Annotated in this window: 48 protein-coding genes (2 of these 48 running past the window's edge); 18 read left to right on the forward strand and 30 right to left on the reverse strand. The window is 68.7% G+C overall.

Annotated elements, in window-relative coordinates:
* Positions 1 to 371: the 3' end of a hypothetical protein gene (locus B3Z70_RS05790; RefSeq protein ID WP_292024103.1), read on the forward strand. The gene continues 766 nt to the left of window position 1, outside the view; only the last 371 of its 1,137 coding nucleotides appear in the window; its start codon lies beyond the left edge, outside the window; the stop codon is at positions 369 to 371.
* A gap of 72 nt (positions 372 to 443) precedes the next feature.
* On the opposite strand, the gene B3Z70_RS05795 is transcribed toward B3Z70_RS05790, so the two are convergent.
* Together B3Z70_RS05795 and aceA are read right to left on the reverse strand one after the other, a co-directional pair.
* A complete protein-coding gene (locus B3Z70_RS05795) occupies positions 444 to 653 on the reverse strand; it encodes a hypothetical protein (RefSeq protein WP_292024102.1) in 210 nt (69 codons plus the stop codon).
* 20 nt (positions 654 to 673) lie between these two features.
* Positions 674 to 1,954 carry an isocitrate lyase gene (aceA, locus tag B3Z70_RS05800; RefSeq protein WP_292024101.1) on the reverse strand — a complete coding sequence of 427 codons (1,281 nt, stop codon included), beginning with the start codon at positions 1,952 to 1,954 and terminating at the stop codon, positions 674 to 676.
* A gap of 157 nt (positions 1,955 to 2,111) precedes the next feature.
* Between aceA and B3Z70_RS05805 the strand changes: the two genes are divergently transcribed.
* Positions 2,112 to 3,542, forward strand: coding sequence for a helix-turn-helix domain-containing protein (locus B3Z70_RS05805; protein ID WP_292024099.1), 1,431 nt, complete (start codon positions 2,112 to 2,114; stop codon positions 3,540 to 3,542).
* 132 nt (positions 3,543 to 3,674) lie between these two features.
* On the opposite strand, the gene B3Z70_RS05810 is transcribed toward B3Z70_RS05805, so the two are convergent.
* The 5 genes from B3Z70_RS05810 to petA form a co-directional block, all read right to left on the reverse strand.
* Positions 3,675 to 5,318: a M28 family peptidase gene (locus tag B3Z70_RS05810; protein WP_292024096.1), complete on the reverse strand. Its 1,644-nt coding sequence runs from the start codon at positions 5,316 to 5,318 to the stop codon at positions 3,675 to 3,677.
* A gap of 74 nt (positions 5,319 to 5,392) precedes the next feature.
* The gene (locus tag B3Z70_RS05815; protein WP_292044909.1) at positions 5,393 to 7,060 is read right to left on the reverse strand and encodes a M28 family metallopeptidase; all 1,668 of its coding nucleotides are present in this window, start codon (positions 7,058 to 7,060) and stop codon (positions 5,393 to 5,395) included.
* Positions 7,061 to 7,210: 150 nt separating this feature from the next.
* Positions 7,211 to 8,086, reverse strand: a complete 876-nt coding sequence (locus tag B3Z70_RS05820; RefSeq protein ID WP_292024091.1) for a cytochrome c1 — start codon at positions 8,084 to 8,086, stop codon at positions 7,211 to 7,213.
* A gap of 5 nt (positions 8,087 to 8,091) precedes the next feature.
* On the reverse strand, positions 8,092 to 9,396 hold the full coding sequence (locus tag B3Z70_RS05825; protein ID WP_292024090.1) for a cytochrome b: 1,305 nt from the start codon (positions 9,394 to 9,396) through the stop codon (positions 8,092 to 8,094).
* 15 nt (positions 9,397 to 9,411) lie between these two features.
* Positions 9,412 to 9,969, reverse strand: a complete 558-nt coding sequence (gene petA / locus B3Z70_RS05830) for a ubiquinol-cytochrome c reductase iron-sulfur subunit (RefSeq protein WP_292024087.1) — start codon at positions 9,967 to 9,969, stop codon at positions 9,412 to 9,414.
* A 193-nt stretch (positions 9,970 to 10,162) separates the two neighbouring features.
* On the opposite strand from petA, the gene B3Z70_RS05835 reads away from it, so the two are divergent.
* The gene (locus B3Z70_RS05835) at positions 10,163 to 10,612 is read left to right on the forward strand and encodes a tRNA (cytidine(34)-2'-O)-methyltransferase (RefSeq protein WP_292024084.1); all 450 of its coding nucleotides are present in this window, start codon (positions 10,163 to 10,165) and stop codon (positions 10,610 to 10,612) included.
* A gap of 28 nt (positions 10,613 to 10,640) precedes the next feature.
* A complete protein-coding gene (gene hemF / locus B3Z70_RS05840; protein WP_292024082.1) occupies positions 10,641 to 11,522 on the forward strand; it encodes an oxygen-dependent coproporphyrinogen oxidase in 882 nt (293 codons plus the stop codon).
* A gap of 155 nt (positions 11,523 to 11,677) precedes the next feature.
* On the opposite strand, the gene B3Z70_RS05845 is transcribed toward hemF, so the two are convergent.
* A complete protein-coding gene (locus B3Z70_RS05845; RefSeq protein ID WP_292024081.1) occupies positions 11,678 to 12,553 on the reverse strand; it encodes a LysR family transcriptional regulator in 876 nt (291 codons plus the stop codon).
* Between the two features lie 78 nt (positions 12,554 to 12,631).
* On the opposite strand from B3Z70_RS05845, the gene B3Z70_RS05850 reads away from it, so the two are divergent.
* The gene (locus B3Z70_RS05850; protein WP_292024078.1) at positions 12,632 to 13,690 is read left to right on the forward strand and encodes a YeiH family protein; all 1,059 of its coding nucleotides are present in this window, start codon (positions 12,632 to 12,634) and stop codon (positions 13,688 to 13,690) included.
* Here the strand turns inward: B3Z70_RS05850 and B3Z70_RS05855 are convergent.
* Together B3Z70_RS05855 and rlmJ are read right to left on the reverse strand one after the other, a co-directional pair.
* Positions 13,687 to 14,418, reverse strand: coding sequence for a glutamine amidotransferase-related protein (locus B3Z70_RS05855; protein ID WP_292024076.1), 732 nt, complete (start codon positions 14,416 to 14,418; stop codon positions 13,687 to 13,689). The two genes, B3Z70_RS05850 and B3Z70_RS05855, sit on opposite strands and share 4 nt — an antisense overlap.
* Before the next feature lie 233 nt (positions 14,419 to 14,651).
* Positions 14,652 to 15,458 carry a 23S rRNA (adenine(2030)-N(6))-methyltransferase RlmJ gene (gene rlmJ, locus B3Z70_RS05860; RefSeq protein WP_292024074.1) on the reverse strand — a complete coding sequence of 269 codons (807 nt, stop codon included), beginning with the start codon at positions 15,456 to 15,458 and terminating at the stop codon, positions 14,652 to 14,654.
* Positions 15,459 to 15,561: 103 nt separating this feature from the next.
* On the opposite strand from rlmJ, the gene B3Z70_RS05865 reads away from it, so the two are divergent.
* The 3 genes from B3Z70_RS05865 (at position 15,562) to B3Z70_RS05875 (ending at position 19,432) form a co-directional block, all read left to right on the forward strand.
* Positions 15,562 to 15,906 (forward strand): hypothetical protein, encoded by a 345-nt coding sequence (locus B3Z70_RS05865; RefSeq protein WP_292024073.1) that lies wholly within the window; start codon positions 15,562 to 15,564, stop codon positions 15,904 to 15,906.
* Positions 15,906 to 16,928: a DNA topoisomerase IB gene (locus B3Z70_RS05870; RefSeq protein WP_292024072.1), complete on the forward strand. Its 1,023-nt coding sequence runs from the start codon at positions 15,906 to 15,908 to the stop codon at positions 16,926 to 16,928. Before B3Z70_RS05865 ends, B3Z70_RS05870 begins: the two co-directional genes overlap by 1 nt.
* Before the next feature lie 101 nt (positions 16,929 to 17,029).
* A complete protein-coding gene (locus tag B3Z70_RS05875) occupies positions 17,030 to 19,432 on the forward strand; it encodes a TonB-dependent receptor (protein WP_292024070.1) in 2,403 nt (800 codons plus the stop codon).
* 170 nt (positions 19,433 to 19,602) lie between these two features.
* Here B3Z70_RS05875 and tdh read toward each other — a convergent pair whose 3' ends face one another.
* From tdh to B3Z70_RS05910, 7 genes are all read right to left on the reverse strand, one after another.
* Complete coding sequence (gene tdh / locus B3Z70_RS05880; protein WP_349677244.1) at positions 19,603 to 20,643, reverse strand: L-threonine 3-dehydrogenase; 1,041 nt, start codon at positions 20,641 to 20,643, stop codon at positions 19,603 to 19,605.
* A 157-nt stretch (positions 20,644 to 20,800) separates the two neighbouring features.
* The gene (locus B3Z70_RS05885; RefSeq protein WP_292024067.1) at positions 20,801 to 21,991 is read right to left on the reverse strand and encodes a glycine C-acetyltransferase; all 1,191 of its coding nucleotides are present in this window, start codon (positions 21,989 to 21,991) and stop codon (positions 20,801 to 20,803) included.
* Between the two features lie 42 nt (positions 21,992 to 22,033).
* Positions 22,034 to 22,948, reverse strand: a complete 915-nt coding sequence (locus B3Z70_RS05890; protein ID WP_292044911.1) for a DUF4232 domain-containing protein — start codon at positions 22,946 to 22,948, stop codon at positions 22,034 to 22,036.
* Positions 22,949 to 23,009: 61 nt separating this feature from the next.
* A complete protein-coding gene (gene mce / locus B3Z70_RS05895; RefSeq protein ID WP_292021814.1) occupies positions 23,010 to 23,432 on the reverse strand; it encodes a methylmalonyl-CoA epimerase in 423 nt (140 codons plus the stop codon).
* Positions 23,429 to 25,588, reverse strand: a complete 2,160-nt coding sequence (gene scpA, locus B3Z70_RS05900; RefSeq protein ID WP_292021816.1) for a methylmalonyl-CoA mutase — start codon at positions 25,586 to 25,588, stop codon at positions 23,429 to 23,431. The genes mce and scpA overlap by 4 nt, the downstream gene beginning before the upstream one ends.
* The gene (locus B3Z70_RS05905) at positions 25,585 to 26,982 is read right to left on the reverse strand and encodes a methylmalonyl-CoA mutase family protein (RefSeq protein ID WP_292021818.1); all 1,398 of its coding nucleotides are present in this window, start codon (positions 26,980 to 26,982) and stop codon (positions 25,585 to 25,587) included. Before B3Z70_RS05905 ends, scpA begins: the two co-directional genes overlap by 4 nt.
* 145 nt (positions 26,983 to 27,127) lie before the next feature.
* Entirely contained in the window at positions 27,128 to 29,107 is a 1,980-nt protein-coding gene (locus tag B3Z70_RS05910) for an acetyl-CoA carboxylase biotin carboxylase subunit (protein ID WP_292021820.1), read from the reverse strand.
* 125 nt (positions 29,108 to 29,232) lie between these two features.
* Between B3Z70_RS05910 and B3Z70_RS05915 the strand changes: the two genes are divergently transcribed.
* A complete protein-coding gene (locus B3Z70_RS05915; RefSeq protein WP_292021822.1) occupies positions 29,233 to 29,604 on the forward strand; it encodes a GIY-YIG nuclease family protein in 372 nt (123 codons plus the stop codon).
* Between the two features lie 149 nt (positions 29,605 to 29,753).
* Here B3Z70_RS05915 and B3Z70_RS05920 read toward each other — a convergent pair whose 3' ends face one another.
* The gene (locus B3Z70_RS05920) at positions 29,754 to 31,289 is read right to left on the reverse strand and encodes an acyl-CoA carboxylase subunit beta (protein ID WP_292021824.1); all 1,536 of its coding nucleotides are present in this window, start codon (positions 31,287 to 31,289) and stop codon (positions 29,754 to 29,756) included.
* Between B3Z70_RS05920 and B3Z70_RS05925 the strand changes: the two genes are divergently transcribed.
* The 3 genes from B3Z70_RS05925 to B3Z70_RS05935 are packed head-to-tail and all read left to right on the forward strand — an operon-like array spanning position 31,288 to position 33,887.
* Positions 31,288 to 31,425, forward strand: coding sequence for a hypothetical protein (locus B3Z70_RS05925; protein WP_159850192.1), 138 nt, complete (start codon positions 31,288 to 31,290; stop codon positions 31,423 to 31,425). The genes B3Z70_RS05920 and B3Z70_RS05925 overlap by 2 nt on opposite strands.
* Positions 31,418 to 32,842 (forward strand): helix-turn-helix domain-containing protein, encoded by a 1,425-nt coding sequence (locus B3Z70_RS05930; protein ID WP_292021827.1) that lies wholly within the window; start codon positions 31,418 to 31,420, stop codon positions 32,840 to 32,842. Before B3Z70_RS05925 ends, B3Z70_RS05930 begins: the two co-directional genes overlap by 8 nt.
* Positions 32,843 to 32,849: 7 nt before the next feature.
* The gene (locus B3Z70_RS05935; RefSeq protein WP_292021829.1) at positions 32,850 to 33,887 is read left to right on the forward strand and encodes an oxidoreductase; all 1,038 of its coding nucleotides are present in this window, start codon (positions 32,850 to 32,852) and stop codon (positions 33,885 to 33,887) included.
* Here B3Z70_RS05935 and pyk read toward each other — a convergent pair.
* From pyk to B3Z70_RS05975, 8 genes are all read right to left on the reverse strand, one after another.
* Complete coding sequence (gene pyk, locus B3Z70_RS05940) at positions 33,884 to 35,329, reverse strand: pyruvate kinase (RefSeq protein WP_292044913.1); 1,446 nt, start codon at positions 35,327 to 35,329, stop codon at positions 33,884 to 33,886. The genes B3Z70_RS05935 and pyk overlap by 4 nt on opposite strands.
* Positions 35,330 to 35,444: 115 nt before the next feature.
* Positions 35,445 to 37,172: an alkaline phosphatase family protein gene (locus B3Z70_RS05945; protein WP_292021835.1), complete on the reverse strand. Its 1,728-nt coding sequence runs from the start codon at positions 37,170 to 37,172 to the stop codon at positions 35,445 to 35,447.
* Between the two features lie 85 nt (positions 37,173 to 37,257).
* Positions 37,258 to 38,202: a DUF808 domain-containing protein gene (locus B3Z70_RS05950; protein WP_292021837.1), complete on the reverse strand. Its 945-nt coding sequence runs from the start codon at positions 38,200 to 38,202 to the stop codon at positions 37,258 to 37,260.
* Positions 38,203 to 38,208: 6 nt separating this feature from the next.
* Complete coding sequence (locus B3Z70_RS05955; protein ID WP_292021839.1) at positions 38,209 to 39,417, reverse strand: LL-diaminopimelate aminotransferase; 1,209 nt, start codon at positions 39,415 to 39,417, stop codon at positions 38,209 to 38,211.
* A 172-nt stretch (positions 39,418 to 39,589) separates the two neighbouring features.
* Positions 39,590 to 40,978 (reverse strand): oxygen-independent coproporphyrinogen III oxidase, encoded by a 1,389-nt coding sequence (gene hemN / locus B3Z70_RS05960; protein WP_292021841.1) that lies wholly within the window; start codon positions 40,976 to 40,978, stop codon positions 39,590 to 39,592.
* Positions 40,965 to 41,114 carry a cytochrome bd-I oxidase subunit CydX gene (cydX, locus tag B3Z70_RS05965; protein ID WP_017504187.1) on the reverse strand — a complete coding sequence of 50 codons (150 nt, stop codon included), beginning with the start codon at positions 41,112 to 41,114 and terminating at the stop codon, positions 40,965 to 40,967. The genes hemN and cydX overlap by 14 nt, the downstream gene beginning before the upstream one ends.
* Positions 41,115 to 41,133: 19 nt before the next feature.
* Positions 41,134 to 42,282 (reverse strand): cytochrome d ubiquinol oxidase subunit II, encoded by a 1,149-nt coding sequence (gene cydB, locus B3Z70_RS05970; protein ID WP_292021843.1) that lies wholly within the window; start codon positions 42,280 to 42,282, stop codon positions 41,134 to 41,136.
* Between the two features lie 24 nt (positions 42,283 to 42,306).
* Positions 42,307 to 43,887, reverse strand: coding sequence for a cytochrome ubiquinol oxidase subunit I (locus B3Z70_RS05975; RefSeq protein ID WP_292021853.1), 1,581 nt, complete (start codon positions 43,885 to 43,887; stop codon positions 42,307 to 42,309).
* A 194-nt stretch (positions 43,888 to 44,081) separates the two neighbouring features.
* On the opposite strand from B3Z70_RS05975, the gene cydD reads away from it, so the two are divergent.
* Together cydD and B3Z70_RS05985 are read left to right on the forward strand one after the other, a co-directional pair.
* Positions 44,082 to 45,686, forward strand: a complete 1,605-nt coding sequence (gene cydD / locus B3Z70_RS05980) for a thiol reductant ABC exporter subunit CydD (RefSeq protein ID WP_292021845.1) — start codon at positions 44,082 to 44,084, stop codon at positions 45,684 to 45,686.
* Positions 45,683 to 47,326 (forward strand): amino acid ABC transporter ATP-binding/permease protein, encoded by a 1,644-nt coding sequence (locus B3Z70_RS05985; RefSeq protein ID WP_292044915.1) that lies wholly within the window; start codon positions 45,683 to 45,685, stop codon positions 47,324 to 47,326. The genes cydD and B3Z70_RS05985 overlap by 4 nt, the downstream gene beginning before the upstream one ends.
* On the opposite strand, the gene B3Z70_RS05990 is transcribed toward B3Z70_RS05985, so the two are convergent.
* Positions 47,323 to 48,060, reverse strand: a complete 738-nt coding sequence (locus tag B3Z70_RS05990) for a Crp/Fnr family transcriptional regulator (RefSeq protein ID WP_292020047.1) — start codon at positions 48,058 to 48,060, stop codon at positions 47,323 to 47,325. The genes B3Z70_RS05985 and B3Z70_RS05990 overlap by 4 nt on opposite strands.
* A 70-nt stretch (positions 48,061 to 48,130) precedes the next feature.
* A complete protein-coding gene (locus B3Z70_RS05995; protein ID WP_292044917.1) occupies positions 48,131 to 50,167 on the reverse strand; it encodes a TonB-dependent receptor in 2,037 nt (678 codons plus the stop codon).
* A 132-nt stretch (positions 50,168 to 50,299) separates the two neighbouring features.
* Between B3Z70_RS05995 and B3Z70_RS06000 the strand changes: the two genes are divergently transcribed.
* Positions 50,300 to 50,887, forward strand: a complete 588-nt coding sequence (locus B3Z70_RS06000; RefSeq protein ID WP_292022939.1) for a class I SAM-dependent methyltransferase — start codon at positions 50,300 to 50,302, stop codon at positions 50,885 to 50,887.
* Here B3Z70_RS06000 and B3Z70_RS06005 read toward each other — a convergent pair.
* On the reverse strand, positions 50,884 to 52,038 hold the full coding sequence (locus tag B3Z70_RS06005) for a glycosyltransferase family 4 protein (protein ID WP_292022937.1): 1,155 nt from the start codon (positions 52,036 to 52,038) through the stop codon (positions 50,884 to 50,886). The genes B3Z70_RS06000 and B3Z70_RS06005 overlap by 4 nt on opposite strands.
* 4 nt (positions 52,039 to 52,042) lie before the next feature.
* Positions 52,043 to 53,008, reverse strand: coding sequence for a glucosamine inositolphosphorylceramide transferase family protein (locus tag B3Z70_RS06010; RefSeq protein WP_292044918.1), 966 nt, complete (start codon positions 53,006 to 53,008; stop codon positions 52,043 to 52,045).
* 201 nt (positions 53,009 to 53,209) lie between these two features.
* Here B3Z70_RS06010 and B3Z70_RS06015 point away from each other — a divergent pair, with 201 nt between their 5' ends.
* From B3Z70_RS06015 to B3Z70_RS06025, 3 genes are all read left to right on the forward strand, one after another.
* A complete protein-coding gene (locus B3Z70_RS06015) occupies positions 53,210 to 53,737 on the forward strand; it encodes an RNA polymerase sigma factor (protein ID WP_292022933.1) in 528 nt (175 codons plus the stop codon).
* Positions 53,738 to 53,843: 106 nt separating this feature from the next.
* A complete protein-coding gene (locus tag B3Z70_RS06020; protein ID WP_292022930.1) occupies positions 53,844 to 54,809 on the forward strand; it encodes a FecR family protein in 966 nt (321 codons plus the stop codon).
* Positions 54,796 to 56,497, forward strand: the 5' portion of a protein-coding gene (locus tag B3Z70_RS06025) for a TonB-dependent receptor domain-containing protein (protein ID WP_292022928.1). Its footprint extends 773 nt past the window's final position; the window shows 1,702 of its 2,475 coding nt (coding positions 1-1,702); it begins with the start codon at positions 54,796 to 54,798; its stop codon lies beyond the right edge, outside the window. Before B3Z70_RS06020 ends, B3Z70_RS06025 begins: the two co-directional genes overlap by 14 nt.

Here is a 56,497-nt window from a genome sequence, read left to right on the forward strand (position 1 = left end):
CCATCGCCGCCCTGGGCGCCCTGGGCGCCGGTGGAGACGAGGCGCGGGTCAACACCGAGGCCCTGACGCGGGAACCCAACAGCGAGTTCTGCCTGAACATGTCCAAGCTGATGCTGTTCCAGTGCCTGGCCGCCTCGCGCCCCAGCTATGAGGACATCTTCTGCCTGGGCCGTCACGTGACGCGCGACCTGGCCACCTGCACCACCGAGGCGACGCAGATCACCACCATCATCGTCGGCGATCCGCAGGAAACCGGCGCCCCGGCCCGCACGCCCGTCGCCGCCGCTGCGCCGGCCCAGACATCGGCCCCGGCCGCGACCCCGGCCGTCGCCACCACCCAATCGCTGAACACCGGCCCGACCACCCGCTAAGATCGCCTGATCCAGAACGACGAAAGGCCCGCCCCGAGCGATCGGAGCGGGCCTTTCTTCATGCGCGACGACCTATTCGTAGCCGTGCGCCGCCTCGTTGATGACCTGCGAGGGCATGGACGAGAAGTCCACGGCGACCGGCGTCGCGGTTTTGGACTGATAGGTCCGCAGCACGTGGGTCAGGCGACGACGCACTTCGCGCTCGGCCTCCGTGCCGGCGTCCAGCGCCAGGGGCGCCAGGCAGAAGTCTATGATGGCTTCCGTTCGGGTCAGCGGTTCCATGGGTGCGGTTCCTTTTCTGATTAAGCCGCGGTGGTGAACTGGGCGGTCTCGGTCGAGTCCTTCAGCGCCGTGGTGGACGACGTGCCGTTGGAGATGACCGTGGCGACCTGGTCGAAATAGCCGGTGCCGACTTCGCGCTGGTGGCGGGTGGCGGTATAGCCGCGCGCCTCGTTGGCGAACTCGCGCTGCTGCAGCTCCGAATAGGCCGCCATGCCGTGATCGCGATAGCCGTCCGCCAGCTCGAACATCGAGTTGTTCAGCGCGTGGAAGCCCGCCAGGGTCACGAACTGGAACTTGTAACCCATGGCGCCCAGTTCGCGCTGGAACTTGGCGATGGTGGCCTTGTCCAGCTTGGCTTCCCAGTTGAACGACGGCGAGCAGTTGTAGGCCATCAGCTTGCCGGGATGCTTCTTCTGGATCGCTTCGGCGAACTTCTTGGCGTCGTCCAGGTCCGGGTGGCTGGTCTCCCACCACAGCAGGTCGGCGATATTGGCGTAGGACAGGCCGCGCGCGATGCAGTGATCCAGGCCCGTGCCTTCCTTCAGGCGGAAGAAGCCCTCGGGCGTGCGGTTCTCGCGGTCGATGAAGGGCTGGTCCCGTTCGTCGATGTCCGAGGTGATCAGCTGGGCCGATTCGGCGTCGGTGCGGGCGACCGTGATGGTCGGCGTGCCCATGACGTCGGCGGCCAGACGCGCGGCGACCAGATTGCGCTCATGCGCCTGGGTGGGGATCAGGACCTTGCCGCCCAGGTGGCCGCACTTCTTCTCCGACGCCAGCTGGTCCTCGAAGTGGACGCCCGCCGCGCCCGCCTCGATGAAGGCCTTCATGATCTCGAAGCTGTTCAGCGGGCCGCCGAAACCGGCCTCGGCGTCGGCGACGATGGGGGCGAACCAGTCGCGCTTGGCCCCGCCCTCGGCGTGTTCGATCTGGTCGGCGCGTTGCAAAGTCCGGTTGATGCGGCGGCACAGTTCCGGCGCGGCGTTGGCCGGGTACAGCGATTGGTCCGGGTACATGGCGCCCGCCGTATTGGCGTCCGCCGCGACCTGCCAGCCCGACAGATAGATGGCCTTCAGACCCGCGCGAACCATCTGCATCGCCTGATTGCCGGTGACGGCGCCCAGGGCGTTGATGAAGGGCTCGGTGTGCAGCAGCTCCCACAGGCGGTTGGCGCCGCGTTCGGCCAGCGTATGGGTGACCGGCACCGAACCGCGCAGGCGCAGGACGTCCTGCGGCGTATAGGGGCGCTCGATGCCGTCGAAACGGCCGGCGGGCGAAGGAACCAGGTCGGCGAAGGTGGTCATGGTCGAACTCGTCTCTGCGAAGGGCGCGGCCGCAGCCGCCGTCTCGGAGACAAGAACACGCTGAAGTCACGAATGACACACTGTCGCCGCCGATATTGCAGTCACTTTGTCACAATATGACTTTGCATACTCGGTCATGTTGTGACATCCTGCGCGCATGGACGCCTCCGCCGACCGCAAACTGTTCCTCGGCGCCCGACTGAAGCGGCTGAGGCGCGACCTGGCCCTGACCCAGACGGCCATGGCCGCCGACCTCGGCGTTTCCCCCAGCTATCTCAATCACATAGAGCGCAATCAGCGGCCCGTCTCGGCCCAGCTTCTATTGCGGCTGGCCGACACCTATGACGTCGATCTGCGCAGCCTGAACCAGGCGGGCGCCGCCGACGAAGCCCGCCTGACGGAAATCCTGACCGACCCCCTGTTCAAGGGCCTGTCCGCCCCCCGGCATGAGCTGGTGCGACTGCTGGAAGAGGCGCCGGGCGTCGCCGACGCCCTGCTCCGCCTCTATCAGGCGTTCGACGACGGCCGCGCCAAGGCCCGCGCCGCCGCCGAAACCGGCGAGGGTCTGGTCGAATCCAGCCCCGCCGACTGGGTGCGGGAATATATCCAGTCGCGCGGCAACCACTTCCCCGAACTGGACCAGATGGGCGAGGCCCTGGCCGACACCCTGGCGGCCGAGGCGCCCGTCCACGCCGACGGCTTCGAGCCCGCCGCGCGCCAGAGGCTGGCAGCGCGTCACGACCTGGGCGTCCGCACCCTGCCCGCCGAGGTGATGGTGGAATGGACGCGCCGCTACGACCTGCACCGCCGCCGCCTGCTGCTGTCGGAAACCCTGGGACCGTCGTCGCGCGCCTTCGCCATCGCCTATCAGCTGGCGCTGGTCGAACAGGGGCCGGCCCTGCATCAGATGGTCGAGGCGTCCGCCGCGCCCGACGCCGCCACCCGCGCCCTGCTGAAGGTCGCCCTGACCAACACCCTCGCCGCCGCCGTCCTGATGCCCTACGCCGCCTTCCAGCGCGCGGCCGAGGACGGCGGCTACGATCTGGCCCGCCTCCAGGCCCGGTTCGGCGTCAGCTACGAACAGGCGGCGCACCGGCTGACCACCCTGTCGCGGCCGACCGCGCGCGGCGTGCCCTTCTTCCTGATGCGGGTCGATCAGGCCGGCAACATCTCCAAACGCTATGCGGCCGGGGCCTTTCCGTTCTCGCGTTTCGGCGGCGCCTGCCCGCGCTGGCGGCTGCACTCGGCGTTTCGCACGCCGGGCCGCATCGTCACCCAGATCATCGAGACACCGGACGGCAATCGCTGGTTCACCTTCGCCCGCACGGTCGAGCGCCAGGGTCACGACGGCTATGGCGAGAGCCACGACCTGGCCGTGGGCCTGGGTTGCGAACTGCGCCACGCGCACCGGCTGGCCTATGCGCGCGGCCTGGACCTGGACAGCCCGGACGTGACGCCCATCGGCCCGGCCTGTCGCCTGTGCCACCGCCACCCCTGCGCCGAACGCGCCGCCGCCCCCATCGACCGCCCGCTGGCCGTCGACGACTGGTCCAAGTCCGTCAGCCCCTACCCCTTCGGCGCGGCCTGACTTCCATAGCCCGTCATCCTCGCCCTTGTGGCGAGGATCCAGACTCCCGGTGTTTGCACTACGAGCACTGTCGTCGAAACCGGGAGTCTGGATCCTAGAGACAAGCCCTAGGATGACGAGACAGAGGGCAATCTACCTCCGCTGGTCGGCCGTGCGGTCGCGAATGGCGTTGAACTCGGCCGTCGGCTTCCACGCGGGCCAGCTCTCGCTGTCGGCCACCGTCAGCCCCAGCCGATACAGCAGGTCCAGATTCTGCAAGGCCGCCGTGAAGTCATAGTCGGCGCGCCATTCGTCGGTCAGCTTGTGATAATAGCGCTCCATCTGCCCCTCGTAATAGGGCTTGCCCGCCCCGATTCCGCCCTCGACGAAATCGCGCCCGGTCCAGGGCATCAGGGCCGGCACCCCGCCCGCCGCGAAGTTGAAGTGGTCGGAGCGATAGTAGAAGCCTTCCTCGGGATAGCCGTCGCCCGTCACCACCCGCCCCTGCACTGCGGCGAACCGGCCCAGGATGTCCTCCAGCTCCGACTTGCCGACGCCGAACACCGCCACGTCCCGCGTCGCCGGCGTGAAGGGCAGCATGTCGATGTTGATGTCCGCCGCCGTCCTGGCCAGCGAATAGACCGGATCGGCGGCATAGGCTTCCGACCCCAGCAACCCCTGCTCCTCGGCCGTGACGTGCAGGAAGACCACGGTGCGCTTCGGCGCCGGCCCGGCCTTGAACGCCCGCGCCATCTCGATCAGCCCGGCGGTGCCCGACGCATTGTCCCAGGCGCCGTTGAAGATGTCGTCGCCCTCGGCGTTGGGGGTCCTGGCCTTGCCGACGTGATCCCAGTGGGCGGAATAGAAGACATACTCGTTAGGCCGTTCCGTGCCGGGAATCTTGGCCAGCAGATTGTTGGAATGGATGACCTCGGTGGTCTCGGCGATATCCACGTCCAGACGCGCGCCTAGATCGACCGCGCCGCCCAGGGCGCCGGTCCTGGCCGTGGCCAGCGCCGCCTCCAGCGCCGGGCCGCCGATGGCCGTGGCCGCCGCCAGGTTGATCGACCCGGTGAACCGCGCGTCCTGGGCGCCCTTGATCGTCATCTGCGGCCGAGCCGCGCCACCCACCGCCCGACGCCAGCGACCGTCCTGGTCCTGCAGGGTGATGACGCCCACCGCCCCGCGCTTCAGCGCCTCCTGCATCTTGTGGGTGGTCGAGCCGTAGAAGTTGGGGTCCGCCCCCATGCTGGCCGGCTGTCCGCGCAGCACGACGACGACCTTGCCGGTCAGGTCCGCCGCGCCATAGTCGTCCCAGGTCGGCCCGGAAATGCCATAGCCGGCGAAGACCAGCGGCGCGCCGGCGATCCTGACGACCGGATCGGCCGCCCCGGCGCGCAGGGTGATGTCGGTCCCAGACGTCAGCACGTGACGCGCGCCGTCCACCCCCGTCCAGGCCGCCGTCGGCGCCCGCTCAGGCGTGAACCGCACCAGATCGACGGGCTGCAGCCATGATCCGTCGCGCCCGCCCGGCTCCAGCCCCATCGCCTCGTACTGCGCCTGCAGATAGGCCAGGGTCAGCCGTTCGCCGACCAGACCGGGGAACCGCCCCTCCATCTCGTCCGACGCCAGATATTTGATGTGGTCCGACAGGCGCTGGGCGCTGAACTGCGGCGTGGCGGCCGAGGCGACGGCGAAGGCGTCCGCCGCCTGGCGGGGCGCGGGAACCGGCGTGGTGGCGCAGGCAGCCAGCGCCAGGGCGGCGAAGGCCACGAACGGAGAACGGCGAAGGATCATAGGCTTACTCGATACGAAAACAGCGAAAGAGGCGGAGATGCCTCCCCGCCCCCGTCTCGAACAATGTGCGGAAATCAGCGGCGCTCTGACGCCGTGGTCGCGCGCACCGGCCCGAACTCCGATCCCGGCTTCCACTGCGGCCAATCGCGGCTGTCGGCCAGGGCGCGGCCGACGTCGTAGAAGACCTGCAGGTCCTCGATCATGCCGCGATAATCCCAGTCCGGCGACCATTCGTCCGCCGCCTGGTGATAACGTTTGGCCCCATATTCCACCCGCGCCGCCTCGCGCTCGGCGATCGGCGCGTCGCGGAAGTCGCCGCGACTGCCGGCATAGGCCATCGGCACGCCGCGCTTGGCCAAGGGGAAGTGGTCCGAGCGGTAATAGGTGCCGGCCGCGTTTTCATGATCGGGAACCAGCGTCCGCCCCTGCGGCTGGATCGCCGCCGCCAGCCGTTCGTCGAAGTCCGACTGGCCGTATCCGGTGACGCCCAGGCCCGTGACGCGGCCATAGACGTTCATCGAATCCATGTTGAACCCGCCCACCGTCTTGGCCAGCGGATAGACCGGGTTCACTGCATAATATTCCGAACCCAGCAGACCGCTTTCCTCGCCGGTGAAGCTGATCATGACGACGGAGCGTTCGGTGCGCGGCGCACGGCCGAACATGCGCGCCAGCTCCAGCAGCCCCGCCGTGCCCGAGGCGTTGTCCACCGCTCCGTTAAAGATGTGGTCGCCGGTAGCGTCCGGCTCGCCCATGCCGATGTGATCCCAGTGGGCGGTATAGAGGACCGTCTCGTCCGGGTGGGTCGCGCCCGGCAGGCGGGCGATGACATTGCGGCTGGTCACCTGATTGGTCGCCACATCGAACTCGGTCGAGAAGGCGGCCCCGGTCAGGGCGACGGGCTGGAAGTCGCGGCTGCGCGCCTGGACCTTCAGCGCCTCGAAATCCAGGCCGGCGCGGCGGAACAGATCGACCGCCACGTCGCGCTGGATCCAGCCCTCCATCGGCACGCGCTCGGCGGCCGCATTCTGGCGCAGGATGTCGAACTGCGGCACGCCCCAGGAGTTGGCCACCGTCTGCCAGCCATAGGAGGCCGGCGCCGTCTCATGGACGATCAGCACGCCCGCCGCCCCCTGGCGCGCGGCCTCTTCGTATTTGTAGGTCCAGCGGCCGTAATAGGTCATGGCCTTGCCGCCGAAGGTGTTCAGCGCCGGCTCCTCGAAATCGGCGTCATTGACCAGAACGACCAAAATCTTGCCGCGCAGGTCCTGGCCCTTGAAGTCGTCCCAGGTCCGCTCCGGCGCCTTGATGCCGTAACCGACGAAGACCAGCGGCGCGTCCTTCAGGCTGACGTGCTGGGCCGGACGGCGGGTGGAGATGGCCACCTCGCGCCCCTGCGTCATCGGCAGGGTCCAGTCGCCCAGCTTCAGCGAGGCATGGACGTTGGACTGGACGAAGCGGTTCAGGATCACGTCCTGCGTCCACTGGCCGCTCGGTCCGCCCGGCTGGAAGCCGGCGGCGGCGTAGCCTTCGCTCAGATAGCGGATGACCTTCTCTTCCGCCGGGGTGGCGATGCCGCGTCCCTCGAAACTGTCGTCCGACAGGGTCTTGATGTCCTGCGAGATGCGCGCCGCGTCGAAGGCGGGAACGGCATGGACCGCAGCAGGATCGGGCGCGGTCGCACAGGCCGACAGGGCGGCGCCCGCCAACAGCGCGGCGGCGAAGGAAGAGACAAAACGCATGATCTGAAGGGCCCCACAGCCGGAAACGATGGCGGACCCTAGGCGGCCGAACCCATCGTGTCGATTCCGTGTCGCGGGCCAATCGTCGCAAACGAAAAGCCCGCCGAAGCGAACTTCGGCGGGCTCAAGGATTTCAGACTGGCGGCCGCCTTAGTGGGCGACGCCCTTCCAGATGCGGCGGTAGGCGGCGTAGGTGACGCCCGCGAAGATCAGCAGATAGATCAACACGCCGAAGCCGGCCTGTTTGCGCTCCACCATCTTGGGTTCCGAGGTCCAGGCGATGAAGGCGGCGACGTCCTTGGCGTACTGGTCCACCGTCTGGGGCGAACCGTCGTCATAGGTGACCTGGCCGTTCTGCAGCGGCGGCGGCATGGCGATGAAGCCGCCGGGCGGCACATGGCCCTTGGTCTCGTCCCAGAACGGCGTCAGGTCGCCGGCCATATAGGGGTTGTAGTGCTGACCGTCGCGGATGGTCAGGCCCGCCGGCGGGTTCCGATATCCCGACAGCAGCGAATAGATGTAGTTGGCGCCGTCGTGACGGGCCTTGGCCATCACCGACAGGTCGGGCGGGGCCGCCCCGCCGTTGCCCGCCGCCGCCGCCGTGGCGTTCGGATAGGGGGCGCGGAACTTGTCGGCCGGGGTGGCGTCGCGCTGGATCGCTTCGCCGGTCTCGCTGTCGATGTCGCCGACCTGCACTTCCTTGGCCAGCGCCTTCACGACCGGGTTGTCGTTCGGGTTCGGGTATTTCGGATTCCAGAACGGCCCATGGCGGTCGCCCAGGTTCCGATAGTGCATCAGGTTCATGCTGTGACAGGCGGCGCAGACCTCGTGATAGACCTTGTAGCCGCGTTGCAGCTGGCCCTGGTCATAGGTCCCAAACGGCCCTTCGAAGCTGAACCCGCCCGAGCGCGGATGGGCGGCCCCGCCTGCGGCCAGGGCGGGCGCAGCGCCCGCCATCAGGCCCAGGGCGACGGCGGCCGAGGCGATGATCGTCTTGAACGACATGGTCTTGGTTCCGATCGTCATGCCCCTCACCCCTTGTGCTCGACGGCGCCCGCGCCGGTCAGCACCGGCTCGGAAATGGTCGCCGGGATCGGCAGCGGCTGCTCCTTCAGGCCGACCAAGGGCATGATCACCAGGAAGAAGACGAAGTAGTAGAGGGTGAACAGGCGCGTCAGCCACAGATAGCTGTTCAGGTCGCCGTCGAAGAGGGTGAAGGTCTTGAACGACCCGATCACATGGGCGTCCGGCAGTTGCCCGCCGCACCAGCCCAGACCCACGCCCACCACCAGGAAGATGATGAAGAAGGTCCGCATCGTCGGGCGATAGCGCATGGAGCGCACCTTGGACGTATCCAGCCAGGGCAGGACGAACAGCACCCCGATGGCGCTGAACATCGCCACCACGCCGCCGAACTTGTCCGGGATGGCGCGCAGGATCGCGTAGAAGGGCAGCATGTACCACTCGGGCACGATGTGCGCCGGCGTCTGCAGCGGGTTGGCCGGGATGTAGTTGTCGGCGTGGCCCAGGGCGTTCGGCTGATAGAAGACGAAGATCGCGAACAGGATCAGGAACAGGATGATGGCGAACCCGTCCTTGACCGTGAAATACGGATGGAAGGGCAGCGTGTCCTTGGCCTGACGATCCTTGGGGATCAGGATGCCGACCGGATTGTTCTGACCCGCCGCGTGCAGCGCCCAAAGGTGCAGGACGACGCAGCCCAGGATGGCGAACGGCAGCAGATAGTGCAGCGAGAAGAAGCGGTTCAGCGTCGCATTGTCGATGGCCGGGCCGCCGCGCAGCCAGATCAGGATCGGCTCGCCCACGCCGGGGATGGCCCCGATCAGATTGGTGATGACCTCCGCGCCCCAGAACGACATCTGGCCCCACGGCAGGACGTAGCCCAGGAAGGCGGTGGCGATCATCAGGAAGAAGATCACGCAGCCGATGATCCAGATCATCTCGCGCGGCGCCTTGTAGGAGCCGTAGTACAGGCCCCGCAGCATGTGCAGATAGACCGCGATGAAGAACATCGACGCCCCGTTGGCGTGGACGTAGCGGATCAGCCAGCCGCCGTTGACGTCGCGCATGATGCGCTCGACCGAGGCGAAGGCCATGTCGACGTTGGGCGTATAGTGCATGGCCAGGACGATGCCGGTGACGATCTGGGTCACCAGGCACAGGGCCAGGATGCCGCCGAAGGTCCACCAGTAGTTCAGGTTCCGCGGCGTCGGCAGGGACATATAGTCCGCGCCGAAGCGAATGATGGGCAGACGGCTGTCCAGCCATTTCTCGACGCCCGTCTTCGGGACGTAGGTGCTCTCGTGGTCGCTCATGATCCCCCCTTGTCCTCAGCCGATCTTGACGCGGGTGTCGGACAGATAGTCGTAGTCCGGCACCACCAGGTTCAGGGGCGCGGGCCCCTTTCTGATGCGGCCGGAGGCGTCGTAGTGCGAGCCGTGGCAGGGGCAGAACCAGCCGCCGTAATCGCCCGCGCCGAATGTCGGCACGCAGCCCAGGTGGGTGCACGAACCGATGACGACCAGATATTTCTCGTGCCCCGGCTTGGTGCGCTCGGCGTCGGTCTGGGGCTGTTTCAGGTCGGGCGCATGATCGTCGGCGATGACGCGCTGCAGTTCGGCCGGGGTGCGATAGCGCACGAACACCGGCTTGCCCTGCCATTTGATGACGACCTGCTGGCCTTCCTGCACCTTGGTCAGGTCGAACTCGATCGAGGCCAGGGCCAGGGTGTCTGCGGCCGGGTTCATCTGGTTGATCAGGGGCCAGGCGATCATCGCGCCCGCGCCGACCGCCGCTGCGCCCGCCGCGATATAGATGAAGTCGCGACGATTGGGATCGCCGCTCTCGGGATTGCCAGAGTCTTGGGTATGCACGACCGATTCGGTCAAGTTTCCACCTCCCGATCGCCGCAGGAGAAGCCCTAGGGCCTCCCCAGCCGCGGCGCCAAACCAACATACGACGCGGGATTTCCCCACGGTCCTTGACCTGCGCCCCTCTGACGCAAGTTGCTGACGTTTCTTGCGAAACGCTCGCAAATAGACCGCGACAAACCCCCTCGCCGCGCGTATCAACGGGCTTAGAATGCGTCTCGCCCTTTTTCAACCGGACATTCCTCAGAACGTCGGCGCCTGCATCCGGCTTTCGGCCTGTTTCGGCGTCGATCTGCATGTGATCGAGCCGACGGGCTTCCGTTTCGACGACCGCGCGATGAAGCGCGCCGCCCTGGATTACGGCCCCCTGTCGCACATGACCCGCCACGCGGACTGGGCCGCCTTTCAGGCCGACCGCCCGGCTGGACGGCTGGTTCTGCTGACCACCAAAGGCGCCACGCCCCTGCCCGACTTCGCCTTCCGGCCCGACGACATCCTGCTGTTCGGCAAGGAGAGCGCGGGCGCCCCCGACCATGTCCATGCCGCCGCCGACGCCCGCGTCGTCGTGCCGCTGCGAGCGGGCGCCCGCTCGCTCAACCTGTCGGTCACCGCCGGCATCGCCCTGTGGGAAGGCCTGCGCCAGACCGGACAGGTTGGCTGAACGCTGCGCGCGGTCTAGGACCGAACCCATGAGCGACGCTTCATTCTCCGATCCGCTCGATCTGAAGACGGTCGAGACCCGCGCCTGGTTCGAACATCTGCGCGACCGTATCCACGCGGCGTTCGAGGCGCTGGAGGACGCCGCCCCCGCCGATCTGTTTCCCGGCGCCCCCGGCCGTTTCGTCCGCACCCCCTGGGAAAGGCCCGAGGGCGGCGGCGGCGTGATGGGCATGATGCACGGGCGGCTGTTCGAAAAGGTCGGGGTCCATGTCTCTACCGTCCACGGCAGCTTTCCCGCCGACTACGCGAAGTCCGTGCCCGGCGCCGACGTCGATCCGCGCTTCTTCGCCACCGGGATCAGCCTGATCTGCCATCCGGTCAGCCCGCGCGTGCCGGCGGTCCACATGAACACCCGCTTCATCGCCACGACCAGACACTGGTTCGGCGGCGGCGGCGACCTGACGCCGGTGCTGATGGCGGATCGGCGTCAGGATCACCCCGACACCCTGGCCTTCCACGCCGCCATGAAGGCCGCCTGCGACGCCCACGCCCCGGACTGGCACGCCCGCTACAAGGCCTGGTGCGACGAATATTTCTTCCTGCCGCATCGTCAGGAGCCGCGTGGCACCGGCGGCGTCTTCTACGATCATCACGACAGCGGCGACTATGACCGCGACTTCGCCTTCACCCGCGACATCGGCCTGGCCTTTCTGGACGTCTATCCCCGCATCGTCGCCGCCCGCATGGCCGAGCCCTGGACGGCGGAGGAGCGCGAGGAACAGCTGATCCGGCGCGGCCGCTACGTCGAGTTCAACCTGCTCTACGACCGGGGCACTATGTTCGGCCTGAAGACCGGCGGAAACGTGGACTCCATCCTGTCGTCCATGCCGCCCGTGGTGAAATGGCCGTGATCACTCTTCGTTGAATCCGCTCATCCCCGCGAAAGCGGGGACCCAGTGTTTTCGTTCGCACGATGTCTGGGATAACGATTTCGACCCCACCCCAAACATTGGTCGCCCAAAGAACTGGGTCCCCGCTTGCGCGGGGATGAGCGGGCTGGATGCGGTCACCCCATCGTCGCCATGAACACGTCGCCCGCCCGGCTGCGATAGCGTTCCTTGTGCCGCAACAGGCGGAACGGGCGTTCGGGCAGGGTGAAGGGCGCCGTCGCCAGCCGACCGGCGGCCACCGCCGCATAGGCCACGCTTTCGGACAGGGCCGTGGCGCCCGCCCCCGCCTCGGCCGCCGCCAGCACCGCCTCGTTGGACGGCAGGGTCATGGTCACCGACAGATCGGCGGGATCGACGCCCGCGTCCCGCACCGCCGCCTCCAGCGTCGAGCGGGTGCCGGACCCGACTTCGCGCAACACCCACGGCTGGCCCGTCAGGTCCCGCGCCTCCAGCCGTCGCAGCCTGGCCCACGGATGGTCCGGCGTGACCAGCACCGCCAGCCGGTCCGACCCCACCTGGGTCTGGGACAGGGCCGGTTCGTCCACCGCCCCCTCGACCAGGCCGATCTCTGCCGCGCCGCTCAGCACCGCCTGCGTCGCCTCGCGCGTATTGCCGATCTCCACCGCCAGTTCGACGCCGGGATAGGCCGCATGGAAATCCACCAGTCGGCGTGGCAGCCAGTAGCTGGCGATGGTCTGGCTGGCGAACACGGCCAGCCGCCCGCGCCGCAGCGCGCTCATGTCCGCCAGCGCGGCTTCCGCCGCCTGGGCCCGCGCCAGCACGGCCCTGGCCTCGGGCAGGAAGGCGCGACCCGTTTCGTTCAGCACGATGCCCCGCCCCACCCGGTCGAACAGGCGCACGTCGTGTTCGGCCTCCAGCGCCGCGATGGCGTTCGACACGGCCGATTGCGTCAGGTTCAGCGCCCGCGCCGCCCCCGTCACATGGTCTCGCTCCGCCACGGCGACGAAGATGCGAAGACGTTCCAGGGTCACGATTGATCTCCAAATCGGATTGAAACGACCATAACTATCCGTTGGACCGGCGTCGAGCCGGGGTGCATCTCAGCGTCCATGAAGTCCGCCGCCCTTGCCGCCCCCATTGCCGCGCCGCGCCTGGCGACCGTGAAGGCGTTCGGCGGCGCGATCCGTCCCGGCGTCATGCTGTGCCTGCTGGTGACGCTGGCCGCCATCGGCCTGACCAGCATCGAGCGCGACCTGATCGGCCATGTCTGGCTGGAGCCGCTGATCCTGGCCATCCTGCTGGGCGCCGCCGTCCGCACCGCCTGGACCCCGGACGCGCGGTTCAAGGCCGGCATCGACTTCTCGGCCAAGACCCTGCTTGAGATCGCGGTGGTCCTGCTGGGCGCCTCGGTCAGCGCCGCGACCCTGTCGGCCCTGGGCGTGGCCTTTGTGGCCGGCATCTTCGCCCTGGTGGCCCTGGCCATCGTCGCAGGCTTCGGCGTGGGGCGCGCCCTGGGCCTCAACCCCCGCATGGCCCTTCTGGTGGCCTGCGGCAACGCCATCTGCGGCAACTCCGCCATCGCCGCCGTGGCCCCCGTGATCGATGCGGATGGCGAGGAGGTCGCCGCCTCCATCGCCTTCACCGCCGTTCTGGGCGTGATCGTGGTCCTGGCCCTGCCGTTGCTGGGCGGCCTGATCCATCTGAACGGCCTGCAATACGGCGCCCTGGCCGGCCTGACCGTCTATGCGGTGCCCCAGGTTCTGGCCGCCGCCGCCCCCTTCGGCGCCGTCGCGACCCAGACCGGCACGGTGGTCAAGCTGGTGCGGGTGCTGATGCTGGGGCCGGTGATCTTGGCCCTGTCGCTGATCTTCCGCGACCGCGCGCCCGGCGCCGCAAAGCCCGGCCTGACCCGCCTGCTGCCCTGGTTCATCGTCGGCTTCCTGGTCATGATCGCCCTGCGTTCGCTGGGCATGATCCCGCAGCCCGCCCTCGCGCCGATGGCCGCCGCGTCCAGCCTGCTGACCGTCGTCGCCATGGCCGCCCTGGGCCTGCAGACCGACATCCGCGCCGTGGCCCGCGCCGGGGGCCGGGTCGTCGCCGCCGTCATCCTGTCTCTGGGCGCCCTGGTCCTTCTGGCCCTCGTGCTGATCCGGCTTCTGGGGCTCTAGATTCCGCTGCCCTGATCCTCGACCGGCGGCGGGGTCAGCAGCAGGAAGGCGCGGATCCAGGCGGTCAGCACCGCCCGGTCGTTGGGCCGTTTCAGACTGTCGATCGCCTGGTCCGCCACATCATGCGGGATGCGCGCGCCCCGCCGCCCCTCGATCAGGGCCGCCGCATAGTCCGGCTGAAACTCCGGGTGGCACTGAAACGAAATGGCGTCCTCGCCCCAGGCCAGACCGGCGTAGGGCGTAAACCCGCTGGAGGCGATCACCCGCGCATCGTCCGAGATCGCGACCACCTGGTCCTGATGCGACACCGGAATGGCGATGGTCCGCGCGCGCGGGTGCATCCACGGCTCGTTCGCCCGCACGTCGTAACGATGCAGCCCGACGCCCCAGCCCTTGTCCGACTTCTCCACCACGCCGCCGAACGCATGGGCCAGCGCCTGATGGCCGAAGCAGATGCCGACCAGCCGCGTGCGCCCCCGCGCCGCCCTCAGCCAATCGACCAGCCTGGGTATCCACGGCAAATTGTCATAGACCCCCGCCGCCGAGCCGGTGACGATGGCCCCCTGAAACGCGGCGGGATCGTCGGGCAGATGGCCCGCCTGCACATTGAACCGCGTCGTCGGCACGCCCTCGCCCAACAGCGCCCGGAACCGCGCCGGATAGTCGTCGAAGTCGTCCTTCAGATGCTCGGGCGGATGGCCGGTTTCCAGAATGGCGATGCGGGTCATGGGCCGAACCCTAACCGATTGCGTCCCTGGCGCCAGCCGAAACACCGCCCAGCCATACCAATCGACCCGCGCAATCCCTTGCCGCACAAGGGTTTGCGGCGTTCATCACCCAATCGACCTATCGCACCCCCGACCTGGGTTATGATGACCGATCGGTCTTTGACATCGTCGTCCGCGCCCAAAACTTGGACTCACTTGGACTCGTTGGACTGCTTTTTTCGCAGTCCAAGATTTCAGAAGGTCCAGACCTCGGCCTTGCCGCCGGCCTCGCCCAGGGCGTTCGCCACCCAGGCGCACACCTCGCGCGCCGCCGTTTCCGCACCCGCCGGCGGATTGACCACCACCATGGCGCAGCCGTTCATCTTCATCGGATTGGTCAGGGGCCTCAGCCGCGCCTCCGCGACCAGCGTCGGCCCCGCCCGCCCCTGCAGCTTGCGGATGAAGGCGTCGAAGGTCTCCAGATCCTTCAGCGGCGTCCAGATCGCCACGGTCGCCGACGGATCGCGCCGCACGATGGCGACCGCCGTCTCGGCCGCGCGGATATAGTCGTCGGGCTTTTCGAACGGCGGGTCGATCAGCACCAGCGGCCCGCGCGCCCTGGCCGCCTCGGCGACCGCCAGGTCATAGCCGTCGCCCTCGCGCGCCTCGGCGTTCGCGCGCCCCGCCAGCGCCTCGGCCAGCATCCGGCGCACCGGCGGGTTCAACTCGAACCCGACATAGCGCCCGCCCGGCCCCAGGGCATCCGCGATCAGCAGCGGCGATCCCGGATAGAACCGCACGCCGCCCTGCGGGTTGAACCCCGCCACCCGGTCGGCCAGGGCGTCCATCAGGGGCGGGCGCCCCTCGGCGGTCATCAGCCGCGCCACGCCGGCCTCGGCCTCCTTCGACCGCGCGCCATCCCCCGACAGGTCGTACAGCCCCGCCCCCGCATGGGTGTCCAGCACCACGGACGGCCGGCCCTGCCCGACCAGCCACAGCACCAGGGCGTGTTTGACCAGATCGGCGAAGTTTCCGGCGTGAAAGCTGTGGCGATAGTTCATGCCGCCTCGTCCCCCGCCCGGCTCTTGGGGTCAAGCGGAACTCGCCGCCCGCGCGCGGCGTTCGACGCAAGTCCCTGTAAGGGCGAGGGGAGGAAAGCCGAAAATGGCCAGGACCAGCGAAATCACCGACCGCCAGCGCACCCCGCCCAAGGGCGTCGCGGCCCAGGCGAAACGGGGGCTGGATCTGCGCGCCAAGCATGATCGCGGCGGCACGGAGGTCGGCGTCAGGCGCGCCCGTCAACTGGCCGATCAGAAGGCGGTTTCGGACGGGGACATCAAGGACATCTACGCCTATTTCGCCCGCCACACGGTGGACAAGGCCGGCAAGGGCTGGGCCAGCCGCACGGAACCGTCCGCCGGCTATATCGCCTGGCTGCTGTGGGGCGGCGATCCGGCCGAACGCTGGATCGGCCGGCTGCACGACCGGCTCGAAAAGGCCGCCGGCTGATGGCCGACGGATCGCACGCCTTCGACATCGCCGCCGAGGTTCCCAAGGGCCTCAGCTATTGCAGCGACGAGTTCGCGGGCCTGACCCGCCGCCGCGCGGGCAAGGGCTGGTCCTACAGGGACGCCAAGGGCCAGACCGTCACCGACGCCAAGACCGTGGCCCGCATCCGCGCCCTGGCCATTCCGCCGGCCTGGACCGACGTCTGGATTTGCCCCAAGGCCAACGGCCATATCCAGGCCACCGGCCGCGACGTGAAGGGCCGCAAGCAATACCGCTATCACAACGACTGGAGCACGGCCCGGTCCGAGAACAAGTTCGACAAGCTGCCGGCCTTCTCGCGCGCCTTGCCGAAGCTACGCGACAAGGTCGAACATGATCTGGGCCTGCGCGGCGTGTGCCGCGACAAGGTGCTGGCCACCGCCGTCCGCCTCTTGGAGATCACCCTGATCCGCGTCGGCAACTCCATCTACGCCAAGCAGAACCGCAGCTATGGCCTGACCACCCTGCACAAACGCCACCTGGACGTGGACGGCGCGGCCCTGACGTTCGAGTTTCGCGGCAAGAGCGGCAAGGACCACAGCGTCAGCGTCAAGGACCGCCGTCTGGCCCGCGTGGTACGCCAGCTTGAGGGCCTGCCGGGCCAGCAGCTTTTCAAATACCGCGCGGCGGACGGCACGCTGTGCCCCGTCGATTCCGACGACGTGAACGCCTACATCCGCGAGGCGATGGGCGAGCAGTTCTCGGCCAAGGACTTCCGCACCTGGGCCGGCACGGTCTCGGCGGCGCGGGCGCTGCGCGACATGGAGGCGGCGACCTCGCCCACCGACGCCAAACGAAAGATCACCGTCTGCGTCAAGGCGGTCGCCGGCCTGTTGGGCAACACCCCCACCGTTTGCCGCGCCTCCTACGTCCACCCCAAGGTCTTCGCCCTGTTCGAGAGCGGCGAGATCGCCACGACCCTGCCCGGATCGGACACAAAGGGGTTCGAAAAAGCCTTGATCAAACATCTGCTTGCCGCCTGACCTCAGCGGTTCTCACGGCTGGCGTTAGAAATCCCCATTTGATCGCTAGGATTTAAGCCCCTCCTCTTCCCGCTCGGCGCATCACGTCGCCGGAGGGGACCATGAGAACATCCGCAACCGCCCGAGGCCTGCTGTCCGCCACGGCCATCCTGGCCTGCCTGACCACGCCCGCCGTCGCCGCCGCCGCCGCGCCGGACGAGACCGCCGCCCCCCAGGTGAACACGCCCAGCGTCGCCAGCGTCGGCGACATCGTCGTCACCGCCCGCCGCCGGGACGAACGGGCGCAGGACGTGCCTATCGCCCTGACCGTGGTGAACGAGGAGCTTCTGGACCGCACCGGCGCCTATAACGTCGGCCAGGTGACGCAACTGGCTCCCAGCGTCCAGCTGCTGACCTCCAACCCGCGCAACACCGCCATCACCATCCGGGGCCTGGGCGCCAGTTACGGCCTGGCCAACGACGGGCTGGAACAGGGCGTCGGCATCTATGTCGATCAGGTCTATTACGGCCGCCCCGCCACCGCGACCCTGGATTTCGTGGATCTGGACCGGATCGAGATCCTGCGCGGGCCGCAGGGCACCCTGTTCGGCAAGAACACCACCGCCGGCGCCCTGAACATCACCACCCAGGCCCCGTCCTTCACGCCCGAAGGCCGCGCCGAACTCAGCGTCGGCGACTACGGCTTCCTCCAGGCCAAGGCGACCTTCTCGGGGCCCATCGTCAACGACAAGGTCGCGGCCCGCTTCTCGGTCGTCTCCACCCGACGCGACGGGGTGCTGGACAATGCGACCACCGGCCAGAAACAGAACGGCCAGCAGTCGATCAGTCTGCGCGGCCAGCTTCTGTTCCAACCCACAGATCAGCTTCGCGTGCGCCTGTTCGCCGACTACGCCGACCTGACGCCCGACTGCTGCACCCAGGTCTATGTCCGGGTGGGCGACACCCAAAAGCCCCTCGACCAGCGTTTCCCGGCCCTGGCCGCCGGTCGCGGCTACAGGCCCGCCAGCACCGATCCGTACGATCGGATCGCGGATGTGGACGGGGCGATCCAGGCGGATCAGATTCACCGGGGCGTCTCGGCCATCGTCGATTACGATTTCGGCTGGGCCACCCTGACCTCGGTTTCGGCCTGGCGCTCCTGGGACTGGGGGCCCCGGAACGACCGCGACTACACCGCCCTGGACATCACCCGCCAATCGGCCAACCCGTCCTGGCAGGATCAGTGGAGCCAGGAGTTGCGCCTGTCCTCCAACGGCGCCCACCGCATCGACTGGACAGCCGGCCTCTACGCCTTCCATCAGGCGGTGGAGACCCACGGCGTCACGGAATATGGGCGCGACGCCGGCTACTGGCTGATCCCCGCCTATCAGCGCGTCGCCGGGGCGCCTTTTGAGCGCGTGCCCGACGGCTTGCTCGACGGCTACACCGTCTTCAACGACAGCCGCATCGAGACGGATTCCTACGCCGCCTTCGCCCAACTGACCTGGAACATCACCGACCGGCTGCACCTGACCCCCGGCCTGCGCTACACCAAGGAGGAGAAGTCGGGCCGCTACGCCGCCACGACGACCGGCGGTCCGGCGACGACGGACAGCACCTATATCTCCCGGCGCAACGGCATCGCCCGCCCGCAAGCCTATGACGCCAGCCTTTCGGACGACGACCTGTCGGGCCAGGTCTCCCTGTCCTACGATGTCAGCGACGATGTCCTGACCTACGCCAGCGTCGCGCGGGGCTATAAGTCGGGCGGCATCAACATGGCCGGCATCCCCAATCTGCCGAACGGCCAGCCGTCCCTGACCAACGCCGTGGTCAAGCCAGAGGTCGTCACCACCTATGAGCTGGGCCTGAAGACCCAGGCCTTCGACCGCCGCCTCACCGCCAATCTGGCGGCCTATCGGACGGATGTGGAGGACTATCAGGCCAATGTGGTCGACAGCGGCCCCGGCGCCCTGCGCGGCTATCTGGCCAACGCCGACAAGGTGGTGATCCAGGGCGTCGAACTGGACGCCTTCGCCCGGCCGAACCAGCATCTCGACCTCTACGCCAATGTCGCCTGGACCGATGCGAAATACGACGCCTTCGCCAACGGCCCCTGCCCGCTGGAGCGGATCGGCACGACCACCGTCGCCTGCGACCTGTCGGGCCAGGACCTGCCCGGCGTTTCGCCCTGGGCGGCGTCGGTCGGCGGGGAACTGCACGGCCGGGGCGGCTTCCTCGGTTTGCCGGGCGAGTTCTACGGCGGCGCCGACGCCAGCTACCGCTCCACCTACAACTCCGACGCCTCGGTCTCGCGCTACACCGAGATCGAGGGCTACACGATCCTGAATCTGCGGGCCGGTTTCCGCGCCGAGAACGGCTGGGAGGCCTTCGTCTGGGTCAAGAACGCGCTGGACCAGGACTATCTTCAGTTCGTCAGCGTCCAGTCCGGCAACTCGGGCCTGGTCATCGGCAACCCCGGCGACCCGCGCACGGTGGGGATCACCCTGCGGGCCAAATACTGACGCCAGCGTCTCCTCCCTGTCGCGTAGCGATGGGGAGGTGGCGCGGCGCGTCTTCGCGCCGTGACGGAGGGGCTCTGCCCGCATCGCAGGCGTCGGTGGGACGTCAAGAGCCCCTCCACCACGCTACGCGCGGTCCCCCTCCCCGCTTCGCAGGGAGGAGACGTTGGTCTTCAAGCCGCCTTGTCCCAGTCCAGCACCACCTTGCCCGACTGTCCCGACTTCATGGCCTCGAAGCCTTCGCGGTAGTCGGCGTAGCCCAGCCGGTGGGTGATCAGCGGGCTGAGGTCCAGACCGGCCTTCAGCAGGCCCAGCATCTTGCGCCAGGTGGTGAACATCTCGCGCCCATAGACGCCCTTGATGGTCAGGGCCTTCAGGATGATCGCGCCCCAGTCGGTCTCCATCGGCTTGCCGGGAATGCCCAGCATGGCCATGCCGCCGCCCATGATCAGGGTGTCGACGCATTGCTTGAAGGCGATGGGCGAACCCGACATCTCCAGCGCCACGTCGAACCCGACCTTGAGGCCCAGCTCCTTCATCACGTCGTGGATGTCTTCCTTGGTGGTGTTCACGGTGCGCACGCCCGGCGCCACCTTCTGCGCCAGGTCCAGACGGAAGTCGTTGATGTCGGTCAGGACCACGGTGCGGGCGCCCGCATGACGCGCCACGGCGGCTGCCATCATGCCGATGGGACCGGCGCCGGTGACCAGCACATCCTCGCCCAGCAGATCGAACTGCTGCGCGGTGTGAACCGCATTGCCGAACGGGTCCAGGATCGAGCCGATCTCATAGGGCACGTCGTCGGGCAGTTCGATCACATTGAAGGCCGGGGCCACCACGAACTCGGCGAAGGCGCCCTGGCGGTTCACGCCGATGCCGCGCGTATGCGGGTCCAGGTGGAAATGCCCGGCGCGCGCCGCCTCGGAGTTCAGGTCGATGACGTGACCCTCGGCCGAGACGCGCTGACCGATCTTCAGCGGACGATCCACGTCCTTGCCGATGGCGACGATCTCGCCGGCGAACTCGTGACCCGTGATCATCGGGGTCGGGACGTTCTTCTGGGACCACTCGTCCCAGTTCCAGATGTGGATGTCGGTGCCGCAGACGGCGGTGCGATGCACCCGGATCAGCACGTCCTCGGGCCCCGCCTCCGGGACCGGGGCGTCGATCAGTTCCAGGCCGACGCCGGGCGCGGTCTTGGCCAGGGCTTTCATTGTTTCAGCCATGATGGCGTCTCCCTAAAGACTTCAAGATCGTCATCCTCGGGCTTGTCCCGAGGATCCATACGCCCCGTTTCGCCGGTGCGCGCCATCGTCGACGGCGATTATGGATCCCAGGCACAAGGCCCAGGATGACGGGCAAAATGTGGCGTCAGATGACGCCCAACTCGCGACCGGCCTGGGTGAAGGCAGCAACCGTCCGGTCGATCTGGTCAAACGTATGCGCCGCCGACATCTGGGTGCGGATGCGGGCCTGACCGCGCGGCACCACGGGGAAGCTGAACCCGATCACATAGACGCCCAGCTCCAGCGCGCGGGCCGCAAAGTCCTGGGCCAGTTTGGCGTCGCCCAGCATGACCGGAATGATCGGATGTTCGCCCTCCAGCAAGGTGAAGCCCGCGTCCGCCATCGCGCCGCGATAGCGATGGGCGTTGGCCGACAGGCGCGTGCGCAGGGCGTCCCCCTCTTCGCCCTGCGCGATGCGGATCGCCTCCAGGCTCGACCCGCACACGGCCGGCGCCAGGGCGTTCGAGAACAGATACGGCCGCGCCCGCTGTTTCAGCAGTTCGACCACCGACGTCCTGGCGCAGATGAAGCCGCCCATGGCCCCGCCCAGGGCCTTGCCGAAGGTGCCGGTGACGAAATCCACCTCGACCCCGTGATGGGCGAACGATCCCCGTCCCTTGGGCCCCAGGAAGCCGGTCGCATGGCAGTCGTCCACCATGATCAGGGCGTCGTATCTGTCGGCCAGCGCGCGGATGTCCTTCAGCCTGGCGATATAGCCGTCCATCGAGAAGGCGCCGTCGGTGGCGATGATGATGTCGCGCGCGCCCGCCGCCCGGGCTTCCTTCAGCCGCGCCTCCAGCTCGTCCATGTCCGAGTTGGCGAACCGATACCGCTTGGCCTTGCACAGCCGCACCCCGTCGATGATCGAGGCGTGGTTCAGGCTGTCCGAGACGATGGCGTCATTCTCGCCCAGCAGGGGTTCGAACAGGCCGCCGTTGGCGTCGAAGGCGGCGGCGAACAGGATGGCGTCCTCGAACCCCAGATAGCCCGCTATGGCCGCTTCCAGTTCCTTATGGATCTCCAGCGTGCCGCAGATGAAGCGGACCGAGGCCGTGCCCGCCCCCCACTTCGCTTGCGCCGCGATCCCCGCCTGGGCGACGCGCTCGTCGCCCGCCAGGCCCAGATAGTTGTTGGCGCAGAAGTTCAGCACGTCGCGCCCGGCGACCTGGATCACCGGCCCCTGACGCGAGGCGATCACGCGCTCGGGCTTGGTCAGCCCCTGCGCCTCGATGTCTGTCAGTTCGCCGGCGACGCGGTCGTAGAAGGTCTGGGTCATGGGTCGCGACCTACGCCGATTTTCGATCCGTTTCCACCCGCCTCAGGTCGCCGGCGGGGGGTTGGCCTCGGCCCGGATCGGGCTCACGCGGATGCGCCCGCCGCACGGGCTGAAGGTGAAGGGCAGGCTGACCGCAGCGGTGTCGCTGGGCGCCGTCAGCTTCAGCGTCGCCGCATCGGGACAGGTCTTCTGCATCGTCTCGTCGGGCATGACGGTCCAGGCCATTTCGAACCAGGCCTTGGCCTGGGGCGCCAGTTCGACCGGCGTCGGCGCCTGGCCCTGACGGAAATAGCTGCCGGGGCTCTGTTCGGCGCGGATGGACGACAGGGTGCGCCCGCGTCCGTCCTGCAGGGTCACGGTCGGATAGCCGGTCAGGCTGCAGGCCTGGGCGCCGATGTTCTGAAGGCTGAAGTTGCGCACCCGGTTGCCCGCGCCCGCATCGCCATCGCCGGCCGCCAGCTTCAGCTGCGGCCCCTTGCAAGGCGTCGCGGCCGGCAGGACGCCGCCGGGGGCCGGCGTGGGCGTCTGGGCCGGTGTCGGCAACGGTCCCGGCGTCAGGTCGGCGCCGGGGATCGGCCGCGAGCAGCGCTCCAGCACCGCCACCCCGGTCGTTCCGTCCGGTCCCAGCCGGCTCAGCGTGCCGCTCTCCTGGCCGTCGCGGGTCGCCGTCCACCACTCCATGCCCGCCCCGACATAGCGGGCGCCGCTGGCCGACTGGATCGAGCGCAGGGCGTAGGTCTGGTTCTGATAGGTCAGTTGGGCGCTGTCGCTGTCGGCGTATTGCACCTGAAGGGTCGCCCCGCTTTCGCAGGCGTAGCCGACCGACGGCGCGGTCGAGGTCTGGGCCGGTTGCGGTTCGGCCGGGGCGGTCGGCTGCTCGGGCGCCGGCTGCGAACAGGCGGCGGCGCCGGTCAGGGCGGCGATGGCGACGAATGCGGTCAGGCGGTGCGACATCATGTCGTGTCCTCTCGTTTCGCCCTCAACGAGCGAACAGGCCGAAAGGCTCCGCTTGACGCGCTCAGTGATCGCCTTTCGGCGTCTCCATCAGCTCGATCAGCACCCCGCCCATGTCGCGGGGATGCAGAAACACCACCGGCGTCCCGTGCGCCCCGATGCGCGGCTCGCCCGTGCCCAGGACGGTCACCCCCTTGGTCCGCATCTCGGCGATGGCGGCGTGGATGTCGGCGACCTCGAAACAGACGTGGTGCTGGCCGCCCTTGGGGTTCTTGGCCAGAAAGCCGACGATGGGACTGGTCGCGTCATAGGGTTCGATCAGTTCGATCTGGGCCGTCGGCGTATCGACGAAACAGACCTTCACCCCCTGGGCCGGCAGGTCGAACGGCTGGCCGATCTTGGTCGCGCCCAGCACGTCCCGATAGAGTTTGATCGAGTCCGCGATGGAGGGCGTCGCCACGCCGACGTGGTTTAGGGCGCCGATCATGGCCTGTCCTTGTTGGGCGCGGGCTGGGCGTAACCCAGGCGCTGGTTCAGTTTCTCGATCAGGTCGACCGCGGTGTCCGCAATGGCCGATCCGGGCGGATAGACGGCGGCCGCACCCATATCCAGCAGCGGCTGCACGTCCGAGGGCGGGATGACCCCGCCCACCACGATCATGATGTCGGGCCGCCCCAGCCGCTCCAGCTCGGCCTTCAGTTCCGGCACCAGCGTCAGATGCCCCGCCGCCAGGGACGAGGCGCCGACCGCATGGACGCCCTTCTCCACCGCATCGCGCGCGGCCTCGGCCGGGGTCTGGAACAGGCTGCCCGCCGTGACGTCGAAGCCCAGATCGCCATAGCCGGTGGCGACCACCTTCTGGCCCCGGTCGTGCCCGTCCTGCCCCAGCTTGGCGATCAGGATGCGCGGCGGGCCGCCGTCGTTCTCCACGAAGGTCGCCACCATCTCGCGGGCGCGGGCGAAGCGCGGATCGCGTCCCGCTTCCTTGGCGTAAACCCCTGAAACAGTCTGGACCGTCGCGACGTGGCGGCCGAAGGCGGCCTCCAGCGCGTCCGAAATCTCGCCCACCGTCGCCTTGGCCCGCGCGGCCTGCACGGCCAGCTCGAGCAGGTTGGCCTTGCCCCGCGCGCCATTGGTCAGGGCCTCCAGCGCCGCATCGGTCGCCGTCTGGTCCCGCTCGGCCCGCAGGCGTTTCAGCTTGTCGATCTGGGCGGCCAGCACGGCGGCGTTATCGACCTTCAGCATCGGAATATCGTCGACAACGGGGTTCAGATATTTGTTCACCCCCACCACCGTCTGCTGGCCGGTGTCGATCCGGGCCTGGGTCTTGGCGGCGGACTCCTCGATGCGCAGCTTGGGAATGCCGGCCTCGATGGCCTTGGCCATGCCGCCCAGGGCCTCGACCTCGGCCATGTGGGCGCGCGCGCGTTCGGCCAGTTCGTGGGTCAGCCGCTCGACATAATAGCTGCCGCCCCACGGATCGATCACCCGCGTCAGCCCCGTCTCCTGCTGCAGCAGGATTTGCGTATTGCGCGCGATCCGGGCCGAGAAGTCGGTCGGCAGGGCCAGGGCCTCATCCAGCGCATTGGTATGCAGGCTCTGCGTCTGGCCACCCGCCGCCGCCATGGCCTCGACCATGGTGCGCGGCACATTGTTGAACACGTCCTGCGCCGCCAGCGACCAACCGGATGTCTGACAGTGGGCCCGCAGCGACAGGCTCTTGGGGTTCTCCCCGCCTTCGCGCTTCACCGCCTCGGCCCACAGCAGGCGACCGGCCCGCATCTTGGCCACCTCCATGAAATAGTTCATGCCGATGGCCCAGAAGAAGCTGAGACGCGGCGCGAACCGGTCGATGGGCATGCCCGCCGCGACGCCAGCCCGCAGATATTCGATCCCGTCCGCCAGGGTGTAGGCCAGTTCGATATCCGCCGACGCCCCCGCCTCCTGCATGTGATAGCCGGAGATGGAGATGCTGTTGAACTTGGGGGTTTCCTGCGCCGTCCAGGCGAAGATGTCGGCGATAATCCGCATCGAGGGCTCGGGCGGATAGATGTAGGTGTTACGGACCATGAACTCCTTCAGAATGTCGTTCTGAATGGTCCCGGTCAGCTTGGCGTGATCGACGCCCTGTTCCTCTGCGGCGACGACATAGAGCGCCAGGATCGGCAACACCGCCCCGTTCATCGTCATCGACACCGACATCTGGTCCAGCGGAATCCCGTCGAACAGGGTGCGCATGTCATAGATGCTGTCGATGGCCACGCCCGCCATGCCGACGTCGCCCTTCACCCGCGGGTGGTCGCTGTCATAGCCCCGGTGCGTCGCCAGGTCGAAGGCGATGGACAGGCCCTTCTGCCCCGCCGCCAGGTTGCGGCGATAGAAGGCGTTGGATTCCTCGGCGGTCGAGAAGCCCGCGTATTGCCGGATCGTCCAAGGATTGCCCGCATACATGGTCGGATACGGCCCGCGCACGAAGGGGGCGAACCCCGGCAGGCCGTGCAGCTGCTCCAGCCCCTCCAGCGCCTGCGGCCCATAGGCCGTCTCGACCGTCAGCCCCTCGGGCGTCAGCCACGGATCGCGCGTCGGTCCCCGCCCGGTCGCGCCCAGGTCCAGGGCGATCTTGCCGAAGTCGGGAAAGGTCATTGGCCTGCCTCCTCGAAGGATGCGGCGAAGCGGATGGGGGTCAGCGCCTCCACCCCACCCGTCATTCCGGGGCCACGCGCAACGGAGGCCCCGGACGGACGAGCAGTTTCGACCGGCGCCTGACGCGGTTCGGGATCGACGAACTTCGTCACGCCGATGATCTGGGCGGCGCCGTTCGCCAGAGCCGCCTCTCGCACCTGACGGGCCCGGGCGATGCGCGGCTGGATGACGCCGCCCTTCAGCGCCTCCACCAGACCGCCCTCGGCCTCGATCATCTGAAACTCGGCCCAGCCTGCCAGCGCCAGATCATGCGTCCGCGCATCCAGATACCAACTGCCCGCCGCCGGATCGTCGATCCGGCCCAGATTGGCCTCCTCCATCAGGACCAACTGCGTATTGCGCGCCTGTCTGCGGGCGAAGGCGTCGGGCCGCCCCGAGGCGCGGGTGAAGCCGTCCAGCACCACCACATCCGCCCCGCCGACCGCGCCTGCGAACCCCGCCGCCGTCAGCCGCAGCAGGTTCGGCCAGGGGTCGCGCGCCGACAGCATCCGCCGCGACGACCGCGCCTCGATGACCGCTGGCGTCTCCCCCCCGAATGCGCGGGAGAGGTTGGCCCAGATCAGCCGCATGGCCCTGAGTTTGGCCAGGGCGTCGAAATACTCCTGATCGACCGACAGGCCGACGACCACGCCCTTCAGCGCCGCCTCGACCGACAGGCCCGCCGTGACCGCCGCCTTGACATAGGCGACCGCGCCGGACGCCGCGAAGGCCAGTTCCTGCGCCGCCGATCCGCCCGCCTCATGCGCCACTCGCCCGCTGGCCAGGAACAGGCTGGCGTCGGGATAGACGCCCGCATGACGCACGGCCGCATCAGCCGCCGCGCCCAGATCGTGGTCGATCCCGCGCGGCGATCCGCCCGCCTTGGCGAAGGCCGAGATCGGGTCCAGATGGAAACGCAGCATGGCGCGGGGCGAACCCTTGGCCACGACCGCCAGCGCCTCCGCCGCCTCGACGCCCGCGAACCCGGCGTCCAGCGCCACCGGCGCCAGTTCCAGCGCCACGCCGTCCAGCGCCCGCCCCAGCGTCGCCGCATCCGCCAGCACCCCGCCGCTGATCAACACCGACGCCGCCCCTTCCTGCAGATCGGTCAGGATGGCGGCGTTCACCGCCTCGGCGTCATCGCCCTCGACCGAGGTGCGCAGGTCCCACGCCCGTCCTTCGGCATCCGATGGGCGGGGCGCGAACACCGCCTGCACCCCGGTCGCATCGGCGTATAAGGGGCGCGTGACCAGCTGGTCCGCATCCAGATGCAGCAGCGATTCCAGCGGCCGGTCCTTCAGCGCCTTCTCAGCCGACTCGCGCCATTCCAGTGGCGTGGGAATGGGGAAGGTCATGCGACGCCGCCCGTGCGTCGTGAAGAACCCCTCCACCGCTTCGCGGTCCCCCTCCCCGCAAGCGGGGAGGAGACAGGCTCTCGTCTCCTCCCCATGCAATGGGGAGGTGGCTCGCAGCGAAGCGGAGAGACGGAGGGATTCTTCATCACCCGAACTCCACCAGCACGTCGTCGGCCGCCACCGGATCGCCGTCCTTGGCCCCGACCGCCTTCACCACCCCGTCGCGCTCCGCCTTCAGAATGTTCTGCATCTTCATGGCCTCGATGATGGCCACGGTCTCGCCGGTCTTGACCTCCTGGCCCACCACCACCGGGATCGACACCACCAGACCCGGCATCGGCGACAGCACCATCTTCGACGTATCCGCCACCGCCTTCTCCGGCAGGCGGGCGTACAGTTCGGCGATGTGGGGCCGCAGCACCCGCACCCGCGCCTTGGCCGCGCGGTGGCGGATGTCGAACCCGTCAGCGACGCGCTTGACCTCGGCGGTGAACGCCTCCCCGTCCAGATCGGCCTTGAACTGGGCCAGGCCCGGCCGCCAGTCGATATCCGACAGTCGGATGTCGCCGCCGCCGGTCAGGGTCAGGATCATCTCCTCGTCCTCGTCATAGGACAGGCCGACGCCGTGCGGCGTCTTGTCGATCATCACGATCCAGTCGGTGCGGTCCGAAGGATCGCCGTCCTGTTCGGCGATGACCTCGTGCATGGCCAGGGCCGAGGCGATCAGGATGCGCTCCTGGTCCTGCGTCTGTTTCAGGCCGTGGAAGCCGTCCGGGAACTCGTCCTTGATATAGCTTGTCGACAGATTGCCCGACTTGAACCGGTCCTGATCCATCACCGCCGCCAGGAAGGGCACATTGTGGCCCAGACCCGACAGGTGGGTGTCCTCCAGCGCGCGGGCCATGCCCTCGACCGCGTCCGCCCGCGTCTCGCCCCAGGCGCACAGTTTGGCGATCATGGGGTCGTAGAACATGCTGATCTCGTCGCCCTCGCGGACGCCGGAGTCGTTGCGGACGACGTATCCGTTCTGCTCCCCCTCTTCCGGCTGCTCATAGCGGACCAGCCGCCCGATCGAGGGCAGGAAACCGCGATAGGGGTCCTCGGCGTAGATGCGGCTCTCGATGGCCCAGCCGTCGATCTTCAGGTCCTTCTGCTCGAAGGCCAGCGTCTCGCCCCAGGCCGAGCGGATCATCTGTTCGACCAGATCGACCCCCGTGATCAGCTCCGTCACCGGATGCTCGACCTGCAGGCGGGTGTTCATCTCCAGGAAGTAGAAGCTCTTGTCCTGACCGGCGACGAACTCGACCGTGCCGGCCGAGTCATAATTCACCGCCTGGGCCAGGGCGACGGCCTGCGCCCCCATGGCGGCGCGGGTGGCCTCGTCGAGCAAGGGCGACGGCGCCTCCTCGATGACCTTCTGGTTGCGGCGCTGGATCGAGCATTCGCGCTCGAACAGATGGACGACATGGCCGTGCTTGTCGCCCAGCACCTGAATTTCGATGTGGCGCGGATCGACGATGAACTTCTCCAGGAAGACCCGGTCATCGCCAAAGGCGTTCAGCGCCTCGGCCTTCACCGCCGCGAACCCTTCGGCCATGTCGGCGTCCGAATGGGCGACTCGAATGCCCTTGCCGCCGCCGCCGGCAGACGCCTTGATCATGATCGGATAGCCGATCTCGTTGGCGATCCTGACCGCCTCCTCCGGCGTATCGATCAGCCCCATGTGCCCCGGCACGGTCGAGACGCCCGCCTCGGCCGCCAGCTTTTTGGAGCTGATCTTGTCGCCCATGGCCTCGATGGCCTCAGGGTTCGGGCCGATGAAGGCGATCCCCTCGTCCCTCAGCCGCCGCGCGAACCCGGCGTTCTCGCTCAGGAACCCAAAGCCCGGATGCACGGCCTCCGCCCCCGTCTGGCGCACCGCCTCGACGATCTTGTCGGCCAGCAGATAGGACTGCGCCGCCGGCGCCGGCCCGATCAGCACCGCCTCGTCGGCCATCTCGACCGCCAACGACCCGGCGTCGGCCTCCGAATAGACCTGAACGGTCTTGATGCCCATCTTGCGGCAGGTCTTGATGATCCGAACCGCGATCTCGCCCCGGTTGGCGATGAGGATTTTGGAGAACATGGCTATATTTCCTCTGCCGTCATCCTGGGCCTTGCGCCTAGGATCCAGAAACTCCGTCGCGGCCGGTGGGCCACGAACGATACCGGGCGTCTGGATCCTCGGGACAAGCCCGAGGATGACGGAATATGGGGGATGCGATGGTGGGCCGCGACAGCCTGATCGGCTGCTACATCATGACCAACCGGATGCATGGAACGCTCTATATCGGCGTCACCAGCCAACTGATCACGCGCGTCGGCGAACACCGCGCTGGCGTCATCGAAGGCTTCTCCAAACGCCACGGCCTGAAGCGGCTCGTCTGGTATGAATTTCACGAGACCATCATCGGCGCGATCCAACGTGAGAAGTCGCTGAAACGCTGGCCGCGCGATTGGAAGACGAACCTGATGGAGCGAACGAACCCGGATTGGAGCGACCTGTTCGAAGGGTTGGTGCGAGCGGCGGGCATGGAGCCTGATTTGGACGCCTACCGTGACTGGACGCCGCCGGAGGAGTAACGCCCTCCTCCCAAATCCGTCATCCTCGCCCTTGTGGCGAGGATCCAGACTCCCGGTGTTCGACGGTGCGCCCCGTCCTCGACGGAGTCTCTGGATCCTAGGCACAAGGCCTAGGATGACGAGTGAAGGGGGTGCCAAAAACGCCATCCTCACAGCGGAATATTGTCGTGCTTCTTCCAGGGGTTCTCCTGGACCTTGTTCTTCAGCGTCCGCAGCGCCTTCACCAGCCGCCGCCTTGTTCCGTGCGGCATGATGACGTCGTCGATATAGCCCAGGCCCGCCGCCACGAAGGGGTTGGCGAACCGGTCCTTGTACTCGGCCTCGCGCGCCGCCAGGGCGGCCGGGTCGCCGGCCTCCTTGCGGAAGATGATCTCGACCGCGCCCTTGGCGCCCATGACCGCGATCTCGGCGGTGGGCCAGGCGTAGTTGACGTCGCCGCGCAGGTGTTTCGAACTCATCACGTCATAGGCGCCGCCATAGGCCTTGCGTGTGATCAGGGTCAGTTTCGGCACCGTCGCCTCGGCATAGGCGAACAGCAGCTTAGCCCCGTGTTTGATCAGGGCGCCGTACTCCTGCTTGGTCCCCGGCATGAAGCCCGGCACGTCCACCAGCGTCACCAGCGGAATGTCGAAGGCGTCGCAGAAACGCACGAACCGCGCGGCCTTGCGGCTGCTGTCGATATCCAGCACGCCGGCCAGCACCTGGGGCTGGTTGGCGACGATCCCGACCGTCTGGCCGTCCAGACGCCCGAAGCCGGTGACGATGTTCTTGGCGAAGTCGGCGCCGATCTCGAAGAAATCGGCCTCGTCGACCACCTTCAGGATCAGCTCCTTCATGTCATAGGGCTGGTTCGGGTTGGCGGGGATCAGGGTGTCCAGCGACGGCTCGTCCCGCTCCGGCTCGTCATAGCTCTCGCGCACCGGCGGCTTTTCGCGGTTCGACAGGGGCAGGAAGCCGATCAGGCGGCGCACCTCCGACAGAGCCTCCAGATCGTTCTCGAACGCCCCATCCGCCACGCCCGACTTGCCGGCGTGGACACGGGCGCCGCCCAGATCCTCGTGGCTGACCACCTCGTTGGTGACCGTCTTCACCACGTCGGGGCCGGTCACATACATGTAGCTCGTGTCCTTCACCATGAAGATGAAGTCGGTGATGGCGGGCGAATAGACGTCGCCGCCCGCGCACGGCCCCATGATCACGCTGATCTGGGGAATGACGCCGCTGGCCAGGGTGTTCTGCAGGAAGATGTCGGCGTAGCCCGCCAGGCTCTCCACCCCCTCCTGGATCCGCGCGCCGCCCGCGTCGAACAGGCCGATGATCGGCGCGCCGGTCGTCAGGGCCATCTTCTGCAGCTTGACGATCTTGGCCGCATGGGCGCCCGACAGCGACCCGCCGAACACCGTGAAGTCCTTGGAGAAGACATAGACCAGTCGCCCGCCGATGGTGCCGCGCCCGGTCACCACCCCGTCGCCGGGGATGCGCTGGTCCTGCATGCCGAAGTCGTGGCTGCGGTGCTCCACGAACATGTCGGTCTCCTCGAAGGAGCCCTCGTCCAGCAGCACGTCGATGCGTTCGCGCGCCGTCAGCTTGCCCTTGGCGTGCTGGGCGGCGATACGCTTTTCCCCACCGCCCAGTTTGGCGGCTGCGCGACGGCGCTCCAGTTCTTCAAGGATGGCTTGGCTCATGATGGATCTTCGCCTCTCGTTCGCGCAAGGCGTGGCGCCTTCATCGCAAATAGGCAAACGCAACTTTGCAAAAAGTGTGGAACTGCGCGGGCTTGCAAAGGATGGCGATATGATCTGCAAAGTTGCGAATGGCTGAGAAGCTTTTCCTGGGCGCCAAACTGCGCAAGCTGCGCGAGGCGCGCGGCTGGACGCTGGAGGCGTGCGCCGAGCGGCTGGGCCTGTCGCCGTCCTATCTGTCGCAGATCGAGACCAATCAGCGCCCGGCGACCGCGCGGGTCCTGATCGCCCTGACGCGCGCCTTCCATGTGGACGCCAGCCTGTTCGATCTGGAGGGCGACGCCCGCCTGATCGCCGACCTGCGCGAGGCGACCACCGACATCGCGGGACAGGCGGAACCGCCGACGGCCGCCGAGCTGAAACAGGCCGTCGCCAACACCCCGCGGCTGGCCCGCCAGTTCCTGGCCCTGCACCAGACCTTCCGCCGCCTGGACGAGCGGGTGAAGGCGCTGGACGACACCCTGGGCCGGGACGAACACGGCGCCAGCGTCGCCCTGTTGCCGTATGAGGAGGTGCGCGACTTCTTCCACTATCGCGACAACTATATCGACGCCCTGGACACGGCGGCGGAAGGGCTGTCGGCCTCGGTGGCGCGCGACGGCCAGATCGAGCGGGCGCTGGAGACGGTGCTGGCCGATCTGCATGGCGTGCGGGTGGTCGATGTCGCGGGCCAGGCGGCGTTGCGACGGTACGATCCCGCCAGCCGGGTGCTGACGCTGGACGCCTGGCAACCCGGCGCGACCCGGTCGTTCCAGCTGGCGCACCAACTGGCCCTGCTGTCGTTCCGTGATCTGATCGAGACGGAGCTGGACCAGGCCGCCTTCCGCACCCAGGCGGCGCGCGACGTGGCCCGCGTGGGCCTGGCCAACTATGCGGCCGGCGCCCTGCTCTTGCCCTATCGCGCCTTCCTAGAGGCGGCGCGCGAGGAGAAGCACGACATCGACCGGCTGCGGACCCGTTTCCAGGTCAGTTTCGAACAGGTCTGCCACCGCCTTTCGACCCTGCAGAAGCCCGGCTGGCGCGGCGTGCCCTTCTATTTCGCCCGCGTGGACATGGCCGGGAACATCACCAAGCGGCACAGCGCGACGCGGTTCCAGTTCGCCCGTTTCGGCGGCGCCTGCCCCCTGTGGAACGTACATGAGGCCTTCGCCGCGCCCGACCGGATCGGGGTGCAACTGGCCGAGATGCCGGATGGATCGCGCTACATCTCCATCGCCCGCAGCGTGTCCAAGCCCAGCGGCTCATACCTGGCCAACGACCGTCGCTACGCCCTGTCCCTGGGATGCGAGGTCGAACACGCCTCGGCCCTGGTCTATGCGTCGGGCCTGGATCTGAACGGCCCAGCGACGCGCATCGGCGTCAGTTGCCGCATCTGCGAGCGCACCGACTGCACCCAGCGCGCCTTCCCGCCTATCGACCGCGCCCTGCATGTGCCCGAGAACGAGCGCGGCGTGGTCCCCTATGTGCTGGATGGCCCGCGCCCGGACCGCTATTGATCGGGGCATGACCTCACATGCACCCATCGGCGTCGCCGTCGTCGGCTATGGCCTGGCGGGCCAGACCTTCCACGCCCCCCTGATCAAGGCGACGCCCGGCCTGCGCCTGACCGCCGTCGTCTCGTCCCGGCCCGAGGCGGTTCACGCCGACCTGCCTGACGTCGAGGTCCTGCCCGATCTGGACGCCGCCCTCGCCCGCGACGACATCGGTCTGATCGTCGTCGCCACGCCCGACGCCCTGCACGCCGAACAGTCCATCGCCGCGCTGAAGGCCGGCAAGTCGGTGGTGGTCGACAAGCCCTTCGCCGCGACCCTGGCAAATGCGGAAGCCGTCGCGGCCGTCGCGCGCCATGCGACCGGCGTGTTCAGCGTGTTCCAGAACCGTCGCTGGGACGCCGACTTCCTGACCCTGCGCCGCCTGATCGCCGAAGGCGCTCTGGGCGAAATCGCCGTGTTCGAAAGCCATTACGACCGTTTCCGCCCGACCGTCACCGACCGCTGGAAGGACCAGCGCGACGGCGGCGTCTGGGCCGATTTGGGGCCGCATCTGATCGACCAGGCCGTGCAGTTGTTCGGGCCGCCGCTGGGCGTCTATGCCGACCTTCAGGCCCAGCGTCGGGGAGCCACGGCCATCGACTACGCCCACGTCCTGCTGCGCTATGACCGGCTGCGGGTCATCCTGAACATGAGCCACCTCGCCGCCGAGGCCAGCCTCCGCTACGTCGTGCACGGCGACGGCGGCAGTTTCGTCAAACATGGGCTGGACGCCCAGGAGGCTCAGTCCAAGGCGGGTCTGCGTCCCGGCGACCCGGACTGGGGCGTCGATCCCTCGCCCGGCGTGCTGACGAAACAGATCGACGGCCGCCCAGTCCACACCACGCCGACGCCCGAACGCGGCGACTATCCGGCCTTCTACACCGCGATGCGCGACGCGGTCCGGGGCGAGGGTCCGCCGCCCGTCCCCGCCGAACAGGCCCTGATGACGATGCGGATCATCGACGCGGGCCTGCGCAGCGCGGCGGAACGGCGCGAGATCGCGCTTTAGCCCTTCTTGCGTCCCTTCGACGTCGCCGCCGGCGCATGGGCCAGTCGCAGCAGATTGGCCGCCCCCGGCGCGCCGAAGGGCGTGCCGGCCAGGATCAGGATGCGCTGGCCCGGATCGGCCAGGCCATATCGCACGGCGCTGTTCACCGCATCGTCGGTGACCGCCTCCAGCGAGTCCGGCTGATCGCCCAGGCGCGGCTCCAATCCCCACACTAGGGCCAGCCGGCGCGCGGTGTTGGGGTTGGGGGTCAGCACCAGGATCGCCTTCAGCGGCCGCTCGCGCGCCATGCGCCGCGCCGTGCCGCCCAGGGTCGTGAACACCACCAGACAGCCGGTCGAGGGGGCGTTGGCGGCCATGGCCGCGGCGCCGACCAGGGCGTCCACGTCATGTTCGTCCATGCCGGCGTGTTCGGCGCCCATCAGGCTGGGCCACATCGGATCGCGTTCGACCCGCTCGATGATCCGGCTCATGATGCTGACGGATTCCAGCGGATAATCGCCCGAGGCCGTCTCGGCCGACAGCATCAGGGCGTCGGCGCCCTCATAGACCGCATTGGCCACGTCGGTCGCCTCGGCGCGGGTCGGGGCCGGGGCGCTGGTCATGGATTCCAGCATCTGGGTCGCCACGATCACCGGCACGCCGCGATTGCGGGCCGCGCGCACGATCTGTTTCTGCGCCACCGGCACGTCCTCGGGGTCCAGTTCGACGCCCAGGTCGCCGCGCGCCACCATGACCCCGTCGCAATAGTCGAGAATGGCCTCCAGATCGGCCAGGGCCGCCGGCTTCTCGATCTTGGCCAGGCACGCCGCCTGGCCGTTCACGATCCGCTTCAGCTCGGCCATGTCCTCGGGCTTCTGCACGAAGCTGAGCGCCACCCAATCCACCCCCATCCGCAGGGCGAAGGCCAGGTCCTCGCGGTCCTTGGGCGTCAGGGCCGACACAGGAATCACCGCCTCCGGCACCGCGACGCCCTTGCGGTCCGACAGTTTGGAGCCGCTCTCGACCGTCACATCGGCCCAGTCGTCGGCGCGCTCGCCCACGCGCAGCCGCACCCGGCCATCGTCCAGCAGCAGCAGCATGCCGGGGCGCAGGGCCTTGAAGATTTCCGGGTGCGGCATCTGCACCCGCGTCGCGTCGCCCGGCGTGGGGTCCAGGTCGAAGCGCATGGTGTGGCCCGGCTTGACTGATATTTCCACGTCCTTGAACCGGCCCAGCCGCAGCTTTGGCCCCTGCAGGTCGGCCAGCACGCCCAGCGGACGCTGCAACGCCATTTCGGCGCCGCGCACGGCCTTCAGGGCGGCGGCGTGATCGTCGTGCGACCCGTGGCTGAAGTTCAGGCGGAACACATCGACCCCGGCCTGCGCCAGCGCCTTGACGGTGCTGGGCGCGCGGCTTGCAGGGCCCAGGGTCGCGACGATGCGGGCGCGGCGAGCTCGGTTCATGAACGTTTCCTATTGGCCGTCTGGGGCGATTTGTCCCTTACTGCCCACGAAACGCGCCGCGCGTAAGACCGCCTTCCCCTCGGGAAACACGAGTTTACGGCGTCGTCACAGAAGTTTACCGGGCAGGCGTCAACGCCGTCGCCGGACACTCCGCAACGGCGAACCCGTTCAGATCGATGCAGCGGCCCTCCACCTGGGGGGCTGGAACGCCGATCAGGTGCGCCAGGGTCGGGGCGATGTCGATGGTGCGGATCGGCAGGAAACGTTCCTCGCCATGCGCGCCGGGCCACCAGAAGATGATCGGCACGCGGCGGTCGAACTCGAACGGGGTGCCGTGGCCGCTGAGGGTTCCGCCGACGCGGCCGCCGCCGTTGACGTTCTGAGCCAGGGCGAACTGGATGTCGGGCGAGCGTTCGGCGACCGTCGACAGGCGCATCCGCTCGCGGATCGTCATCATCTCGGGCTGGCGGGTGTCGGGGATCGGTTCGGCCAGAAGCCGGTCGCGGGTCTCGGCGAAGGCGACGTCAGGCAGTCGGCGCAGCATCTCGACCGCCGCCTCGGCGACCTGGGTCCGAAGGGGATCGGGCAAGGACTTGTGTTCGGCGTCGGCGACCATCAGGCCGCTGCCGCCCGCCTGCAACGGATCGACCGGCAGGTTGAAGCGGGTCTTCAGCGCCGTATTGACCGCCTGGATCGCATCGGTATCCAGCCGGCGCGCGTGCGGATAGCCATGGGCGTGCAGACGTTCGACGAAGTCCGACCCGCCGTGATCGGCCGTCAGCACCACCAGGGCGCCGCCCGGAACCTGGGCCAGCTTGTCCAGGAAGGCGCCCAGCGCCACGTCCAGACGGTGCATCTGTTCGCACATCTCAGGCCCCTGGGTGCCGTAGGCGTGACCGATGCGGTCGGTCGCCGACAGGCTGACGCCCAGCATGTCCGTCGCGGCGCCCTGCCCCAGCTTCTGCGTATCCAGCAGATATTCGGCGGCCTTCAGCGTCTGTTCGTCCAGCAGCGGCGTGTTGTCGAACGCCAGCTTGGCCGGCGGCAGCTGCGAATGGAAGGTCTGGCCGCGAATGGTCCAGTCGCCGGCCAGGGCGCGGCACTCGCCGTTCTGATAGTCCCAGGTCACGGGATTGGCGGCCAGCCAGGCGTTGAAGGCGCGGTTGAAGCCCACGACCGGCGCCAGTCGGCTCTCCGCCGTCTGCCCCGGCTCGACATAGGTGGTCAGGCCGAAGCCTTCGGTGAACCAGAAGGCCTGACCCTGATGGCCGGCCAGATTGATGGCCCCGCGATCCTTGCCCGATACGCCGAACACCTTGCTCTCGGGGCTGACGGCCTTCAGCCAGTCGCCGAGCGTCGTGGCCTGAAGCTGCTCGGTCCCGACCGGGCCGTTGTCGGTGTCGTCGCGGCCATGGGCCAGATGGTTGCGCGCCGAGGCCAGGCAATAGACCTCCTTGCCCGTCCTGGCGTCGATCCAGTCGTTGGCGGGGATGCCCGTCTCCACCGGGTGCATTCCGGTCAGGATGGTGGAATGGCCGGGGCAGGTCTCGGTCAGGCCGTGGGTCTGATAGCCGTTGATCGACACCAGCCCCTGATCGGCCATGCGGCGCAGACCGCCGGTGAAGCGACCGCGATACTGGTCGAACAGATTGGCGCTGAACTGATCCACGACGACGGTCACGATCAGCTTGGGCGGCGCCAGGGCCGCAGCCGACGCCTGGGGCGCCGGGCTCTGGGGCGCGGCGACCCGAGCCTGGACGACGCCCGTCATCGACAGGGCGGCCAGCACGGCCAGGGCGGCGTTGCGCGACACGGACCGGGCCCAGGGCTTGATCGACGACATGACAGGACACTCCAACGACAGGCAGGCGGCCTCTAGCGGCTGCGGATTGCATCTGAATGACAGGCGCCGAGGGACAGGCCCGGCCCTAATGCGATTCCTTGCCGCGCAGGCGACCGATCTGATGGACGATCAGGACGACCAGACCGCCCACGATCAGACCGACGACCGCCGACGCGACCGCCGTCGTCAGCCACCCCGTCACCGGGCCAAACGGCCCGGTCGCAGCCGCGACCGCGTGCGACAGATGCTCCAGCGGCACGGCGGGCCAATGCATCCCCAGCGTATGGGAGCCGTGCACCAGGATGCCGCCGCCGACCCACAGCATGGCCGCCGTGCCGATCACCGACAGGGCGCTCATCACCACGGGCATCCCCTTAACCAGCCCCCGCCCCAGGCCGCGCACCCCGCCGTTGTCGCGGCGCGCCAGCACCAGGCCGATGTCGTCCATCTTCACGATCAGGCCGACCGCGCCATAGACGGCGATGGTCATGGCCACGCCGACCACGACCAGCACCGCCGCCTGGGTCAGGATCGGCTGGGCGGCCACGTCGGCCAGGGCGATGGCCATGATCTCGGCCGACAGGATCAGGTCGGTCCGCACCGCGCCCGAGACGGTGGTCTTTTCCAGCGCGGCGGCGTCACCGGTCTGGACCGCCGCCTCGTCATGGCCGCCGTGACCAAAGGCCTCCAGCAGTTTCTCGGCGCCCTCGAAACACAGATAGGTCCCGCCGCACATCAGGATGGGCGTGATGGCCCAGGGCGCGAAGGCGCTGAGCAGCAGCGCCGCCGGCAGGATGATGATCAGCTTGTTGCGAAACGACCCCAGGGCGATCTTGCCGATGATCGGCAGCTCGCGGCTGGGCGACAGGCCGGTGACGTAGCGCGGCGTCACCGCCGCATCGTCCACCACCACCCCGGCCGCCTTGGTCGAGGCCTTGCCCGCCGCCGCGCCCACATCGTCCAGCGAGGCGGCGGCCAGTTTGGCGATGCCGGCGACATCGTCCAGCAGCGCGATCAATCCAGAGGGCATGGTCGATCAGTCTTCCCGGCTGGGCGGCACATTGACGCCCTGCGATTTCAGATAGGCCTTCACGTTGCGCGCGGCCTGGCGGATGCGCTGCTCGTTCTCGACCATGGCGATGCGCACGAAGCCCTCGCCGTTCTCGCCATAGCCGACGCCCGCCGCCACCGCGACCTTGGCGTGGGTCAGCAACTGCTTGGAGAACTCAAGACTGCCCAGATGCTTCAGCGCCGGCGGCAGGGGCGCCCAGGCGAACATGGAGGCGGCGGGCTTGGGAATGTCCCAGCCCGCGCGGCCGAAGCTGTCGATCAGCACGTCGCGGCGGCGGTGATAGAGCTGACGGTTCTGCTCCACGATGTCCTGCGGCCCGTTCAGCGCCGCGCACGCCGCCGCCTGGATCGGGGTGAAGGCGCCGTAGTCGAGATAGGATTTCACCCGCGTCATGGCCGCGATCAGCTTCTTGTTGCCGACCGCGAACCCCATCCGCCAGCCGGCCATGCTGTAGGTCTTGGACAGGGAGGTGAATTCGATCGCCACGTCCTTGGCGCCCGGAACCTGCAGGATCGAGACCGTCGGCTTGCCGTCGTAATACAGCTCCGAATAGGCCAGGTCGCTGATGATCCACAGGTCGTTGGCCTTGGCGAAGTCCACGACCCGCTCATAGAAGTCCAGGTCCACCGTCTCGGCCGTCGGGTTCGACGGATAGTTCATCACCAGGATCTTGGGCCGCGGCACGGTGAAGGCCATGGCCCGCTCCAGCGCCTCGAAATATTTCTCGTCCGGCGTGGTCGGCACGCTGCGGATCGCGGCCCCGGCGATGATGAAGCCGAAGGTGTGGATCGGATAGGACGGATTGGGCGCCAGGATCACGTCGCCCGGCTCGGTGATGGCGGTGGCCAGGCTGGCCAGACCTTCCTTGGAGCCCATGGTGACGATCACCTCGGTCTCGGGATCGACGTCGACGCCGAAGCGGCGGCCGTAATAGTTGGCCTGGGCGCGGCGCAGACCGGGAATGCCTTTGGACTGGGAATAGCCGTGGGCGTCGGGCTTCCTGGCGACTTCGATCAGCTTGTCGATGACGTGCTGAGGCGGCGGCAGGTCGGGGTTGCCCATCCCCAAGTCGATCACATCCTCGCCCGCTGCGCGTGCGGCCGCTCGCATCGCATTGGTCTCGGCGATGACATAGGGCGGCAACCGCTTCATGCGGTAGAATTCTTCGGACATGACTGGCTCGTCGTTCGGGGTGTGGGCCTATGAATGGCCTGCCAAGCGATTAGCGCGCCTGCGACCGCCCGCACCAGCGCGAAAGGCGGTTTTTGCCTCCGATCACGACGAAATCCCCAACCGCGCGCACGATGCGCGCCGAAAGCGCGCCCTGCCCGCGTCGATCCGGGCGTCAGACCACCCGTGCGTGCCGGTCGGCGACCGCCGCCGCAGCCGGGTCGAAGGCGGCGCAGACCGCGCGAACGAAGGGACGGCCCAGCGCCGTGACGGTCAACCGCTGCCCCTCGATCTCGATCAGCGCGTCCTCGGCGAACCGTTCCAGCAGCGTCCAGGCGCCGGCGACACTGTCAGCCGGGCGGTCGTGGCGCGCCGCGACCTCGGCGACATCGACGGCGAAATCGCACATCAGCCGCTCGATGATCGCGCCAACGAAGACGTCCTCCGGGCGCAGCGCCACGCCGCGCGCCGCCGGAAGATGGCCAGCAGAGACGGCCGCTCGCCATTCCCGCTCCAGCGACAGGTTCTGGACATAGCCGTCCGGCGTGCGGCTGATCGACGAGACGCCCAGGCCGATCAGAACCGGCGCCTGATCGGTGGTGTAGCCCTGGAAGTTGCGACGCAGCCGGCCGCTGCGTTGGGCCGCCGCCAGCCCGTCGTGCGGCAGGGCGAAATGATCCAGGCCGATCGCCGTCCAGCCCTTGCCGGTCAGATAGCGCGCCGCCGCCTGGCTTTGCAGAAAGCGCAGCGGCGCGTCGGGCAGTTCGTCGTCCTTGATCAGCTTCTGGTGCGGCTTCATCCACGGCACATGCGCATAGCCGAACAGGGCGATCCGCTCTGGCCGCAGGGTGGTCACCAGCCCCAGTGTGGTGACGAGGTTTTCCGCCGTCTGGCGCGGCAGGCCGTACATCAGGTCCAGGTTCAGCGAAACGAGTCCCTGCGCGCGCAAGGCCTCGGCCGCCCAGCGGATGGTCTCGAACCGCTCGGGCCGGTTGACCGCCGCCTGCACGTCCGGCGACAGATCCTGCACCCCCAGACTGGCGCGGGTCAGGCCGATCCGCCCCGCCGCCTCGACCCATTCCGGCGTCAGCACTTCGGGGTCCAGTTCGGCCGCGATCTCGAAACAGTCGCCCAGGTCGAACCGGGCGGCCAGACCGGCGAACAGCCGCTCAAGGTCTGCGGGCGCCAGCATATTGGGCGTGCCCCCGCCCAGATGGATCGAGCCGACCCGGACAGGCCGCCCGATCCGCGCCAGCACCAGATCGGCTTCGCGCAGCAGCAGGTCGACATAGCTGGCGATGACGCTTTCGCGGTTGATCGCCCGGGTGTTGCACCCGCAATACCAGCACAGCCGCTTGCAGAACGGGATGTGCAGATAAAGCGACACCGCCTGGTCCAGCGGCGCGCGGGCCAGCCAGTCGCCCCACTGCCCGGCCCCGACGGCGGGCGTGAACTGCGCCGCCGTCGGATAGGAGGTGTAGCGCGGCGCATTGGCGTCGTAGCGCGCGATCAGATCGGCGGACGACGCGGCCGGCGAGGCGACGACAGGACTAGAGAGGGACATCGCCCTCTTTCGATGCGTCGGGCGTGGACAGGCCGGCGTCGCCTTCGTCGAACAGATGGAACTCGTGCCACAGACCGTTCAGCACGCCGAAGCCGACGGCCAGGCCAAGCCCCAGGATCCAGGAAAAATACCACATGGTCGTGTGCTCCTAAGGCTCAGTACAGGTCGGGGTTGGTCTTGAGGACGGCGGTCGAGGTCCGGCCCCACAGCACGCGATAGACCCAGGCGGTGTAGATCAGGATCAGCGGCAGGAAGATCGCCGTCACGATCAGCATGATGAACAGGGTCAGGTGGCTGGACGAGGCGTTCCACACCGTCAGGCTGGACTGCGGGTTGATCGAGCTGGGCAGGATGAAGGGGAACATCGACAGGCCGACGGTGGAGATGATGCCGACCGCCGACAGCGACGAACCGCTGAACGCCAGACCTGCAGACCTGCGCCACATCCCGATGAGGGCTACGACTGCGCCAAGGAAGCCCAGCACAGGCGCGATCACCATCCACGGATACCGGCCGTAGTTGTCCAGCCATGCGCCCGGAGCGGCCTCAACCGTCGTCCGCAGCGGATTGGAGAACCCATTGATGTCCAGATCGCCGGTGATCCGGTAGCCCAGGCCGCCATAGGCCACATACAGACCGCCAGCCGCGAACAGAACCAGAGCCAGAACGCCTGCGACCGTGCCGAACAGACGGGCGCGATCCAGCACCGGCCCCTGCTCGGCCTTGACCGACAGCCAGGCTGCGCCGTGCAGGACCAGCATGGCGGTCGACAGCAGACCGGCGATCAGGCTGAAGGGCGTGAACAGGCCCAGCAGGTGTCCGTCGTAGAAGGCCCTCAAGTCGCTATCCAGATGGAAGGGCGCGCCCAGCAGAACGTTGCCGACGGCAACGCCGAACACCAGGCTCGGGACGAAGCTGCCGACGAACAGGGCCCAGTCCCAGAACGAACGCCATTTGGGCGACGGACGCTTGGATCGGTATTTGAACGAGACCGGCCGCAGGATCAGCGCGGACAGCACCAGGAACATGGCCAGGTAGAAGCCCGAGAAGCTGACGGCGTAAACGAAGGGCCAGGCGGCGAAGATCGCCGCACCGCCCACGATGAACCACACCTGATTGCCTTCCCAGGTGGCGCCGACGGTGTTGATCACCATGCGGCGCTCCTCATCCGTCCTGGCGACGAAGGGCAGCAGGGCGCCGACGCCCAGGTCGAAGCCGTCGGTCAGGGCGAAGGCGATCAGAAGCACGCCCAGCAGTCCCCACCAGATCAGGCGGAGCGTGGCGAAGTCGAGGGGAAGATCCATTGTCGGATGTCCTTAAAGATCGGGTCAGGCCACGGCGGGCGCGGGCGCGCGCTCGGCGGGGGCTTCAGGGCTGGGCTCGCCGAACGTCTCTTGTTCGTGGAACGGCCCCTTCTTGATGGCGTGCAGGATCAGGCGGACCTCGACGACGGCCAGCGATCCATAAAGCAGGGTGAAGCCGACAATGGTCGCCCACAGCTGCGGCACGGTCAGCGAAGACGCGCCCAGGAAGGTCGGAAGCACGCCGTCCACCGCCCAGGGCTGACGACCGAACTCGGCCAGGATCCAACCGAACTCGATGGCGATCCAAGGCAACGGAATGGCCATAACCGCAAGCCGCAGGAACCACTTCGTCTGGTGCTTGCGCAGGGTGCACAGCACGAAGGCCGTCCCGAACAGGGCGATCATGAACATGCCCACGCCGGCCATGATGCGGAAGCTCCAGAACAGGGCCGGCACGTTCGGCACCGTCTCCCATGCCGTCTGCTTGATCAGCTCGGGCGTGGCCTGGCGCGGATCGGCGACATGGCGTTTCAGCAGCAGTCCATAACCCAGGTCGCGGCGATGGGTTTCAAACAGGGCGCGTGCGCTCATGTCCTTCGGATCGGCCTTGATCTTCTCCAGGGCGTCGAAGGCGATGACGCCGGATTCGATGCGATCCTCGGAAATGGCGACCAGTTCGAAGATGCCCTCGACGGGCTTGTCGATGGTGCGGGTGGCGATCAGGCCCATGACCCACGGCACATGGACGCCGAAGTGGGTCTCGCGGTCCTTCATCGAGGGAATGCCGACCAGGGTCAGGCCCGCCGGCGCCGGCTCGGTGTGCCACATGGCCTCCAGGGCGGCGAGCTTCATCTTCTGGTTATCGGTCAGGGCATAGCCGGACTGGTCGCCCAGCACGACGACCGACAGCGACGCCGCCAGACCGAAGGCCGAGGCCACCGTCATCGACCGCTTGGCGAAACCGACGTGCTTGCCGCGCAGCAGATAGAAGGCCGACACGCCCAGCACGAAGACCGAGGCGCAGACATAACCGGCGCTGACGGTGTGAACGAACTTGGCCTGGGCCACCGGGTTGAACAGCACGGCCATGAAGTCCGTGACCTCCATCCGCATGGTGTCGGGATTGAAGGCGGCGCCGACCGGGTTCTGCATCCAGCCGTTGGCGATCAGGATCCACAGGGCCGACAGATTGGTGCCCAGCGCGACCATGAAGGTGACGAACAGGTGGGCGTGGGGTTTCAGCTTGTCCCAGCCGAAGAACATCAACCCGACGAACGTCGCCTCCATGAAGAAGGCCATCAGCCCTTCGATGGCCAGCGGGGCGCCGAAGATGTCGCCGACATAGTGGCTGTAGTAGCTCCAATTCATGCCGAACTGGAATTCCATCGTAATGCCGGTCGCGACGCCCAGCACGAAGTTGATGCCGAACAGCACGCCCCAGAAGCGGGTGATGGTCCGCCAGATGGGCCGGCGGGTCATCACATAGATCGACTCCATGATGACCAGCATGAATGACAGCCCCAGCGTCAGGGGCACGAAGAGGAAGTGATAAAGGGCCGTCAGCGCAAACTGCAGCCGGGACAGGTCGACGACCGCGAGGTCGATCATGGCATTGCTCCGTCACGCCAGTCCGGTCGCCGGCGTTTGGATGGCCCTAGAAGCACGCCCGGCTGGTCGCCTTGATCTCGATCAAAGCGCCCCAGCGACGGCCAACCTATTGGACGGTTCGTCCTTGGACATTCCGCCCAACGGCGTTTTGTCCAGAGGCGCCGCGCGCCGGGACGTGCTGGAGTTCGCCGATGACCACCCTGTCGCCCGACGCCGTCGCGCCTGCCGCCTGGCTGAAGGCCGCCGGTCGACCCTGGCGCAGACTGGCCATGCTGGCCGGGCTGCTGACCGTGGCGGATGTCGCGCCCGCCATCGGTTTCGCCGCCGGTCTGGCCATGGCCATCTCGAACTTCGGCGACGGCCTGGCCGCCGCCGCGCCCTGGCTGGCGCTGGCGGTTCTCAGCCTGATCGCCCGCGCCCTGATCGGCCAGGTCGCCGTCGTCGTCGGCGCGCGGCTGGGTCGGGCGGTCAAGACCCAGGTGCGGGGGCGGTTGCTGGCGGATCTGTTCGGGCGGGGCGTTCGGTCCAACGACCGCCTGACCGCCCTGGTGGAGGGCGTCGGCGCGCTGGACGGCTATTTCGCCCGGTTCGCGCCCTTGCGCCTGGCCGCCGGCCTGTCGCCCCTGCTGCTGATCGCGGCGGCGGCCGTCGCCAGCCCCGTGGCGGCGGGCGTGCTGCTGTTCACCCTGTTTCCCTTCATCGTCGGCATGGCCCTGGCGGGAACGGCGGCGGCGGGCGAAAGCCGGCGTCAGTTCCAGGCGCTGGAGCGGCTGTCCGGCCTGTTCGTCGACCGCATCCGCACCCTGCCCGCCATCCTGGCCTTCGACGCCGCAGCGCCGACCACCGACCGGATCGCCCAGGCGTCAAACGAGTTGGAGCGTCGCACCGCGCGGGTCATGCGCATCGCCTTCCTGTCGTCGGGCGTGCTGGAGTTCTTTTCGGCCCTGTCGGTCGCCCTGATCGCCGTCTATTGCGGGTTCAACCTGCTGCGGCTGCTGCCCTTTCCCGTGCCCGAAGCCCTGGACCTTCCGCGCGCCTTCTTCGTCCTGGCCCTGGCGCCCGAGGTCTATCAGCCGCTGCGCCGACTGGCCGCCGCCTATCACGACCGGCAGGCCGCCGAGGCCGCCGCTCCGTCGCTGGTCACGCCGCCGTCCATCCGGCGTTCGCACGCCGCGCTGGGCGACCTGGCCCCCGCCATCCGTTTCAGGAACGTCGCCATCGCCTACGACGGCCGCGCGCCGGTCATTCGCGACTTTGACCTGGACGTCGCGCCGGGACAGATCGTGGCCCTGATGGGGGCCAGCGGCGCGGGCAAGTCCAGCCTGCTGCACCTGCTGCTGGGCCTGGCGCCCCTGACGGGCGGCGAGGTCGAGATCGGCGCGGCCCGGCTGAGCGTGGACGGCGATGTCGCCGGCCGCATCGCCTGGGCCAGCCAGCAGCCCGTCGTCGTGCCCGGCGACCTGGCCCACAACATCGCCCTGGCCGATCCCGTCAGCTGTCCCGGCCGGGTGGCGATGGCGGCGCGCACCGCTGGCCTGTCAGGCGACCTGAACCGCCGCATCGACGAGCGCGGCGGCGGCCTGTCGGGCGGCGAGCGTCGTCGTCTGGGTCTGGCCCGCGCGCTTTTGAAACGCGCGCCCATTCTCCTGCTGGACGAGCCGACCGCCAATCTGGACCCCGCATCCGAACAGGCCATGATCGCCGTCATCGCCAAGGCCGCGCGCGGCCGCACCACCCTGATCGCCACCCATTCGGCCGCCGTCGCGGCCCTGGCCGACCGCGTGGTGCGGCTGTGAGCCGGCGGGTGCGGATCGGGCGGCTGATCGCGGCCCAGGCGCAGGAACAGCGCGCACGCCTGCGCCTGGCCGCCGCCGCCGGCGCGGTCGTCACGGTTTCAGCCGTGTGTCTTCTGGGCCTGTCGGGCTGGTTCATCACCGGCGCCGCCTTCGCCGGGGCGGCGGGCGCGGCGGCGGCCCAGAGCTTCAACTATATGATGCCCAGCGCCATCATCCGCCTGTTGGCCATCCTGAGGACCGGGGGCCGCTACGTCGAACGGGTGGCGGGGCACGAGGCCGCGCTGAAAGCCCTGGCCCGCCTGCGTCCACAACTGTTCCGCGCCATCGCGGACGGTCCGCCCGAAGCGGCGCTGAGCCTGTCGTCCGGCGAGATGTCGGCCCGCCTGGTTCAGGATGTGGATGCGGTTCAGACCCTGTTCGTGCGCCGCTCCGTCCCCGTCAGCCTGGGCGCCGGGGCCGCCGCGGCCATCGTCCTGGCCAGTCTGGCGACGCCCTGGGCGGGCCTGGCCCTGTTCGCAGCCATGGCCGTCGCCTGCATCGGCGGGGTGCTGATCGCGCGCCGTTTAGCCGAGCCGGCGGGGCGCGCGGCCCAGGTCGCGGTGGGGGTGCTGAAGGACCGCCTGGCCGCCCTGGAAGCCGTCACGCCCGAACTCAAGGCCTATGGACTGGAAGGCTGGGCCGCCGAGCAGGCGACGGCGGCGGCGGCCGATCACGACCAGGCCCAGATCGCCCTGACCCAGGCCGCCGGCTGGATGACCGCCTGGCAGGCCGTGGCGGTCGCTCTCGCCGTCGCTCTGGTCGTGCCGGCCAGCGCGGGCGCCGCCCTGCCGCTGACAGCCTTGGCCGCGCTGGCCGCCATCATGGGGATCGAGGCCGCTGGCGGCCTGGTCGCCGCCCTGCATCAGAACGGCGCCGCCGCCCAGGCCCTGTCGCGGCTGGATGCGATCTTGCCGGCCGAGGATCGGGGTCGGACCCGCACGCCGCAGGGCCACGCCATCGTCCTGATCGGCGCGGGCGATCCGCTGTCGCCGCCCCAGCGGCTGGGCCTGGCGGGCCCGTCCGGCGTCGGCAAGACCACCCTGGTCGAACGGCTGATCGGCCTCCGTCCCGCGCCGAGCGGCGAGTTATGCATCGGCGGCGTCGACATCGCCGACATCGCGCCCCACGATCGCCGCGCCCTGTTCGCCTACGCCGCCCAGGACGTGCGGCTGCTGGACGGGTCGGTGCGCGAGAACCTGGCTCTGGCCGCGTCGGCCGACGAGGCGGCGGTGTGGCGCGCCCTGGACGATGCAGGGCTGGGTCAGCGCATCCGCGCCGAACCCCTGGGCCTGGACGCCCGCGTCGGATCGAACGGAGAACGACTGTCGGGCGGCGAACGTCGCCGGCTGAACCTGGCGCGCGCCTATCTGCGCGACGCCCCCTGGCTGGTGCTGGACGAGCCGACCGAGGGGCTGGACGTCGCAACCGAAGCCGATGTCCTGACCGCGCTTCAGGCGCGGCTGGCCGAAAGCGGTCAGGGCCTGATCCTGATCAGCCACCGCGCCCCGCCGATGGCCCTGTGCCCTCGCACGATCCGCATCGACGGCCTGGAGGCCGACGGGCGGGTCCGACTGGCGACGGCGAAACGGAACGCCGCCTAGACCTCGCCGTCGGCCAGTTCCTGCAGACGATCCGGGCGTTCCACTTCGATCTCGTGCAGCGAAAGGGCCTGAATGACCTGGGCGTTCTTCAGCTTGGTCAGTTCGCGGCTGACCGTCTCGATGGTCAGGCCCAGATAGTCGGCCATTTCCGCCCGCGTCATGGGCAGGCGCACCCGGTTGTCGCGCGACGGCCGCATGGGATCGCGTCCCGGCAGGTCCAGCAGGAAGGAGGCCAGACGCTCCCTGGCCGTCTTGCGCCCCAAAAGCAGCATCTGCTTCTGCGCCGCCGCCAGTTCGTGCATCGCCCGATCCAGCAGCGCCGCCTCCAGCGCGGGACGCGACCGGACCGCCGCCTGATAGTCTGTCTTTCGGAACCGGCACGCGGTCGTCGGCTCGATCGCCTCAGCCGAGAATCCGTATTCGTCGCCCGCCGCCAGACCGATGAAGTCGCCGGCGAACAGGAAGCCGATGATCTGGCGCCGCCCATCCGCCAAGAGCTTGTACAGGCGCACCGAACCGGAGGTGATGTTGAACACGCTGTTCGCCGGGTCGCCTTCGCGGACCAGGACCGCATCGGCCTGTAGCGACAGCTGTTCGGCGATGGCGTCCAGAACCGCCATGTCCTCGGGCTTCAAACTGGCGCAGACGCTGAACGGCCGCGCCCCGCAGGTGTCGCACACCGCGCTCTGGCGCCGTTCCAGGCACGCGTTCGACAGGGATCGGACTTCCAACATCAGGCCTCGCGTTCCGTGGGAGCCTAAGGCGCGCGGCTCCTCGGTGCAAATCGGACGGCGACCGACCCGATCAGTAGCTCAAGCGCAGACCGATGCTGGCGGTGCGCGGCGGGCCGTAACCCGCGACGCCGTTTCCGGTCTGGGAAACCTCGACGTCCGTGTCGAACAGATTGTCCGCCGCCAGCCACAGGGTCGTGCGCGCATCGAGCGCCCATTCCGCGCGCGCATCCAGCGTGACGGCGCCCGCCAGGGTGCGGCTGTTCAGATCGTCGTCGAAACGGCGCGATTCGTAGCGCGCGGCCAGCGCCAGGGTCAGGGCGCTGGACAGGCGCCAGTCCAGGCCGGCGGTCGCGCTCCACTCCGGCGCCTGGGCGGGACGCAGGCCGGTCAGCTGCGGCGCAGACGCCCCGCCGTCCACCGTCGCATCGGTCCAGGACACGGCCCCGTTCAGCGACAGGGCGGGCGTCAGATTCGCCGCCCCGGTCAGCTCCACGCCCCAGGCGTCGATGGTTCCGGCATTTTGGCGCTGGCGCAGCACCCCGCCCGCCGGCACGAAGCCCGCGCGGGGGAAGGTCGCCGGCCCCGCGCCCAGGGTCACGTTGACGATGGCGTCGTCGATCCGGTTCCAGAAAACGGTCGCGCCCCAACGCACGCCGTCGCGATCGAACGCCAGGCCCGTCTCGACCCCCTTCAGCGTTTCGGGCGTCAGGCCGGCGTTGGCCTCGGTGATGTCGTTCCCGACCCGGAACGGCCGGTGCAGTTCGTTCAGCGTCGCGGGCCGGAAACCGGAATAGGCCGCAGCCCGCGCCGCATAACCGCCGCCCAAGTCCCGCCGCGCGGCCAGGCGCGCGCTGACCACCTCGCCGGACCGATCAGGGTCGGTCTCGTCCAGCAGCACCGCGCCGGTCGCCAGCGTATATTCGTTGCGGAATCCGTCTGAATTCTCCCAGCGGTCCAGACGAAGGCCGCCCGCGAACAGCCAGTCGCCGCCCGTCCAGGATCCGTCGACATAGGCCCCGCCGACCGAGGTTTCCCCGCCCGCCCGGCGCCCGCGCGCAAAGCCCGCGCCCGTCGGGTTGCTGAAGAACTCGTTCGTCTGGCCTTCGTTGAAGCGCGCATCGGCGCCGACCTCCCACTCCAGCCGCCCCCCGGCGAAGTCCGACACCCGCCGACGCAGGGCGGCGTTCAGGCCCCATCCGGTCGCGGGGGTCTTGTATTGATCGTTGGCCGGCGTGGTCGAGGAGCGGTCGGCGGACACCGAGACGGAACTGTTGGCCAAGTCGCTGTCGATCCGCCACGCCTGAAGACGCCAGCCGTATCCATCCGCCGTGGGGGCCTGGGCGACGGCCGCGCTGAGGCTGTGGCCGCTGGCGTTGGCGCGCGTGCCCGCCAGGCCCGATCCGCGATCCTCTTCCCAGGTCGCGGCGCGCATTGACAGATTGGTGCGCCCCACGGCGCCGTCGATCCGCACGGCGGCGGCCCGGCTGTCCAGATCCAGCGGCGTGTCCGCCGCCCCCGCCGCCGCACCGCGCACAGGGACGTAGCCGTCGCTGACCTCGCGCAGGCCGCTGACCGTCACCGCCAGCGGCCCCAGCCGCGTCGAGGCCGAGCCCGCCGCGCGCACCCCGCCCCGCTCGGCGGCCGACACGTCCAGCGCCCCGCCCTGGCTGCGTTCGCGCAGGGTGATGGTCCCGGTCAGGGCGCCCGCGCCGTATGGCCCCGAACCCGCGCCGCGCACCACGTCCAGACTGTCCAGCGATTCCGGCGCCGCCTGGGACCAGATCACCCAGCCCCCGAACGGATCGTTCAACGGCGCCCCGTCCAGCAGCACCAGCGTCCGCCCGGCCCCGGACGGGGCGATGGCCCTCAGCGACAGACCTTGCGTCGTCGGATTGGCCGCCACGCTGGTGGTGCGGCGAAACAGCGAGACCGCCGGCACGGACCGCAGGGCCTCGTCGATCCGCGCGGAGCGGGACAAGACAGCCTGGTCGATCCGCACCACGGAAAAGGCCGCGTCCGCCGCCGCCGGGGGCAGCCGGGCGGCGGTCACGACGATATCGGGCAGGGCCGCGGGCGCGACGACGGGGGGAGGAGCGTCTTGCAGCATGGGCACTCGATAAGGGTTGGCGGGCCGGGGTGAAAGCCCGGGCGACAAAATGCCCCCAGACCGGCTGCAGAACCGCGATTGGCAGATGCGGCGTCCGCCGGTAGAAACGCCTTGGGGAACACGGGGGATGCAATGGGCTTTATCGCGGCCTTCATGGCGCTGGTGCTGGGCGAAGGCGCGGTCCACGCGCGGCGATCCGCAAAGGCGATGCGCATCCGCGCCCTGCCCGACCGTCAGGTGATGGCCGACAGCTATATTCCGGCCCTGGCCGCCGAGGGCGGGCGCATCCTGTGGGTCGGATGCCGCGAATATACGCTGGACGACTATGCCGCGCTGGAGGCGCGGGGCGGCGAGGTCTGGACCACCGACATCGACGCGGGCGCCGCGCGCTGGGGCCGACCGGGCCGTCACCGCACCGGCGACGTCTGCCAGGCGGATCGGCTGTTTTCGGACCTGACGTTCGACGCCGTCGTCTGCAACGGCGTGCTGGGCTATGGCGTCGATACGCCCGAGCAGAAGGCGCGCGCCCTGGCCGCCCTGGCCTCGGTTCTACGTCCCGGCGGACGCCTGTTGCTGGGCTGGAACACCGACAAGATCGTCGATCCCGTCGCGGCGGGGCTGACCGCCGCCGACTTCGCCCCGGCGCCTTTGGGCGACCGTCCGACGCGGGTCGGCTTCGACGCCGTGACCCACGTCTATGACAGTTTGATCCGTCTCTAGCCGAGCAGGTTGTTCAGAGACCAGACGCCTGGCCCCGAGGCCGCGCGGTAGGATTTGCCTTGGCCTTGGCCGGTCAGCGAGCGATCCGCCAGCGCATGACGCAGGGCGTCCAGCTCGGCCGCGCGCGCCGCCGGCGAATGCACCCGCGCCACAAAGACCTGACCGGCCTGGGCCAGCTTCAGGCGTTCGGCGGGGTTCTGAACCAGGCGTTCCATCGCGGCGGCCAGGGGCGCGGCGTCTTCGACCTCGACATACAGGGCGTTTTCGCCGCTGGCCTCGCGCAGTCCGCCCCGTCCCGAGGAGATCAGGGCCGCACCCGCCGCATGGGCCTCCAGCGCCGAAAGCCCCAACGCCTCGCGCACCCGCGACGGAACCACCGCGATGGCGGCGCGGCGCGTGACCGCCTTCACCTCGGCCAAGGACACCGACTTGTGGATTTCCACCCGGTCGCCGAACCGGGCCAGGGCGCGGACGTGCGGCTCGGCCCAGTCCTGATGCTTGTCCCAGTCGCCCAGCATCAAGGCGCCGCGCCAATCGGGATGGCGGTCAAGCGTCTGGGCCAGGGCGGCGCAGAACAGATCCAGCCCCTTGTCGTGCATGGCCCGCCCCGAAAACAGGATCAGGTTTTCGCGGGCCTCCGGCGCCGCCCGCCAGTCGTCCATGGCGATGGGATTGCACACCGCCGAGACCCGTGCGGCCAGACGTGGATAATCGGCCGCGAACTCCTGCCCCGCCGCCTGACTGACGAACACCAGACGGTCGAACCGCGCCAGACGACGGCCATAACGCCAGGCCGCGATCGGGTTGCGCGCGGGCTTGATGCGGGTGTGGCGATAAAGAACGTTGATCGCCTTGGGAAACTGTCGCGCCAGTTCGGACGCGGACTTCAGTTGCTGGTGATATTCGACGATGTCGGGCGACAGGGTCCGCAGAATGTCCGCCACCGCCGCATTGCGCGCCTTGCGGCCAAGCCCAGCCGGCACGGTCAGCATTCTGACATCGGACGGCGCGACGGCGCCCGCGTCGGCGATCAGGGTCACGGACCGCTGCAGACGACTATGCGCCGACAGGGTGCGGACCACCGTCTCCATCGAATTGGCCTTGTCCGGGCAGTAGGTGGAGCCACGCGGCAGAACGACGGCGATGCGCATGATCTTAGCCTTCCTTGCAGACGGCGGAGGTCGAGAAGAGTTTCGGATGGACGGCTTGCCCCGTCGCACGACGCCCGCGCGGCCCGTTCAGCCCAAGCAGACGCCGCGCCTTGAACCCCGCCTTCAGCCACGGCTCGGCGGCCGAGCGGCGGATGCTCTTGACGTCGATGAAGGTCACGTCGCCATGGCCGGACAAGGTGTGGAATCCGTCGCCGAACCCGGCCAGCAGATCGCCCGGCTCGAACCGTTTGACCGCCGCCGCCGAGAAGGCGTCCGGCGTCAGCGTCTCGATCCGCAGCAGATTGACCGCCGCCCCATAGGTCGCCCGGCAGTCCTGAACCGGCAGATGCAGGGCGCCGTCGTGAACGAAGGCCGTGCCGCCCGGCCGCGACACGTCGAAGCCGCTCATCACCGGATTGGCGGCATGGGCCGTCCACGGTCCCGTCAGGGTCTCGCTCCAGGCCAGATGCATCTCGCGCATCGCCCGGTCGTCCGGCCCCGCCAGGGCGTGGAACAGCCACCACAGGCCGTCGTGACGCACGACCGTCGCGTCGATGGCGGCCATGTCGCCCAGACGCGCCGCCGGCGCCCACCGATCCGGGAAGCGCACGCAGCGATAGAGGATCAGCCCGCCGCTCTTGTAGCCTTCGGGCAGCATATACAGTTCGCCGCCGTCCTCGATCAGGGTCGGATAGGACAGGTGCCAGGGCTCGGTCAGCGCCACGTCCTGCCCGATCAGCCGATCATCGGCGTCGTACTGGCGATAGTGAATCTCGCCGCGCCGCACATGATAGTCGAACGCCTCGACGAAGACGGTCAGCACGCCGTCGTGCGTCATGCCAAACGGATCGGCGGCATAGGCGTGGGGTCCGCAGTCGGGCAGCCACGTCACCTCGTCGGCGGTCGGCGGCCGGTCGATGACGCTGGGCAGGGGGCGGCGGATGAAGCCGGAACGCCAGATATCGAACATGACCCCGCCCTAGCCGACCGGAAGGACCGGCGTCGTCGCTCTGCGGTGTGCTGGATACGCGCGCATCGAAACCCTGTTCGCCGCCGCACAGCGGCGCCTTCGATCTAAAGACGCCGCCGTTCCGCCCTTGCCTCAGGAAAATCGTCGCGGCATTGGAGGATCGACGTTCCATTCCGGGACGCGCCAGAGGATTTCGCCTGTTTGACCGCGCCCGCCGCGCATCCGCTGGTCGCCGCCTATCTGGAGCAGCGACAGGATCTGGCCCGCTTCTGCCGCGCGCGGCTGGGCGGGGCCTCGGGCGATGTCGATGATCTGTTGCAGGATCTCTATCTGAAGGTGTCGGCCCTGCCGGCGGACACGCCGGTCGACAATCCGCGCGCCTTTCTGTTCCGGCTGCTCTCCAACCTGATGCTGGACCGATGGCGCTCGGGCCAGCGCGCCGCAGCCCGCGACAGCGCCTGGCGCCAGATCAATCACCAGACCGGCGCGGTCGAGGATCTGGACGACGCCCCGTCCGCCGAGGCCGTGGTGGCGTCGCGCGAGCGGCTGGCCCGGCTGGTCGCCGCTCTGGAGACCCTGCCGCACAAGACCCGCACCATCTTCCGCCTGCATAAGTTCGACGGCGTCAGCTATGCCGACATCGCCAGCCAACTCGACATTTCGCGCAGTTCGGTCGAGAAACACATGATGGAGGCCCTGCGCGTCCTGGCCCGAAAGGCGCAGCCATGATCGCCCTTTCGCCCGTCGCCGAACGAAACTGTGGAGGCGGCGCAGTCGTCGTGACGTCTGAGTATCAGGGATTGCGTCTTTCGGCGCACATCCAGGCTGGGATGGCATGAAGGCGAACACCGACATCGACGAAAAGGCGCTGCATTGGTTCGTCGCTTTGCGCGACGAGGCGGCCGGCGACGACGTCTGGTTCGGCTTCCAGTCCTGGCTGGAGGCGTCGCCAGCCCACGCCCTGGCCTATGACGCGGTCGAGCGGCTGTGGGTCGATCTGGACGCCGCCGATACGGCCCCGGTCGTCGCGCCCCAGCCCGCCCCGGTGATCGATTTCGCCGCAGCACGCGACCGGCGCGCCCAACGTCGTCGCCCTTCGCTGGGCGCCGGGCTCGGCGTCGCCGCCAGCGTCACCCTGGCGGTCGGCCTGTGGATGTGGATGGCCCCCAACGGCCAGACCTACGCCACCACCGACGCGCCGATGACGGTGGCGCTGGAGGACGGCTCGCACGTCTATCTGAACCGTCATTCTCGCCTGGACGTGAGGTTCGACGGCGACCGCCGCGCGGTGTCCCTGGCCGAGGGCGAGGCTGCCTTCGACGTGGTCCATGATCCCGCCCACCCGTTCGTGGTCGCCGCCGGCGCGCATCAGGTCGAAGTTCTGGGCACCGCCTTCAATGTGCTGAACCACGGCGACGACTTCGCCGTGGCGGTCGAACGCGGCGTCGTCGCCGTGACCCCGGCCAAGGCGCCTAAGGTCCGACTGACCGCCGGCCAGGCCCTGACCCAAACGGCTCAGAAAACCCCGGCGCTGGCCGCGGTCGCGCCCGAACGCGCCTCAGCCTGGCGTCAGGGCGTTCTGGTGTATCGCGATCGCCCGCTGGGCGACGTCGCCGACGATCTTTCGCGTTATCTCGACAAACCCGTTGTGCTATCGACATCGGCTCGGGCGCTGCGCTTCACCGGCGCCCTGCGTATTGGCGACGAGGCCGTGATGTTGCAGCAACTGCAGGACTTCCTTCCCATTCGGATCGACGCCTCGGCGAACGCTGTCCGCGTCGATGCGCGTGAGGCCGGCTGAGGCCGGGCGGCCTCGAACCCTCGGCCTGTCCCGGTCACGCGCCGCCGTATCGAACGCCAGCCTCGCGCTCGTCGCGACCGCCGCCCTCGCCGCCCCGGCCTGGGCTGAACAGCCGCACGCCCTGGACCTCTATGTGCCGCGTCAGCCGGTGGACCGGGCCCTTCTGGACCTGGCGTTGCAGGCGCGGGTGTCGCTGGGCGGCGGCGTCGCGGCCTGCACGGGAACCAGCCCCGCGCTGCGCGGCCGCATGACCCTGGACGCGGCGCTGGATCGCATCCTGGCCGGCTCGGGCTGCCGCTATCTGATCCGGCCGGACGGGGCGGTGATCATCAGTTCGGCGCCGCGCATCGCCTCCTCGCCAGCTTCGCCTTCTTCACGCCCTGCGCCCCGGCCCGCCCCACAGCCCGAGGCGGTTCAGGTCAGCGAAGTGGTCGTGACCGCGCCGCGCCGCCCCGAGCTGATCCAGCGGTCCTCCTCGGCCATGACCGCCGTCACCGGCGACCGCATCGGCCGGTCCGGCGTCACGGGGATGCAGGGACTGGACAGCCTGGTCTCGGGCATGACGGTGACGAACCTGGGCCCCGGCCGGAACAAAATCCTGCTGCGCGGCATCTCCGATGGAGTGTTCACCGGCCTGACCCAATCGACGGTCGGCCTCTACCTCGATCTGACGCCCATCACCTACAGCGCCCCAGACCCGGACCTGAAGCTGATCGACATCGACCGGGTCGAGGTTCTGCGCGGCCCCCAGGGCACGCTGTACGGCACCGGCCCCATCGGGGGCGTGGTGCGCATCGTCACCCGCCGCCCCGAGTTCGGCCGCGAGGATCTGGCCGTGGCCCTGACCCGCTCCCACACCCATGGCGGGGGCACGAACACCGACTACAACATTGTCGCCAACCTGCCGCTGGCCGGCGATCGGGCGGCGATCCGCGCGGCGGTCTATGGCGAGACCTTCAGCGGCTATATCAACGACGTCGAACTGAACCTGCGCCGCGTCAACGACGGCACGCGGCGGGGCGGCCGGCTGTCGGGCGCCCTGGCCCTGGCGCCGGGATGGACCGCGCGCGCGGGCGTCGTCCACCAGTCGATCATGACCGAGGACACCCACTACGTCTATCGCGGCCTGGGGCCTCTGCGCCGCGCCAATCTGGTGCGCGAACCGCATCAGAACCGCTTCGATCAGGCGTCGCTGTCGCTGGAGGGGCGTGGGACCTGGGGCCGTCTGGACGCCTCGCTTTCCGTGGTCGAACATGGGTTCAAGAGCCGCTATGACGCCTCCAGCGCGCTGCGCCGGTTCGGATCTCTGGCTTCGGTCGGGGCGCTGGACGAAAACAAGGACATCCATCTGGTCGTGGGCGAGACGGTGCTGACCTCGCCCGACGTCGGGCGCTGGCGCTGGCTGGTCGGCGCCCTGGCCTCCGCCAGCACGACCCGCACCGATCCCGTCCTGTCGATCCTGCGTCCCGAACCGCTGGCGCTCTACGCCGAGAAGCGCCGCGACACCCTGCAGGAGGCCGCCCTCTATGGCGAAGCGGCCTGGGATGTGACGCCCAAACTGACCCTGACCGCCGGCGCCCGCTATTACACCCTGGACTACGACACCACCTCCCAGGTGCGCCAGCGGACGCGCATGCGCAACTTCGATGGCCAAGGATCGTCGTCCGGCCTGACGCCCAAGCTGGCCC

This window comes from Brevundimonas sp. UBA6550, from assembly GCF_002434505.1.
Taxonomy (GTDB): Bacteria; Pseudomonadota; Alphaproteobacteria; order Caulobacterales; family Caulobacteraceae; genus Brevundimonas.

What these genes read in the sequence shown, in the direction of transcription:
- B3Z70_RS05795 (WP_292024102.1), bottom strand. Translation starts at nt 653, where the DNA reads ATGGAACCGCTGACCCGAACGGAAGCCATCATAGACTTCTGCCTGGCG.
- aceA (WP_292024101.1), bottom strand. Translation starts at nt 1,954, where the DNA reads ATGACCACCTTCGCCGACCTGGTTCCTTCGCCCGCCGGCCGTTTCGAC.
- B3Z70_RS05805 (WP_292024099.1), top strand. Translation starts at nt 2,112, where the DNA reads ATGGACGCCTCCGCCGACCGCAAACTGTTCCTCGGCGCCCGACTGAAG.
- B3Z70_RS05810 (WP_292024096.1), bottom strand. Translation starts at nt 5,318, where the DNA reads ATGATCCTTCGCCGTTCTCCGTTCGTGGCCTTCGCCGCCCTGGCGCTG.
- B3Z70_RS05815 (WP_292044909.1), bottom strand. Translation starts at nt 7,060, where the DNA reads ATGCGTTTTGTCTCTTCCTTCGCCGCCGCGCTGTTGGCGGGCGCCGCC.
- B3Z70_RS05820 (WP_292024091.1), bottom strand. Translation starts at nt 8,086, where the DNA reads ATGACGATCGGAACCAAGACCATGTCGTTCAAGACGATCATCGCCTCG.
- B3Z70_RS05825 (WP_292024090.1), bottom strand. Translation starts at nt 9,396, where the DNA reads ATGAGCGACCACGAGAGCACCTACGTCCCGAAGACGGGCGTCGAGAAA.
- B3Z70_RS05835 (WP_292024084.1), top strand. Translation starts at nt 10,163, where the DNA reads ATGCGTCTCGCCCTTTTTCAACCGGACATTCCTCAGAACGTCGGCGCC.
- hemF (WP_292024082.1), top strand. Translation starts at nt 10,641, where the DNA reads ATGAGCGACGCTTCATTCTCCGATCCGCTCGATCTGAAGACGGTCGAG.
- B3Z70_RS05850 (WP_292024078.1), top strand. Translation starts at nt 12,632, where the DNA reads ATGAAGTCCGCCGCCCTTGCCGCCCCCATTGCCGCGCCGCGCCTGGCG.
- B3Z70_RS05855 (WP_292024076.1), bottom strand. Translation starts at nt 14,418, where the DNA reads ATGACCCGCATCGCCATTCTGGAAACCGGCCATCCGCCCGAGCATCTG.
- rlmJ (WP_292024074.1), bottom strand. Translation starts at nt 15,458, where the DNA reads ATGAACTATCGCCACAGCTTTCACGCCGGAAACTTCGCCGATCTGGTC.
- B3Z70_RS05865 (WP_292024073.1), top strand. Translation starts at nt 15,562, where the DNA reads ATGGCCAGGACCAGCGAAATCACCGACCGCCAGCGCACCCCGCCCAAG.
- B3Z70_RS05870 (WP_292024072.1), top strand. Translation starts at nt 15,906, where the DNA reads ATGGCCGACGGATCGCACGCCTTCGACATCGCCGCCGAGGTTCCCAAG.
- B3Z70_RS05875 (WP_292024070.1), top strand. Translation starts at nt 17,030, where the DNA reads ATGAGAACATCCGCAACCGCCCGAGGCCTGCTGTCCGCCACGGCCATC.
- tdh (WP_349677244.1), bottom strand. Translation starts at nt 20,643, where the DNA reads ATGAAAGCCCTGGCCAAGACCGCGCCCGGCGTCGGCCTGGAACTGATC.
- B3Z70_RS05885 (WP_292024067.1), bottom strand. Translation starts at nt 21,991, where the DNA reads ATGACCCAGACCTTCTACGACCGCGTCGCCGGCGAACTGACAGACATC.
- B3Z70_RS05890 (WP_292044911.1), bottom strand. Translation starts at nt 22,948, where the DNA reads ATGATGTCGCACCGCCTGACCGCATTCGTCGCCATCGCCGCCCTGACC.
- mce (WP_292021814.1), bottom strand. Translation starts at nt 23,432, where the DNA reads ATGATCGGCGCCCTAAACCACGTCGGCGTGGCGACGCCCTCCATCGCG.
- scpA (WP_292021816.1), bottom strand. Translation starts at nt 25,588, where the DNA reads ATGACCTTTCCCGACTTCGGCAAGATCGCCCTGGACCTGGGCGCGACC.
- B3Z70_RS05905 (WP_292021818.1), bottom strand. Translation starts at nt 26,982, where the DNA reads ATGACCTTCCCCATTCCCACGCCACTGGAATGGCGCGAGTCGGCTGAG.
- B3Z70_RS05910 (WP_292021820.1), bottom strand. Translation starts at nt 29,107, where the DNA reads ATGTTCTCCAAAATCCTCATCGCCAACCGGGGCGAGATCGCGGTTCGG.
- B3Z70_RS05915 (WP_292021822.1), top strand. Translation starts at nt 29,233, where the DNA reads ATGGGGGATGCGATGGTGGGCCGCGACAGCCTGATCGGCTGCTACATC.
- B3Z70_RS05925 (WP_159850192.1), top strand. Translation starts at nt 31,288, where the DNA reads ATGATGGATCTTCGCCTCTCGTTCGCGCAAGGCGTGGCGCCTTCATCG.
- B3Z70_RS05920 (WP_292021824.1), bottom strand. Translation starts at nt 31,289, where the DNA reads ATGAGCCAAGCCATCCTTGAAGAACTGGAGCGCCGTCGCGCAGCCGCC.
- B3Z70_RS05930 (WP_292021827.1), top strand. Translation starts at nt 31,418, where the DNA reads ATGGCTGAGAAGCTTTTCCTGGGCGCCAAACTGCGCAAGCTGCGCGAG.
- B3Z70_RS05935 (WP_292021829.1), top strand. Translation starts at nt 32,850, where the DNA reads ATGACCTCACATGCACCCATCGGCGTCGCCGTCGTCGGCTATGGCCTG.
- pyk (WP_292044913.1), bottom strand. Translation starts at nt 35,329, where the DNA reads ATGAACCGAGCTCGCCGCGCCCGCATCGTCGCGACCCTGGGCCCTGCA.
- B3Z70_RS05945 (WP_292021835.1), bottom strand. Translation starts at nt 37,172, where the DNA reads ATGTCGTCGATCAAGCCCTGGGCCCGGTCCGTGTCGCGCAACGCCGCC.
- B3Z70_RS05950 (WP_292021837.1), bottom strand. Translation starts at nt 38,202, where the DNA reads ATGCCCTCTGGATTGATCGCGCTGCTGGACGATGTCGCCGGCATCGCC.
- B3Z70_RS05955 (WP_292021839.1), bottom strand. Translation starts at nt 39,417, where the DNA reads ATGTCCGAAGAATTCTACCGCATGAAGCGGTTGCCGCCCTATGTCATC.
- hemN (WP_292021841.1), bottom strand. Translation starts at nt 40,978, where the DNA reads ATGTCCCTCTCTAGTCCTGTCGTCGCCTCGCCGGCCGCGTCGTCCGCC.
- cydX (WP_017504187.1), bottom strand. Translation starts at nt 41,114, where the DNA reads ATGTGGTATTTTTCCTGGATCCTGGGGCTTGGCCTGGCCGTCGGCTTC.
- cydB (WP_292021843.1), bottom strand. Translation starts at nt 42,282, where the DNA reads ATGGATCTTCCCCTCGACTTCGCCACGCTCCGCCTGATCTGGTGGGGA.
- cydD (WP_292021845.1), top strand. Translation starts at nt 44,082, where the DNA reads ATGACCACCCTGTCGCCCGACGCCGTCGCGCCTGCCGCCTGGCTGAAG.
- B3Z70_RS05990 (WP_292020047.1), bottom strand. Translation starts at nt 48,060, where the DNA reads ATGTTGGAAGTCCGATCCCTGTCGAACGCGTGCCTGGAACGGCGCCAG.
- B3Z70_RS05995 (WP_292044917.1), bottom strand. Translation starts at nt 50,167, where the DNA reads ATGCTGCAAGACGCTCCTCCCCCCGTCGTCGCGCCCGCGGCCCTGCCC.
- B3Z70_RS06000 (WP_292022939.1), top strand. Translation starts at nt 50,300, where the DNA reads ATGGGCTTTATCGCGGCCTTCATGGCGCTGGTGCTGGGCGAAGGCGCG.
- B3Z70_RS06005 (WP_292022937.1), bottom strand. Translation starts at nt 52,038, where the DNA reads ATGCGCATCGCCGTCGTTCTGCCGCGTGGCTCCACCTACTGCCCGGAC.
- B3Z70_RS06010 (WP_292044918.1), bottom strand. Translation starts at nt 53,008, where the DNA reads ATGTTCGATATCTGGCGTTCCGGCTTCATCCGCCGCCCCCTGCCCAGC.
- B3Z70_RS06020 (WP_292022930.1), top strand. Translation starts at nt 53,844, where the DNA reads ATGAAGGCGAACACCGACATCGACGAAAAGGCGCTGCATTGGTTCGTC.